This is a genomic window from Gracilibacillus boraciitolerans JCM 21714, from assembly GCF_000521485.1.
In the GTDB taxonomy this organism is placed as follows: domain Bacteria; phylum Bacillota; class Bacilli; order Bacillales; family Amphibacillaceae; genus Gracilibacillus; species Gracilibacillus boraciitolerans.
The window spans coordinates 1-57,384 of record NZ_BAVS01000014.1 but is presented as its reverse complement, the minus strand read 5'-3'; the positions used below and the strand labels follow the sequence as shown (position 1 = coordinate 57,384).

58 protein-coding genes, 9 pseudogenes and 2 other annotated features (1 of these 69 only partly in view) are annotated in these 57,384 nt (G+C 35.8%); of the genes and pseudogenes, 46 read left to right on the top strand and 21 right to left on the bottom strand.

The genetic code is table 11. The features are described from left to right. Positions 1-1,763, top strand: partial view of a glycoside hydrolase family 127 protein gene (locus JCM21714_RS10165; RefSeq protein ID WP_369403545.1) — the 3' portion only. 127 nt of this gene lie to the left of the window's left edge; only the last 1,763 of its 1,890 coding nucleotides appear in the window; the start codon falls outside the window, past its left edge; it ends in the stop codon at positions 1,761-1,763. A gap of 217 nt (positions 1,764-1,980) precedes the next feature. Here the strand turns inward: JCM21714_RS10165 and JCM21714_RS19240 are convergent, their stop codons facing one another. Then, positions 1,981-2,136, bottom strand: a complete 156-nt coding sequence (locus JCM21714_RS19240) for an AbrB/MazE/SpoVT family DNA-binding domain-containing protein (protein ID WP_084040685.1) — start codon at positions 2,134-2,136, stop codon at positions 1,981-1,983. A 69-nt stretch (positions 2,137-2,205) separates the two neighbouring features. Between JCM21714_RS19240 and JCM21714_RS10155 the strand changes: the two genes are divergently transcribed. The 6 genes from JCM21714_RS10155 to JCM21714_RS10130 all read left to right on the top strand — a co-directional run bounded on the left by JCM21714_RS10155 (position 2,206) and on the right by JCM21714_RS10130 (position 6,750). Beyond that, positions 2,206-3,003: a DUF1835 domain-containing protein gene (locus JCM21714_RS10155; RefSeq protein WP_035723979.1), complete on the top strand. Its 798-nt coding sequence runs from the start codon at positions 2,206-2,208 to the stop codon at positions 3,001-3,003. 27 nt (positions 3,004-3,030) lie between these two features. Next, positions 3,031-3,564, top strand: a complete 534-nt coding sequence (locus tag JCM21714_RS10150; RefSeq protein ID WP_035723978.1) for a DinB family protein — start codon at positions 3,031-3,033, stop codon at positions 3,562-3,564. 24 nt (positions 3,565-3,588) lie between these two features. Next, positions 3,589-4,005 (top strand): YhfM domain-containing protein, encoded by a 417-nt coding sequence (locus tag JCM21714_RS10145; RefSeq protein WP_500784399.1) that lies wholly within the window; start codon positions 3,589-3,591, stop codon positions 4,003-4,005. Between the two features lie 32 nt (positions 4,006-4,037). Beyond that, positions 4,038-5,057, top strand: coding sequence for a serine hydrolase domain-containing protein (locus tag JCM21714_RS10140; protein WP_148295009.1), 1,020 nt, complete (start codon positions 4,038-4,040; stop codon positions 5,055-5,057). Between the two features lie 112 nt (positions 5,058-5,169). Beyond that, complete coding sequence (locus JCM21714_RS10135; RefSeq protein ID WP_035723974.1) at positions 5,170-5,760, top strand: hypothetical protein; 591 nt, start codon at positions 5,170-5,172, stop codon at positions 5,758-5,760. Positions 5,761-5,958: 198 nt separating this feature from the next. Continuing rightward, positions 5,959-6,750: an aminoglycoside phosphotransferase family protein gene (locus JCM21714_RS10130; RefSeq protein ID WP_035723973.1), complete on the top strand. Its 792-nt coding sequence runs from the start codon at positions 5,959-5,961 to the stop codon at positions 6,748-6,750. A gap of 104 nt (positions 6,751-6,854) precedes the next feature. Here the strand turns inward: JCM21714_RS10130 and JCM21714_RS10125 are convergent, their stop codons facing one another. The 3 genes from JCM21714_RS10125 to JCM21714_RS22995 all read right to left on the bottom strand — a co-directional run bounded on the left by JCM21714_RS10125 (position 6,855) and on the right by JCM21714_RS22995 (position 8,462). Then, entirely contained in the window at positions 6,855-7,661 is an 807-nt protein-coding gene (locus JCM21714_RS10125) for a methyltransferase domain-containing protein (RefSeq protein WP_035723971.1), read from the bottom strand. A gap of 45 nt (positions 7,662-7,706) precedes the next feature. Then, positions 7,707-7,947, bottom strand: a binding site (T-box leader). Between the two features lie 61 nt (positions 7,948-8,008). After that, the gene (locus JCM21714_RS23000) at positions 8,009-8,257 is read right to left on the bottom strand and encodes a DUF3939 domain-containing protein (RefSeq protein WP_268748338.1); all 249 of its coding nucleotides are present in this window, start codon (positions 8,255-8,257) and stop codon (positions 8,009-8,011) included. 13 nt (positions 8,258-8,270) lie between these two features. Then, positions 8,271-8,462 (bottom strand): DUF3939 domain-containing protein, encoded by a 192-nt coding sequence (locus tag JCM21714_RS22995; protein WP_268748337.1) that lies wholly within the window; start codon positions 8,460-8,462, stop codon positions 8,271-8,273. Positions 8,463-8,804: 342 nt separating this feature from the next. On the opposite strand from JCM21714_RS22995, the gene JCM21714_RS21395 reads away from it, so the two are divergent. Both JCM21714_RS21395 and JCM21714_RS10115 read left to right on the top strand, forming a co-directional pair. After that, positions 8,805-8,951 carry a hypothetical protein gene (locus JCM21714_RS21395; RefSeq protein WP_235182754.1) on the top strand — a complete coding sequence of 49 codons (147 nt, stop codon included), beginning with the start codon at positions 8,805-8,807 and terminating at the stop codon, positions 8,949-8,951. After that, complete coding sequence (locus JCM21714_RS10115; protein ID WP_369403544.1) at positions 8,894-9,337, top strand: competence protein ComK; 444 nt, start codon at positions 8,894-8,896, stop codon at positions 9,335-9,337. Before JCM21714_RS21395 ends, JCM21714_RS10115 begins: the two co-directional genes overlap by 58 nt. 176 nt (positions 9,338-9,513) lie before the next feature. On the opposite strand, the gene JCM21714_RS10110 is transcribed toward JCM21714_RS10115, so the two are convergent. Further along, positions 9,514-9,909, bottom strand: coding sequence for a YhjD family protein (locus JCM21714_RS10110; RefSeq protein ID WP_035723970.1), 396 nt, complete (start codon positions 9,907-9,909; stop codon positions 9,514-9,516). A gap of 192 nt (positions 9,910-10,101) precedes the next feature. Between JCM21714_RS10110 and JCM21714_RS10105 the strand changes: the two genes are divergently transcribed. From JCM21714_RS10105 to JCM21714_RS24040, 6 genes and pseudogenes are all read left to right on the top strand, one after another. Further along, positions 10,102-10,773 (top strand): TVP38/TMEM64 family protein, encoded by a 672-nt coding sequence (locus tag JCM21714_RS10105; RefSeq protein WP_035723969.1) that lies wholly within the window; start codon positions 10,102-10,104, stop codon positions 10,771-10,773. 51 nt (positions 10,774-10,824) lie between these two features. Then, positions 10,825-11,382, top strand: a complete 558-nt coding sequence (lepB, locus tag JCM21714_RS10100) for a signal peptidase I (protein ID WP_162833702.1) — start codon at positions 10,825-10,827, stop codon at positions 11,380-11,382. A gap of 367 nt (positions 11,383-11,749) precedes the next feature. After that, positions 11,750-15,164, top strand: a pseudogene (gene addB / locus JCM21714_RS10095) (helicase-exonuclease AddAB subunit AddB). Then, a complete protein-coding gene (locus JCM21714_RS24050) occupies positions 15,164-16,069 on the top strand; it encodes a UvrD-helicase domain-containing protein (protein ID WP_369403542.1) in 906 nt (301 codons plus the stop codon). Before addB ends, JCM21714_RS24050 begins: the two are co-directional and overlap by 1 nt. After that, positions 16,036-17,541, top strand: coding sequence for a UvrD-helicase domain-containing protein (locus JCM21714_RS24045; RefSeq protein WP_369403541.1), 1,506 nt, complete (start codon positions 16,036-16,038; stop codon positions 17,539-17,541). Before JCM21714_RS24050 ends, JCM21714_RS24045 begins: the two co-directional genes overlap by 34 nt. Then, entirely contained in the window at positions 17,510-18,856 is a 1,347-nt protein-coding gene (locus JCM21714_RS24040; protein ID WP_369403540.1) for a 3'-5' exonuclease, read from the top strand. The genes JCM21714_RS24045 and JCM21714_RS24040 overlap by 32 nt, the downstream gene beginning before the upstream one ends. Positions 18,857-18,876: 20 nt before the next feature. Here JCM21714_RS24040 and JCM21714_RS10085 read toward each other — a convergent pair whose 3' ends face one another. The 6 genes from JCM21714_RS10085 to JCM21714_RS10060 are packed head-to-tail and all read right to left on the bottom strand — an operon-like array spanning position 18,877 to position 20,694. Further along, the gene (locus JCM21714_RS10085) at positions 18,877-19,098 is read right to left on the bottom strand and encodes a spore germination protein (protein ID WP_035723966.1); all 222 of its coding nucleotides are present in this window, start codon (positions 19,096-19,098) and stop codon (positions 18,877-18,879) included. A 30-nt stretch (positions 19,099-19,128) separates the two neighbouring features. Further along, complete coding sequence (locus JCM21714_RS10080) at positions 19,129-19,491, bottom strand: spore germination protein GerPE (protein ID WP_035723965.1); 363 nt, start codon at positions 19,489-19,491, stop codon at positions 19,129-19,131. Continuing rightward, the gene (locus JCM21714_RS19830) at positions 19,472-19,666 is read right to left on the bottom strand and encodes a spore germination protein GerPD (RefSeq protein WP_035723964.1); all 195 of its coding nucleotides are present in this window, start codon (positions 19,664-19,666) and stop codon (positions 19,472-19,474) included. The genes JCM21714_RS10080 and JCM21714_RS19830 overlap by 20 nt, the downstream gene beginning before the upstream one ends. 26 nt (positions 19,667-19,692) lie before the next feature. Continuing rightward, complete coding sequence (gene gerPC, locus JCM21714_RS10070; protein ID WP_035723961.1) at positions 19,693-20,232, bottom strand: spore germination protein GerPC; 540 nt, start codon at positions 20,230-20,232, stop codon at positions 19,693-19,695. Positions 20,233-20,260: 28 nt separating this feature from the next. Beyond that, positions 20,261-20,464: a spore germination protein GerPB gene (locus JCM21714_RS10065; RefSeq protein WP_035723959.1), complete on the bottom strand. Its 204-nt coding sequence runs from the start codon at positions 20,462-20,464 to the stop codon at positions 20,261-20,263. Between the two features lie 11 nt (positions 20,465-20,475). Then, positions 20,476-20,694, bottom strand: coding sequence for a spore germination protein (locus JCM21714_RS10060; protein ID WP_035723958.1), 219 nt, complete (start codon positions 20,692-20,694; stop codon positions 20,476-20,478). 232 nt (positions 20,695-20,926) lie between these two features. On the opposite strand from JCM21714_RS10060, the gene JCM21714_RS19825 reads away from it, so the two are divergent. The 7 genes from JCM21714_RS19825 (at position 20,927) to JCM21714_RS10030 (ending at position 26,994) form a co-directional block, all read left to right on the top strand. Further along, the gene (locus JCM21714_RS19825) at positions 20,927-21,220 is read left to right on the top strand and encodes a hypothetical protein (RefSeq protein ID WP_148295008.1); all 294 of its coding nucleotides are present in this window, start codon (positions 20,927-20,929) and stop codon (positions 21,218-21,220) included. Positions 21,221-21,223: 3 nt separating this feature from the next. After that, complete coding sequence (locus JCM21714_RS10055) at positions 21,224-22,117, top strand: DUF418 domain-containing protein (protein ID WP_148295007.1); 894 nt, start codon at positions 21,224-21,226, stop codon at positions 22,115-22,117. Positions 22,118-22,297: 180 nt separating this feature from the next. Further along, positions 22,298-22,669 carry a YisL family protein gene (locus JCM21714_RS10050; RefSeq protein ID WP_035723956.1) on the top strand — a complete coding sequence of 124 codons (372 nt, stop codon included), beginning with the start codon at positions 22,298-22,300 and terminating at the stop codon, positions 22,667-22,669. 418 nt (positions 22,670-23,087) lie between these two features. Next, entirely contained in the window at positions 23,088-24,926 is a 1,839-nt protein-coding gene (asnB, locus tag JCM21714_RS10045) for an asparagine synthase (glutamine-hydrolyzing) (RefSeq protein WP_035723955.1), read from the top strand. 16 nt (positions 24,927-24,942) lie between these two features. After that, positions 24,943-25,413, top strand: coding sequence for a hypothetical protein (locus JCM21714_RS10040; RefSeq protein WP_158413499.1), 471 nt, complete (start codon positions 24,943-24,945; stop codon positions 25,411-25,413). A gap of 157 nt (positions 25,414-25,570) precedes the next feature. Continuing rightward, positions 25,571-26,533 carry an alpha-amylase family glycosyl hydrolase gene (locus tag JCM21714_RS18350; RefSeq protein WP_158413498.1) on the top strand — a complete coding sequence of 321 codons (963 nt, stop codon included), beginning with the start codon at positions 25,571-25,573 and terminating at the stop codon, positions 26,531-26,533. After that, a complete protein-coding gene (locus JCM21714_RS10030; protein WP_035723953.1) occupies positions 26,518-26,994 on the top strand; it encodes a hypothetical protein in 477 nt (158 codons plus the stop codon). The genes JCM21714_RS18350 and JCM21714_RS10030 overlap by 16 nt, the downstream gene beginning before the upstream one ends. A gap of 62 nt (positions 26,995-27,056) precedes the next feature. On the opposite strand, the gene JCM21714_RS10025 is transcribed toward JCM21714_RS10030, so the two are convergent. Together JCM21714_RS10025 and JCM21714_RS10020 are read right to left on the bottom strand one after the other, a co-directional pair. Then, positions 27,057-28,424, bottom strand: a complete 1,368-nt coding sequence (locus JCM21714_RS10025; RefSeq protein ID WP_035723952.1) for an MATE family efflux transporter — start codon at positions 28,422-28,424, stop codon at positions 27,057-27,059. Positions 28,425-28,519: 95 nt separating this feature from the next. Further along, positions 28,520-29,385 (bottom strand): annotated as a pseudogene (locus JCM21714_RS10020) (DegV family protein). A gap of 232 nt (positions 29,386-29,617) precedes the next feature. Here JCM21714_RS10020 and JCM21714_RS10015 point away from each other — a divergent pair. After that, positions 29,618-30,466 carry a YitT family protein gene (locus tag JCM21714_RS10015; RefSeq protein WP_035723947.1) on the top strand — a complete coding sequence of 283 codons (849 nt, stop codon included), beginning with the start codon at positions 29,618-29,620 and terminating at the stop codon, positions 30,464-30,466. Positions 30,467-30,511: 45 nt separating this feature from the next. Beyond that, positions 30,512-31,069, top strand: coding sequence for a BsuPI-related putative proteinase inhibitor (locus JCM21714_RS10010; RefSeq protein ID WP_035723945.1), 558 nt, complete (start codon positions 30,512-30,514; stop codon positions 31,067-31,069). 48 nt (positions 31,070-31,117) lie between these two features. Here JCM21714_RS10010 and JCM21714_RS10005 read toward each other — a convergent pair whose 3' ends face one another. Beyond that, on the bottom strand, positions 31,118-31,381 hold the full coding sequence (locus tag JCM21714_RS10005; protein ID WP_035723942.1) for a NifU N-terminal domain-containing protein: 264 nt from the start codon (positions 31,379-31,381) through the stop codon (positions 31,118-31,120). Positions 31,382-31,483: 102 nt separating this feature from the next. Between JCM21714_RS10005 and JCM21714_RS10000 the strand changes: the two genes are divergently transcribed. Then, positions 31,484-31,888, top strand: a complete 405-nt coding sequence (locus JCM21714_RS10000) for a hypothetical protein (protein WP_052000511.1) — start codon at positions 31,484-31,486, stop codon at positions 31,886-31,888. A gap of 55 nt (positions 31,889-31,943) precedes the next feature. Here the strand turns inward: JCM21714_RS10000 and JCM21714_RS09995 are convergent, their stop codons facing one another. Then, complete coding sequence (locus tag JCM21714_RS09995; RefSeq protein WP_035723940.1) at positions 31,944-32,141, bottom strand: DUF3813 domain-containing protein; 198 nt, start codon at positions 32,139-32,141, stop codon at positions 31,944-31,946. 139 nt (positions 32,142-32,280) lie between these two features. After that, positions 32,281-33,135, bottom strand: a complete 855-nt coding sequence (locus JCM21714_RS09990; RefSeq protein ID WP_035723937.1) for a Cof-type HAD-IIB family hydrolase — start codon at positions 33,133-33,135, stop codon at positions 32,281-32,283. A gap of 148 nt (positions 33,136-33,283) precedes the next feature. Here JCM21714_RS09990 and JCM21714_RS09985 point away from each other — a divergent pair, with 148 nt between their 5' ends. Continuing rightward, entirely contained in the window at positions 33,284-34,048 is a 765-nt protein-coding gene (locus JCM21714_RS09985; RefSeq protein WP_035723935.1) for a prolyl oligopeptidase family serine peptidase, read from the top strand. Between the two features lie 67 nt (positions 34,049-34,115). After that, positions 34,116-34,430 (top strand): metal-sulfur cluster assembly factor, encoded by a 315-nt coding sequence (locus JCM21714_RS09980; protein ID WP_035723930.1) that lies wholly within the window; start codon positions 34,116-34,118, stop codon positions 34,428-34,430. A gap of 118 nt (positions 34,431-34,548) precedes the next feature. Here JCM21714_RS09980 and JCM21714_RS09975 read toward each other — a convergent pair whose 3' ends face one another. Continuing rightward, positions 34,549-35,370: an undecaprenyl-diphosphate phosphatase gene (locus tag JCM21714_RS09975; protein WP_035723927.1), complete on the bottom strand. Its 822-nt coding sequence runs from the start codon at positions 35,368-35,370 to the stop codon at positions 34,549-34,551. A 99-nt stretch (positions 35,371-35,469) separates the two neighbouring features. Further along, positions 35,470-35,643, bottom strand: coding sequence for a DUF2929 family protein (locus JCM21714_RS19235; RefSeq protein ID WP_084040681.1), 174 nt, complete (start codon positions 35,641-35,643; stop codon positions 35,470-35,472). A 326-nt stretch (positions 35,644-35,969) separates the two neighbouring features. Here JCM21714_RS19235 and JCM21714_RS21390 point away from each other — a divergent pair, with 326 nt between their 5' ends. Together JCM21714_RS21390 and JCM21714_RS21385 are read left to right on the top strand one after the other, a co-directional pair. Beyond that, the gene (locus JCM21714_RS21390; RefSeq protein ID WP_235182753.1) at positions 35,970-36,431 is read left to right on the top strand and encodes a BMP family ABC transporter substrate-binding protein; all 462 of its coding nucleotides are present in this window, start codon (positions 35,970-35,972) and stop codon (positions 36,429-36,431) included. Next, positions 36,424-36,948, top strand: a complete 525-nt coding sequence (locus JCM21714_RS21385; protein ID WP_235182752.1) for a BMP family ABC transporter substrate-binding protein — start codon at positions 36,424-36,426, stop codon at positions 36,946-36,948. Before JCM21714_RS21390 ends, JCM21714_RS21385 begins: the two co-directional genes overlap by 8 nt. Before the next feature lie 28 nt (positions 36,949-36,976). Here the strand turns inward: JCM21714_RS21385 and JCM21714_RS09965 are convergent, their stop codons facing one another. Continuing rightward, entirely contained in the window at positions 36,977-37,186 is a 210-nt protein-coding gene (locus JCM21714_RS09965; protein WP_035723918.1) for a hypothetical protein, read from the bottom strand. Positions 37,187-37,341: 155 nt separating this feature from the next. Between JCM21714_RS09965 and JCM21714_RS09960 the strand changes: the two genes are divergently transcribed. The 4 genes and pseudogenes from JCM21714_RS09960 to JCM21714_RS09945 all read left to right on the top strand — a co-directional run bounded on the left by JCM21714_RS09960 (position 37,342) and on the right by JCM21714_RS09945 (position 40,885). Then, positions 37,342-38,283: a beta-ketoacyl-ACP synthase III gene (locus JCM21714_RS09960; RefSeq protein WP_035723916.1), complete on the top strand. Its 942-nt coding sequence runs from the start codon at positions 37,342-37,344 to the stop codon at positions 38,281-38,283. An 18-nt stretch (positions 38,284-38,301) separates the two neighbouring features. After that, positions 38,302-39,540: pseudogene (fabF, locus tag JCM21714_RS09955) on the top strand (beta-ketoacyl-ACP synthase II). Between the two features lie 295 nt (positions 39,541-39,835). After that, the gene (locus JCM21714_RS09950; RefSeq protein ID WP_035723913.1) at positions 39,836-40,048 is read left to right on the top strand and encodes a YuzI family membrane protein; all 213 of its coding nucleotides are present in this window, start codon (positions 39,836-39,838) and stop codon (positions 40,046-40,048) included. A 77-nt stretch (positions 40,049-40,125) separates the two neighbouring features. Further along, positions 40,126-40,885: pseudogene (locus JCM21714_RS09945) on the top strand (DUF3603 family protein). A 49-nt stretch (positions 40,886-40,934) separates the two neighbouring features. Here the strand turns inward: JCM21714_RS09945 and trpS are convergent. After that, positions 40,935-41,942 (bottom strand): tryptophan--tRNA ligase, encoded by a 1,008-nt coding sequence (gene trpS / locus JCM21714_RS09940; protein ID WP_035723910.1) that lies wholly within the window; start codon positions 41,940-41,942, stop codon positions 40,935-40,937. Between the two features lie 65 nt (positions 41,943-42,007). Continuing rightward, positions 42,008-42,206: a binding site (T-box leader), on the bottom strand. Between the two features lie 96 nt (positions 42,207-42,302). Further along, on the bottom strand, positions 42,303-42,671 hold the full coding sequence (locus JCM21714_RS24035; protein ID WP_052000510.1) for a DUF3899 domain-containing protein: 369 nt from the start codon (positions 42,669-42,671) through the stop codon (positions 42,303-42,305). Between the two features lie 277 nt (positions 42,672-42,948). Here JCM21714_RS24035 and JCM21714_RS21380 point away from each other — a divergent pair. From JCM21714_RS21380 to pepF, 13 genes and pseudogenes are all read left to right on the top strand, one after another. Next, a pseudogene (locus JCM21714_RS21380) lies at positions 42,949-44,625 on the top strand (peptide ABC transporter substrate-binding protein). A 125-nt stretch (positions 44,626-44,750) separates the two neighbouring features. Continuing rightward, a pseudogene (opp3b, locus tag JCM21714_RS09925) lies at positions 44,751-45,684 on the top strand (oligopeptide ABC transporter permease). Then, positions 45,684-46,831, top strand: a pseudogene (gene opp3C, locus JCM21714_RS09920) (oligopeptide ABC transporter permease). The pseudogenes opp3b and opp3C overlap by 1 nt, the downstream one beginning before the upstream one ends. An 18-nt stretch (positions 46,832-46,849) precedes the next feature. Further along, positions 46,850-47,914, top strand: coding sequence for an ABC transporter ATP-binding protein (locus JCM21714_RS09915; RefSeq protein ID WP_035723905.1), 1,065 nt, complete (start codon positions 46,850-46,852; stop codon positions 47,912-47,914). After that, the gene (locus tag JCM21714_RS09910) at positions 47,911-48,843 is read left to right on the top strand and encodes an ABC transporter ATP-binding protein (RefSeq protein WP_035723902.1); all 933 of its coding nucleotides are present in this window, start codon (positions 47,911-47,913) and stop codon (positions 48,841-48,843) included. The genes JCM21714_RS09915 and JCM21714_RS09910 overlap by 4 nt, the downstream gene beginning before the upstream one ends. A gap of 177 nt (positions 48,844-49,020) precedes the next feature. Further along, the gene (locus tag JCM21714_RS09905; RefSeq protein WP_035723898.1) at positions 49,021-50,241 is read left to right on the top strand and encodes a putative glycoside hydrolase; all 1,221 of its coding nucleotides are present in this window, start codon (positions 49,021-49,023) and stop codon (positions 50,239-50,241) included. 176 nt (positions 50,242-50,417) lie between these two features. Beyond that, on the top strand, positions 50,418-51,014 hold the full coding sequence (locus tag JCM21714_RS09900) for a GNAT family N-acetyltransferase (RefSeq protein WP_035723895.1): 597 nt from the start codon (positions 50,418-50,420) through the stop codon (positions 51,012-51,014). Positions 51,015-51,229: 215 nt separating this feature from the next. After that, complete coding sequence (spxA, locus tag JCM21714_RS09895; protein WP_035723893.1) at positions 51,230-51,625, top strand: transcriptional regulator SpxA; 396 nt, start codon at positions 51,230-51,232, stop codon at positions 51,623-51,625. Positions 51,626-51,936: 311 nt separating this feature from the next. Continuing rightward, the gene (gene mecA, locus JCM21714_RS09890; protein WP_035723889.1) at positions 51,937-52,623 is read left to right on the top strand and encodes an adaptor protein MecA; all 687 of its coding nucleotides are present in this window, start codon (positions 51,937-51,939) and stop codon (positions 52,621-52,623) included. Between the two features lie 200 nt (positions 52,624-52,823). Then, entirely contained in the window at positions 52,824-54,224 is a 1,401-nt protein-coding gene (locus tag JCM21714_RS09885) for an MDR family MFS transporter (protein ID WP_148295006.1), read from the top strand. Between the two features lie 37 nt (positions 54,225-54,261). Continuing rightward, positions 54,262-54,875: pseudogene (locus JCM21714_RS24740) on the top strand (competence protein CoiA); the annotation flags it as partial. Positions 54,876-54,887: 12 nt separating this feature from the next. After that, entirely contained in the window at positions 54,888-55,364 is a 477-nt protein-coding gene (locus JCM21714_RS24735) for a hypothetical protein (RefSeq protein WP_439644456.1), read from the top strand. 56 nt (positions 55,365-55,420) lie between these two features. Continuing rightward, positions 55,421-57,240: pseudogene (gene pepF, locus JCM21714_RS09875) on the top strand (oligoendopeptidase F). Positions 57,241-57,384: the final 144 nt, after the last annotated feature.

Here is a 57,384-nt window from a genome sequence, read left to right as displayed (position 1 = left end):
AAGGCAAGCATTATGGCATGGTTTTTCAAGATAGTGATTTATATAAATGGATGGAAACAGTAGCCTTTTCGCTGCAATGGGATCGCGATCACGAATGGGAGAAGATTTTTGATGAAGTGGTCAGTCTTATTGAAGACGCTCAAGAAGAAGATGGCTATTTGAACACCTATTTTTCTGTCAATCATCCAGATAAGAAATGGACAAATCTAAAGGATGATCATGAATTATATTGTGCCGGACATTTAATGGAAGCAGCAGTTGCTTACTATGATGCGACAGGAAAAACACGCATTATTGATTTGGTGAGCCATCTGGTAGATCATATAGCTTCTGTGTTAGGTAAACAGAAAGGTCAAAAAGCCGGTTATCCTGGACATCCCGAAATTGAATTAGCGCTTATGAAACTATATAGGATAACAGAAGATCAAAAATATATTGATCTTTGTCAGTTCTTTATTGAGGAAAGAGGGAAACGGAATCCTTCCCATTATTTCGATATAGAATTGGAAAAACGTGGGGGGGGTGTGAAAAAATCTAGTAATAGAAACTATGATTATTATCAAGCACATTTACCAGTAAGAGAACAAAAAACGGCGGAAGGTCACTCGGTTCGTGCTACTTATTTATACAGTGGTATGGTAGATTTAGCAAATGAGTTAAAGGATAAAGAGTTATTAGACGTTTGCCGTGTACTGTGGGAAAATACTGTGAACAAACGAATGTATGTTACGGGCGGAATTGGTTCTTCCTCACATGAAGAACGGTTTACCGTCGACTATGATTTACCTAATGATCGCGCATATACGGAAACATGTGCAGCGATTGCCTTAATTATGTGGGCGCATCGCATGGTACAAATAGAAGCGGATCATAAATATACGGATGTACTAGAGAGAGCTTTATATAATGGGGGGGCATTAAGTGGTATTTCGTTAGATGGTAAGGGGGGGTATTTTTATGTAAATCCTCTTGAGGTTTGGCCACATACCGCCAACTGTCGTCATGATATGCGCACGGTAAAACCTACCAGACAAAAGTGGTTTGGGTGTGCATGTTGCCCTCCTAATATTGCAAGACTCCTTGCATCTTTAGGTCAATATATTTATTCTGCTAATGATTCAGAAGTTTATGTTCATTTATTTATTGGCGGAGAAGCTTCCTTTAAAATAGATAAGCAATCGATTAGACTTACTCAAAACTCGAATTACCCCCCCTGGGAAGGTCGTACTAAATTAACCATTGACTTAGAAAGACCGGCAACCTTTACGGTGTCTCCAAGGCTTCCTGGATGGTGTCGAAATGTACAAATTTTGATTAATGGTGAGATAAAAGATGTTCCTGTTGATAAAGGCTACGCTAAAATAAAGCGAGAATGGCAGAATAACGATACGATCGAATTACTTTTTGATATGCCAGTTGAAATTGTCCGTTCTCATCCAGAAGTTCGAGTAAATGCTGGTAAAGTTGCATTACAGAGAGGTCCTATTCTATATTGTTTAGAAGAAGTGGATAACGGAGCGAATCTCCAAGATCTTCGATTAAAAACGAATCAATCTTTTGTAGTAGAGTATGAGAATGGTTTATTAAATGGTGTCACAGTTATTAAAGGAAAGGCTGCGGCTACTGATAAAGATGCTATTGAGGATAAACTATATACTACGTTCACTTACCCAGAAGTAGAGAAAGAAATAAAGGCTATTCCTTATTATGCCTGGAGTAACCGTGGAGAAAACGAAATGACCGTTTGGATTCGGGAGAAGTAAATAAAATAATATTTGATTGAAAAAGCACTAGGGAATTAAGTTTCCTAGTGCTTTGCAATGTTAATGTAATGTATAGTCTAAGTAAGAATCTATTATTTTTTAGCGCGTGTCTTAATGTATCCGTATCTATTCACTAACCCTTTAAATGCTTTGTCATGCTCATTAATTAAATCATTTAAAATATCCATTAATTCAGCATCAATGCCTTCCGGAAGTGTTATACGTTTTTTTTCTCAACATAAATTTTCCCATCGTTAACTTCAACTTGAACATCATCTCCTTGTGATAAGCCAACTTGTTTAAGTAATTCAGTAGGAATGGTTATTTCGAAACTATTTCCAATTTTTATAAGTTTTGTTTCAAATTCTTCCAAAAGATCACTTCTTTGTTATAATTGTTATAACGATTATAACAAAGTCCAAATGAAAGGAGGAAAAACCTTATGATTCTTATTATATTTGGAGCTGCTGCAACATGTAGTTTAAAGCATGCTTTAAAAAGTAATAGCCATGAGATCATCAGTTTTCCAGTCGATTTTTCAATAGGACCGATCACTAATATTCATAAAAAAATCGGTATACAACATTATTTTACTTGGTTGCAATCTGCTCTTCACTCAAACCGTGGCAACCTTGAGGATGATCAAAATGTTTTTTGTAATTCGCTACAAAAGATATCTGAAATAAAAGACGGAGAGCAAATCACCATTTGGACGTGCGAAAATGCCTCAGAGCAAATTGGTCTTCGAATCTGTTGTTATCTATTAAAAGATAAGAATGTTGAAGTGAACTCTATCAATACGTTTCACGCCATGAATGAGTATATGAAAGATACAGAGTTAAGAATGGATATTCGCCATACAGGTGATTGTAATATGACGCAACTGCTTCATTTCTATAAGCATTCCATTTGTCCGGTTACAGAGGAAATGAAAAGCGATTATGTTGAAGCGGGAGAGAATCTGCTCAACAACAATAGTATCGCTCGTTCTTGGTTGCAAGAAAAAGTTGTTGATGAAAAGGAAACGAAAGATGATCAATTTATCCAGAATTGTGTTAAGAGATTACAAATAAATGATAATAAAGACTACATAAAAGCAACAATCGTTATTGGTGAAGTAATCGGTCATACAGACCAACCTTTGTCTGATGTCTGGATTGAATATAGAATACGATCGCTCATTGATTCTTATCAATTGGAATATGAAGCAGTCTGCAATCAATGCGAACGTATAAAGTAAGAGCAATGGAATAAGGGGGGGAGAAAAATGGTCTATGATTTAAAGGGAGAAGCTACTATGTCGCCAATAGTTGGAATGCTATACTCGGCTGTTAAGGGAAATTATGAGCGATTACAATTTATAACAAGAGAGATGTCTCAAGAGGAAATTGACTATAATGGACCAAAGAACAACTATAATAGTACCGCACAATTAATAAACCATATCTTTTCTGTGGACATTCATTGGGTTTATCGAATAAAGGGCGAGCCGCTTTCCGATTCTTTAAAATCCAAACATAGACCAATGTTAGATGAAAATAATAGACTTCCTATGGTTAAGGATAAGTCATGGGGATTATTGATGACGGAATGTGAGAGTCTATTAGTCATGTTAAAAGAAATATGTACAGAGCTTACAGATAATGATTTAGATAATGTAGTGCAGTTTGGTTTAGAAAATGAAAAGCAAGCAACTATTCGCTGGGGGGGAATTTGGCATATGGCTGATCATAATCGTTATCATCAAGCACATATTAATCAGCTTAGAAAATGGTATAAGAAACATTCAATTAATTTTTAAAAGGGGGGGATTTATTTGAAAAATGTGAGCCCCATCTTACTTCTAGCTTTTTGCGGAGTCATCTTAATGGCTTGCCAATCGACTAATGAAGAGATGACATTGTTAGATAATATAGAACATGTCACCATCTCTAAATCTATTGGTTATAGAGAATTTAATGAAGATTATTTAGATTCAATTAACGGAGCAACAGCCATAAACGGTTTTGAGGATGTTTTAAAGAGTGCAAAAGGAGTAAAACAGGAGATTGACGTGACAAAGGAAAAACCCGATTACGATATAATGATTTATTATGAGAATGGGGATACTCATTTATTACACCTTGCGCTTGGAAGTAAAGATCAAGAAAGCCAATTCATGTATATGGGTCATGAGAAAAATGTGTTTATTGTTTCTTCGGAATATACGAATAAGCTAAGGAATATATTAGATGTTCGATAAAAATTCACGAAAGAATAATAGTGGGATATATGATGAGTAATTATATTTTTAACCGAATTCAGGAGATTCAGGCACAGAATGGATTCTCAGGTACAGTTCTTGTTAAAGAGGAAAAGGAGACGTTGGCAGAAATAAGTTGTGGTTATGCAAATCGTTCTGAAAAAATAAAAAATAGCTCTTTTACACGATTCGGAATAGCTTCAGGATGCAAACTTTTTACTGCAATAGCAATATGTCAACTAGTTGAAAATGGTAAGTTATCGTTTGATACAAAGTTACAGGATTGTTTAGATTTTTCGTTTCCGAATTTTGATACATCGATATCTATACATCATCTGTTAACACATACTTCTGGTATTCCAGATTATTTTGATGAAGAGTTAATGGACGATTTTGAGGAATTATGGATTAAAAATCCGATGTATAGGATAAGAACACTAGAGGATTTTTTACCACTATTTCAATACAATTCTATGAAACTAAAAGTTAGTGAAAGGTTTCATTATAATAATGCTGGATATATTTTACTTGTTTTAATTGTGGAAAAGGCTAGTAACCTTAACTTTTCAGATTATATTCATGAATACATCTTTAAAAAAGCGGAAATGGATGAATCAGGTTTTTTTGAGTTTGACTGTTTACCACCAAAAACGGCACTAGGATATATTGATTACACAAATGGAAGCTGGAAAAAAAATATTTATTCGCTTCCAGTAAAAGGTGGTTCTGATGGTGGTGCGTACATTACTGTAAAAGATATCGATAAGTTTTGGAACGCCTTAATCATTAATCAACTCTTAGGTGAAATCTATACTGAAAAGCTACTCACACCATATGTGAAAACCAATGAAGACGGAGGGTTTTACGGATATGGCGTATGGATTGAAAAAAATAATAATAGTATTCAAAAGTATCACATAATGGGGTATGATCCTGGTGTTAGTTTTCATTCTGCTTTTTATTCCGAAACCGAGCATAAGCTAGTAGTATGTTCAAACAAGTCAGAAGGCGCCTACGATATTATGGAAGAAATTGAGAAGGAAATTTTGTAAAGTAGTTGATTATGGAATCCTTTAAGCAGAGTGGATTAGGGGGTTGCACGATGCGATTATTAATTAGATCGTCTTTTTTTGCAAAATTATCACTTTACATATGGGGGATTATATGAATAAGAAGAATTGGAAAAAGTATTTAAAAATATTTTTCATCTTAATAATTGGTGCTTTTATTCTTTACAGTATGTATATCCAACTAGAATACAGAGGTTATATTAAACAAGAACGTGAAAGGAATTATCAATCTTTAAAAATTATATCTGATCATGGGAATAATTTGGCTGGCAGGCTAGAAGAGTTTGTCCACTTACCTACTGAGGAAGATGAGGTCGAGAGCGAGTTATATAACAACTGGAGGATTGTTAATGGTGAAAGTAGAAGCATTCACCTCTATTTATCTACTATTTCAACAACCCATGCTGGAGATGAAGCATCTGATTGGGATTTATTACAATTTAGTTTGTTCCGGGTAGACGGATTCATCTCAGGTATGACTAATAAATTTCTCGAAGATCATTCCTATCCTCGATCTGCTCAAGAAAATGAAAAAATGGAAGCTATTATTTCACTGTATAGAACAATTAGTGAGGAAATAGAAAAGGATACTATTGACATAGAAAGCCTTTTACAGGCCATAAAAGAAGATATGCTTATTATAGATGATAATTACTCCGGCATTCTGGAACGCATGGGTAGATAACAAAAGATGTTTTGATTTATTTATGATTAGGTAGAAAGAAATTTATTCCATAATGGGGGGGCCTATGGTATATTGCTGATCATAACCGTTATCATCAAGAACAAAAGCGTTTATTTTCAGGCGAAGAGCAAGTATAGCATATTTTTTAAAGAGATTTGAGAGTAAGTATTTTGTTAATTAGGGGGGGTGCAAATTAAAATGATGGATCGAGAATATGAAGAAATTTTAACAGGTGGAAATGTCTCTACCGTATATCGGGTTGGTGATACTGTGCGACGAGAATTAAAGCCAGAAAGTGATAATATCCATAAGTTATTGAAGCATTTGGAGAAAAAAGGTTTCCGTTATGCACCTAGGTTTTTAGGTATCGATGATAAAGAGAGAGAAATATTATCTTTTTTAGAAGGGGAGTCAGGTGCTGAAACGAAAATGTATATGTGGTCTGATGATGCTTTAAAACAGATTGCAAAAATGCTTCGTTCCTATCATGATGCTGTGAGTGATTTTTCATTTGAAGACAGTTGGCAACCGATAGATAATACCCCCCCTAAGCAACATGAAGTACTTTGTCATAATGATTTTGCGATGTACAATATCATTTTTAATAAAGAGAAGCCAGTAGGTATTATAGATTTTGATGTCGCAGGCCCTGGTCCAAGACTTTGGGACATCGCTTATACAATATATACTTGTGTTCCACTAAGTAGATTGTATTTTTCGGAAACAAATAAGGTAACATATAATAGCACCTTACACCATGCGGAAAAAATGAATCGTAAAATAAACTTGTTTTTTTCCTCCTATGGTCAAGTGATGAAAGAAGATTTTTTAGATATAGTAATACTACGTTTAGAAGGTTTATGTAAGACAATTACAAGAAAAGCTAATGAAGGAGATAGTGCTTTTCAAAAAATGATAGTTGAAGGACATCTTAATCATTATCAAAAAGATATCGAATTTATTCGCGAGCATGGAAATGAATGGATTTAGAACGGAATTTTTAGCTGATCGTAATTGGACAAGCCCAAGTGTTCAGGACTTCAGACTTTTTGGGCTTGTTATTTTGTTTCTAGTATAGTACCAGTTTTTTTTCTTTATTTTTTCTCTAACTTCATCCCTTCCACCGCTAACAAATACATCCGCTGTGCCTCAGCCTTTTCTTCTACCCATTTTTGATAATCAATGGATGCTTGCTCTACAGAATTTCTATCGATTATGCCATCTGCTATCATCTGCGCCCCCCCTTTCGTCGTTGCAACTCCAGACCAAACGAAGGTAGCTGTCTCAAATCCTTCGTCATTACGATTAACTTCTTCATGCTGAGGGGATACGTTAATTTGTGTTAGGCCACTTCTCTCAAACATATCTGCTAAATGATCCGCTATAGCATTATCCATTGCAGCGTCAGATCGCCACTGTAAAAACTTCTCATAAAAATACTTCATAGAATCTGGTACTTCAGGTTGCCAACTAATTTTTTCATGGTTGTAGTCTAATACAATGACTTTTCCGCCTGGTTTGGCGGTTTTTACAAGATTTTCTAATGCTTGTTCTGGTTGAGCTAACCATTGTAATACTCTTGCTGAGGTAACGATGTCAAATTGTTTTTCATAAGGAAGGTCATAGATGTCTGCCGTTTCAAAAGAAAGCGAAGGTATGTCTTGATAACGTTCACGTGCTTTGTTGATTAAATCTATATTGTTGTCTACTCCAAGCACTTTTCCGGTTGGTCCGACTGCTTCTGCTATTCCTGACGTGATTGCTCCTGTTCCACAGCCAACATCTAATACGGTCATCCCGGGTTCTAATAGCTCCGCTAATCTCCTGTGTGACTGTGATAGGGATCGCGCATCAATTACGGATGAATCATTCAACTTTGCTCTGCTTTTTGCCTTTTCCATCAAATTCCTCATTTTTGTAATATAAAAAACCTCGGCTCTATAAAAAATAGAGACGAGGTTTACTCGCGGTACCACTCTAATTGATCAATCATTACCTGACTTAATCCAGCTTTTTCAGTAGCCAACACTACCAATCCTGTTAACGGAGGAGGCCGATCTCCCTTACTTGTTTTCAGGGAGCAGCTCTTGGACGAGTTCAAAGGAAAATAACTGCCAATTCACACCAACCATTGGCTCTCTGTTTAAGTTTATTAGTCTCTTTACTATTTCCAATCATTGCTTACAAATAATTGAATTGTTAGAATATTAACACAGATAAAGAAGGAACTCAATACTTTTTGAGAATGTTATTTCGGTTTCACTGTTGTCACTAACTGCTCCTCATCGGTAATATAAAATTCCATTTCAGGTCGTTCATCGATCAATTTTAATTGTTCTAACTTGTGCATACTGACCTTGCGATAAGGATCATAATCAATAATCGGAAGTTCTTTCTTTTGGGCGATATAGTTATCAACTGCCCGTTGAATAGTATCAAGAGCATATGCGATATGTTTATCCTCTTCCTCGAATAAATCATAGGTTTCTTTTGACATATAGTATGTTTTTTCAGGGATTGCCTTTAAAAGGGGGGGCAAGCAATGTATAATCCAACGATAAATCGTCTTTTATCAAGATTTTAAGCGGAATGTTAGGTGGTAATTCGCGACTGTATTCATGAACAGCATATTTTATTTCTTCAAATGATATGTCTTTTATCGGGAACTTTTTAGCTTCTTTTTCCTTCTTTTTAAACCGCATATTTTATCACCACACTTTTGATCAAATTTTTATAAAAAACCTAACTCAGTGACCTCTTTTAATAAAATTATATCAAACTTTACCCAAAATGATAGGAAAAGCACAAATTTAAAGCGATTTCATCCCATTTTATACCTATTTTTATTAAAAGTTGCTACATTTAAATGGAATACTTTTTCACGGTGCTAAACGTTTGTAATCCCTCACTTCAAGCTTTGTGTAACAGAAGGAAGCTAAGAGGATGTTAACAGATGCTAACACCCTGATAAGTTTCACTAGTGATCAGTGAGAGTGAAAAAGTTCCTCATTGATCAAAGTCTTACTTTATAGGAGGAATGTGAAATGGTAAAAGTGATGGAAAAGGTTCATGAAATTAGCCCGAAGACATTGGCAGTAGTTGGTGAAGAGATTAAAGGAGATTTTTTACGAGAATTATCGAATATGAGGAAGCGGATGATTATGAAACAACCTGGAGTGCCCAAAAGGTGATGGACATCACCTGTAAAGAATTTGGCATCAGTTTAAGAGGGCTAATTGAGGGATCACGAATGCTTAGTGGAATTACGCATAAGCCGCCAATCGCGATTGATCGATTAAGTGGCATGTATTTTTTCCCAGTTGAGTCTCCTTTGCGAAAAGCATGTACATGGATCGCACATTCACATGTATTAGAAGTGGAAAAATTAGATAATCATCTGACTCGATTGGTTTTTAAAAATGGTCGTGATTTGGTTTTAGAGATCTCCTATGCAACGATTATTAACCAGCTGTATCGAACAGCACAATATCGTTACTTGCTTAGTAATAAAATGGAGCATATTCTTGAAGCTTCGCAGTATGTAGCAGAATCGAAGTGGCATAGACAGCATAGATAATGCTTAAAAAGGGACAAATTGATTGTTGATTTGTTCCTTGATAATTTTCTAAATAACAGCTGCTGTTTTAATTCCTCAGGAAATTCCTCTCTATTCATCATCTGTTACCTCCAATATCCTCTAATGGAGATGAAAGGTTTGCTTTATTTAGATATTTTTTTAAAAAAGGATAGGTGTTATAATTTAACTTTTTCCTGAGAAGAAGATGTTGTTTCAAAAGCATGTGCAAGTAATTCTTCAATGATAATTTCAACCTTTTTTCGAATGGCTGGGTTAAAGTAGTTTCGTTTTTCCTCTTTTCCTTTGCAGATGAATAAGTAGGAGGTAAAGGAATCATTTCTTTCTGAGGAGACGACTTTAATCTTTTCCTGGTACATCTTTTTTCTTAAATCCCGTCGTTCATCGGTTGCATTCTTTTCCATTTTCTTTAATAATGCAATATATGGTTCATTAATTTTAAAAGGTGCTAATTGGTTCATTTTTTCTAAATCGTGTTTAATAACAGTGAGAGCCATTGATAAAAATAGAAAACGTGAGGCTAATTTCCATTCCTGCTCGTTTAAATATCTCATTTTCCATTTCCTCCTCTTAAGAGAACATCTGTTCTTATTGTATGCTGAATTTTTAAAAAATGCAACAAAATCGTCAAAAAGTTTTAAAGAAAATCAAGGGGGGGATATGTGAAATATTAGGAAAATTAGGCAAAACATATTAAAATGAGAATATATCATACCTTTGGGTCATTTGAAGGAGTTAAATCATGTATGCTCACATATAATATAAGTAATCTTGATAATATCGATGTAGATGAAATCAAAGAACTGATTGACGCAAACGAATTCGGGCAACTGATGAATTTTTTATTACAAAGCTATGAAAGCTTAGGTCCTTTACCTGGATTTTTATTGCCTTTTATAGAAGCATTTCTGCCTTTTTTACCGGTGATCGTATTTGTGATGACAAATGCTGCAGCATATGGTTTATGGGAAGGATTTCTCTTATCGTGGACCGGTGCAAGCTCTGGGGGGGCTATAGCGGTTTTTATGCTCGTGCGCCGTTTTCGACATCTCCGCTTATTTCGCTGGATTAGCCGGAATAAACAAGTAACAAGGGTAACGACTTGGTTAGAACGTCATGGATTTGGCCCATTGTTTCTATTGCTATGCTTTCCATTCTCGCCTTCTGCAGTAATTAATTTAGTAGCGGCGATTTCCAGTGTAGGCTTTTATCAATTTTTATTAGCGGTTTTATTAGGAAAAGGTGTGATGATCCTAGCGGTTGCCTCGATTGGAGATAGCATCGTCTCCTTTGCACAAAATCCAGTTAAAACGATTATATTAGCTATAGCGATTACTGTCCTCTGGATAGTAGGTAAATACATAGAGAAATACCTGCAAAAAAAGGTAGAGGAAAAAGGTGGAAATAAAAACGGTTAGACCTTTCCAAAATGGGGTAAATTAGTTAATAAAGAGAGACCCGTTGGAGGAATGACTATGCAGAAAAAAAGTATTTGGCCGATTGTGAGAATTGTCGTATTCGCTTTGTTACTTGCCGTGTTTTTTCGTTCTTATTTATTTGCAAGTTATGTGGTAAATGGCAAATCGATGGAACCAACATTGCATGATGGAAATTTATTAATGGTAAATAAAATGATATATGATTTAAAAGCAATTGATCGTTTTGATGTGATTGTTTTTCATGCGAATGAAAAAGAGGATTATGTAAAAAGAGTGATTGGTCAGCCTGGAGATCATATCGCCTATAAAGATGACGTGTTGTACATCAATGGAGAAGAAGTGGAAGAATCTTACTTGGCACAGTATCGTATACCGGGCGAAATATTGACGGAAGATTTTACTCTAGAAGAAGTAACAAATGAAAAAGTAGTGCCAGAAGGGAAGCTGTTTGTATTAGGAGATAACCGTAAAAAAAGTTATGACAGCAGGGAAATTGGCTTTGTCGATCAGGAAACTGTTGTGGGAAAAGTGGATATTCGCTACTGGCCGATGTCAGAAATTAATTTTCAATTTATCAACTTAAATTAAGAAAGCGCTTTAAAAACCCAACCACAAAAATAACCCTCATGTGCTTAGCAGGCCTTAGGGCTTATTTTCCTTATTGTGCCGCCCCTCTTGTTGGGGGGGATCGGTTTGTTGTGACCGTAGATGCTACAACATCTATGGTTTTTAAAATTATATACTTTTCCTAATTATATTATACCACGAATAATAAATTTTTTTATTTAATGTAAATTAAGTCAATGAAGCAAAGTAATATCAGCTGTGCTAACCTACTGATAAGTCTCACTTTATGATAAAATAGAGAGTAAGCTAGAGAAAGTAGGTGTTTTCTTTGTTGCGATTTTTAATCGGAAGTGCAACTGTTAATAAAAGCGAACAGTGCTTACAGGAAATGAGACAAGAATTGAAACAAAATCCCCCCCAAGGGCCTCCTATTATATATTTAGTCCCAGACCAAATGACATTTCAGCAGGAGTATGCTTTATTGAATGATCCTGATGTAAATGGATCCATTAGGGGACAAGTCTATAGTTTTTCCAGACTGGCATGGCGAGTGATGCAACTAACAGGAGGGGCAACAAAGAAATTCATTACTTCCACTGGTATGCAAATGATGCTCCGCAAAATTGTCGAAGAGCGTACCGATGACTGGAAGGTATTTCAGAAAGCCATAGAAAAACAAGGCTTTATTGAACAATTAGAAGATATGATTACCGAATTTAAACGTTATTGTGTAACACCAGAGTTAATTACTTCACAGTTGCAAGAAATGGATAAATTTAAGCACAAAACGATTGGCGAAAAAGCATTAGAAAATAAATTAGACGATTTATTATATATTTATCAGCATCTAACACATGCGCTTGCAGGTCATTATATGGATAGTGAAGACCAATTGCAGCAACTAACAGAAAAATTAGAGACTTCAAATTATCTGGAAGATACAACCGTCTACATAGATGGTTTCCATCAATTCACACCCCAGGAATTATTAGTGATCAAAACGATACTGAAAAAAGCGAAGCAGGTAACTGTAACCTTAACTGTCGATGATCTTCATGACCAAGATGTGCAACCATTGGATCTGTTTTATCAAACGAAAGAAACCTATCAGCAATTAAAACAGTTAGCAGATCAATTGATGATTCATACAGAAATAGAAACTTTAGCAACAGATCAACATTCGAGATTACCATTTATTCATTTAGATCAGCATTTTGATAGCCGTCCGGTGCAAAGCTATCCAGAAAAGGCACCAGTCAGCTTGCTGAAGCGGTTCATCCTCGTGCTGAAGTAGAAGGAGCTGCTCAAGAGATCATAAGGCTTGTTCGAGATCAAGGCTATCGTTATCGAGATCTGGCAATTTTGATCCGGGAACCTGAAGTGTATCATGACTTAATTACGACATTATTTCAGGATTATCAAATACCAATTTTTGTTGATGAAAAAAGAACGATGCTTAATCATCCATTGATTGAAACGGTACGATCATTGCTCGATGTAATTGAAGGAAATTGGCGCTATGATGCGGTATTCCGCTTGTTAAAAGCAGGTTTTATTCCTGAAGGAGATGGCGAAAATAAATTAGATCAGGAAGCGATTGATGAATTGGAGAATTATGTGTTGGAATATGGTGTTCGTGGACGAAGTAGATGGCTAAGTGAAAAGCATGGATCTTTCAACGCTTTAAAGGATTTGATCAATCCGCACAAACCGATCGGGAATTATCCACTCAAAACAGGATCAATGCCTATCGCAAACGAGTAACGGAAGCATTAGCAGATATTGATCAGCAATTACGAGATTTACCAACGATTAAGGAAAAAACGATTGCATTGTTTGGATGGTTAGAGACGATTAATGCGCCTAATCGATTAGAGACAGTACGTGATTTATATGATCAGCAAGGAAGAGTTGAAAAAGGTCGTGAACAGGATCAGGTTTGGGATGCAGTGATCCAATTATTTGAAGAAATTACGGAGGTAGCTGGCGAGGAAAAGATGGCACTAAACACTTTTCGTAATGTGCTAGAGTCTGGATTTGATTCGTTACGCTTTTCTCATGTACCGCCAAGTATCGATCATGTTGTCATAGGTTCGATTAACCGGTCAAGAATGCACGGCATCAAGTGTGCCTTTTTGTTAGGTGTTAATGAAGGAACATGGCCGATGAAGCCTGGTGGAGATGGACTGATTTCTGAAGAGGAACGGTCTTTATTACTAACCCATGGCCTGCAATTAGCGGAAGGAAGCAAACGCCAATTATTAGATGATTGGTTTTATGTATATTTGGCCTTTACATTACCGGCGGATTATTTATGGGTAAGTTACCCAATCAGTAATGAAGAAGGGAAACAAAAGGTAGCTTCGCCATTAATTAAACGAATGGAGGAGTTATTTCCGACTAAAGAACAAAGGTTGTTTTTACAAGATCCAGAGGAAATGACAGAGGCGACTCGCTTTGTTACAACACCAAATAAAACCAGAAGTGCCTTAACCGCACAGTTAGCACGCAAGCTGCGAGGGTATCCGATTGATGATATTTGGGAGTATGTGTTGAATTGGTACATTGAAAAGTCGGAGAATCAGGCGATACATCAAAATGTCCTTAAAAGTTTATTCTATCAAAATAAACCAACTGATTTAGAAAATGATACAGTGAAAGAAATGTACCCACAGGAAATCAATGCCAGTGTCTCCAGGTTAGAAATGTATCATCGCTGTTCCTATCAGCATTTTGCAAGATATAGTCTGGGACTGGAAGAACGGCCAACCTATAAATTGGATGCACCAGATATTGGCCAGCTATTCCATGAAGCATTAAAACAAATAACGGAATGGATTCAGAAGGAAGGTAGACAGTTTGCTGATGTCTATGATCAGGAAGCAAAAAAATACGCAAATCGTGCGGTCGGCGAGCTAGCGCCAATCCTTCAGCATCAAATTTTGCATAGTTCGAATCGTTATCAATATATTCAGCGCAAGCTAGAACAAGTGATAGCAAGGGCGACGTTTGTTCTAAGTGAACAAGCAAGAAAAACCAATTTTGCGCCAGTTGGCCTTGAAGTAGGATTTGGGGATCAAAGCCAATTAGCCCCCATTAAAAGTAGATCTGCCAAATGATCATACGTTACTGTTAAGAGGAAGAATTGACCGCGTTGATCAGGCAATTGACAATGAGCAGTTATTCTTACGGATCATCGATTATAAGTCAAGTTCAAGAGGATTAAATTTAACAGAGGTTTATTATGGACTTGCTTTACAGATGTTAGCCTATTTAGACGTTGTCTTAACCAATGCAGAAAATTGGTTAGGTCGCCCGGCATCACCAGCGGGTGTCCTCTATTTCCATGTACATAATCCAATGGTGTCAGCCAGTGATTTCTTAACCGAGGATAAAATTGAACAGGAAATCTTTAAAAAATTCAAAATGAAAGGATTACTTCTGGATCAAGAAGATGTCGTGCGCATGATGGATACGTCACTTGAGTCAGGCAGAAGTAATATCATTCCAGCTGGTTTTAGTAAGACAGGTTCATTTTATAAGGGTTCTGCGGTTGCGGAACGAGAGATTTTTAGTGAGCTGCAAGGATATATTCACCGATTGATGGAAAATGCCGGTTTAGCAATTACCGAAGGAAGGTCGATCTTAACCCATTCCAGCAGCAACAGCAAACAGCGTGTACATTTTGCTCGTATCGCTCGGTATGTCAATTTGATCCGACGTTAGTGGAGAACAATTATCGAAAATTACGTGATATGAAGGATGAAGAAGCAATCGAAGCAATGAAGCGGGGGGAAGCATAATGCCGCAATGGACAAAAGAACAAGAAGATGCCATTTACCAATCCGGCAAAAATATATTAGTGGCTGCAGCAGCGGGATCAGGTAAAACAGCAGTGCTTGTTGAACGCATCATTCAAAAATTAATCAATAAGGATCTGCCGATAGATATTGATACATTACTAGTCGTAACATTTACTAATGCAGCGGCACAGGAAATGCGTAATCGAGTTGGCGAGGCTTTAGAGGAAGCATTAGCGAATGATCCAACTTCTAATCATTTGAAAAAACAAATATCGTTATTGCAAAATGCCTCGATTTCGACATTGCATGCATTTTGTATGGACTTAGTCCGAAAGTATGCCTATCAAATTGATATTGATCCAAGCTTTCGCATTGCAGATAGTATTGAAGCAGACTTAATTCGTCAGGATGTGTTGGAACAGCTTTTTGAAGAGTGGTATGGCGAAGAGAATGAAGAGGAACAAGCTTTATTTTTCTCTGTTGTGGATCGTTTTTCCAATGATCGTAACGATTTAGAAGTAGAATCATTGATTCTAAAAATGTATGAATTTTCGATTCAGCATCCGAATCCTGATTACTGGTTAGAGCAAATGGCTACCATTTATCAAGTCGATAGAGATATGGAAGAAGACGATATACCGTGGCTTCGTTTATTGAAAAAAGAAGTTGTCGAACAATTAGAGGTAATGGATAAGTTAATAGAACAAGCACTAAATGTTACCCGTGAAAGTGATGGACCTTATCATTATGCGGAAGCATTAGACGTGGATAAGGAAATGATCCAGCAGGCAAAAGGTGCCATCCTTATTTCATGGGAAGAAGCTCGTGCCATTTTGCTGGCGCAAAGTTTAAAGCATTATCCAGCAAAAAGGTGGAATGTGCTGAAGATAAGAAAGAACAAGTGAAGGAACTTCGTGATCAGGTTAAACAGAGATGGAGTACCATAGCGTCAGACTGGTTCACCAGAAGCTTAGCCAATCATCTGGAAGATATGCAGGAACTCCATCCAACGATCGAGCAATTAACGAAAATGATCAAACAGTTTAAAGCAGGATATCAAGAGGCGAAAAAAGACAAAGGATTAGTCGATTTCGCTGACTTAGAGCATTTCGCTCTAGATATTTTGTTGGAAGATAAAGAAACGCAGACAGCCTCATCGATTGCTAAGGATCTACAGGAGAAATTTACCGAAGTAATGATTGATGAGTATCAGGATACCAATATTGTACAGGAGACGATTCTGACATTGGTATCGAATCAGCAAGACGGTGGTAATATGTTTATGGTAGGGGGGGATGTCAAACAAAGTATATACCGATTCCGCCATGCAGAACCCACCCTGTTTATTGAAAAATACAAACGCTTTGCAAGAGAGGATGATCCTGGTTACCGAATTGATTTAGCACGCAATTTCCGTAGTCGGGAAGAGGTGTTAACTGCAGCTAATTATATTTTCAGGCAATTATTTGATCAAAAGGTTGGCGATATTGACTATGATCAAGATGCGGAATTAATTTATGGTAATAAAGATTATGAGCAAGTGCCTTTTCCAGATATCGATACCGAATTATTAATCATTGACCAAGAGACACAAGAGCAGGACACATTTGAGGAAGAACTGGAGAATGAACAAGACTTAGAAAAAGCGCAGCTAGAAGCCCGTGGATATGCAACGAAAATAAAAAGCTGGATTGGCACAACGGAAATCATGGACAAACATACAGGCCAACCCAGAAAAGTCGAGTACCGGGATATTGTAATTTTATTACGTTCAATGACATGGACACCAACGATTATGGAAGAATTCAAAAAGCAGGGAATTCCGGTTTATGCCGAGCTTTCGACAGGTTATTTAGCAGCTATTGAAATCCAGGTGATGATTAGCTTATTGAAGGTAATTGATAATCCACGACAAGATATTCCGCTTGCATCTGTACTCAAATCACCTATCGTTGGTTTAAGTGAAGATCAACTAGCCAAGATACGCTTAGCAAAAAAAGGCGCTAGCTATTATCAAGCATTAAAAGCATATTTGAAAACAACAAATGATGATTCGTTACAGCAATTTGTTGATCAATTACAACGTTTTAGAAGAGAAGCGAGACAGGGAGCATTGTCGACATTAATATGGGAAATTTATCAGGAAACTGGTTATTATGATTTTGTTGGCGGTATTCCTGGTGGACGGCAACGCCAGGCAAACCTAAGAGCTTTATTTGATCGTGCTAAAAGTTATGAATCGACTTCGTTTAGAGGATTATTCCGTTTCTTGCGTTTTATCGAAAGGATGGAAGAAAAGGGCGATGATTTAGGGGCAGCTAAGGCTTTAGGGGGAACAAGAAGATGTGGTACGGATTATGACGATCCACAAAAGTAAAGGACTCGAATTCCCATTAGTAATTGTCGGTGCGATGGATAAACAATTTAATCAACAGGACATACGAGCGAAATATTTGTTGCATAAGGAACTAGGGTTTGCTACTAAATACATTGATCCAATCAAACGAATTATCTATCCAACTCTGATTTATCATGGCATCAAAAAAGAAATGCAACGAGAAATGTTAGCTGAGGAAATGCGGGTCTTATATGTGGCGTTAACACGTGCCAAAGAAAAAGTGGTATTAGTCGGTACTGTAAAGTCTTTCGAGAAAAAGAAGAAAAAATGGAGAGATATAGTCGCCCATCAGGATTGGGTATTACCTTCCTATTATCGTTTAGAGTCGCTATCCTACTTAGACTGGGTCGGAGCGAGTCTGGTTCGTCATCATCAAGGTGAGGTATTACGTGATGCAGACAGCAGACTTGATGTACCAAAGGAAATTGCAGAAGATATCTCGATATGGAAAATCGATCGGATTCATCAAGGTGACTATCAAACAATTGATGAGAGTAATCGCGAGAAAATCGAAGAATTGGAACAGGCGATCTATAAATGGGAAGGTTTAGTGTTAGCAGAACAGGAATTAAAGGAAAAAGTCGAACACCATTTAGAATATCAGTATCCATATCAAGATTCGATTTATTATCGTGCCAAACAAACCGTTACCGAAATGAAACGCCAGCATGAGGTCAAGGACAGTTACAGTGATCAGCAAATTATTGAGCCATTCCGAGCACCGATAAGAAAACGGCCACGATTTATGCAAACAGAGCAAAGGCTAACCCGCGCAGAAATTGGAACAGCGATGCATACGGTGATGCAACACTTGCCATTAGATCAAGAATGGACTGAAATGAAATTAGTTGAATTTATTTCGAAACTGGAAGCGCAGGATATGATTACAGCAGATGAAGCAACTGTAATTGATGCAGAGGCTATACTTGGCTTTTTCGCAACGGAAATTGGGAAGCAAGTAGTTCAGGCGGAACATGTGGAAAGAGAAATACCGTTCAGTTTAACATTGCCTGCCCAAGATGTATATCCGAATTGGCAAGAGCAACATCAGGAACGGATCTTTTTACAAGGGGTAATTGACTGTGTGATCCAGACAGAAAACGGATGGGTATTATTAGATTATAAGACAGATCAGATCCAAGAAGACATTAATTCACAAACAGAAGAAAAATTAAAAAATCGCTATCAAATTCAGATGGATCTATATGCTAAGGCATTAGAACAAATTTGGAAGCAACCTGTAATTGAAAAATATTTATACTTTTTTGATAAAGGGTTATTGGTGAAGGTATAGCATAAGGAGGAAGTTCTTCCTTATGCATTTCCACCTACTATTTGATCAACTGCATCGGGATCGATTGCATTGGTAATATTGAAACCAGTGTTTGTGTTCAAAAAGTCACCAGTGTTATTTGCACCAGCACCATAAGCAGATTTGGAAGCGCTTTTTGGTGACAGATAAAAACTATCGCCAAAGTTAATTACCCCCCCACCGCCAACACTGTTAATTTTTATCGGTCCAACAATCGAAGGCATGCACAGTCACACCCTTTCTACCATTTATTATTATTTTACCATTCTAATATGTTTTACTCGTGATAAAGATTGAATCTTATCCGTACTTCCAAGTTGAACAACGGCTGAAGATGAAATAGCTGTAACAACAATTGTTGGTACTGTAATCTGCTTATCATGATGGTAATGTTTCCTATAGACGATTTCAGGATCAGGTAAATGTTGAATCACAGTATCAAAAATCGGATACTTTTCAAATTCAAATCCTTTATCAGAAGATGTTCCACCTTCTTTTTGGACAGCAATCGCATCTAATTTAGATTCTATTACTTTTGCATCACCAATTTGAAGAATGGAACTAAATGCGACACTATCGACTTTTATTTGTTTGACCTTAGTCGTTCGGTAATTCATCGTAAGACTCCCTGTTTTGTTCAGGCGTGGTAATGTCAAGACCAACAATATAAGATTCTGGAGGGGGGGTATCAAATAAAGAAGCAAGATGTATTTCATGACTATCACCGACAATAAAAAGAGAGGAACTTGCTACAGCACCAACGAAATATTTCCAACCCCCCCGAGATTCCAATTATGCACTTGATATTGCATTATTTTCTACTCCTTTTTATGGTTCTCGAACCATTTTCTTAAGCCTAATTGCAGTTCTTTTTTTACATTTGTAAAGATATGCTGATGTAATTGATTCGGAGGCAAATTTGTCTGTTGATAATAAGCGATACGACTAGCTAGCTGTTTCTTCAAGTCTTCCATTAATACTTGCCGATATTGATTATCTAAGGGATAGTTATACTGCTGCTCTAACTCTGACGTATAAGCAGGCATCTCCTGCTCAATATATTGCTCTAATGAATGATGTGCAGGTAGAGGCATCTGCTCTGATTGTTGTTGTTTAGGTAAAGTGAAATCATCGATCTTTTGCAAGTCATCAGGTGATACACCGATATGAAGCGTGCCATCTAACCGTTCAATTTTCAACTGATCAAAATGATATTCTAACTTTTCGATAGTAGTTTTTGGTGAAGCATTTTGCTCTAATTGCTGAATCCTGTTCTCCAAGGAGTTCATTTGATCATACAATTGATGGATGTGCTGTTGCATTTGCGTAATGTAATATGCCATCATTTGATAATCCAATTTTTATCACTCCTTAGAGAAAGTAAAGTTAAAAGGGTGCTAAAGGAACAAGTGGTTCTGATGTTCCTTGTGGTGAAGCTTCTTCTGCTGGTGCTTCGTAACCTCCTGTGTTGTATAGTTGAGACAGCGCCTGCATTTTTCCAGTACTGCCAATTTGCAATACAGAGGAGTTAGTTATACTGCCAACTTTTAAAAAATGAATATATATCGATTGATTAATGGTTATTTGCATAACATCACCTACTATATAGCGGATATATTTTGATCAAACTGGTCATCGTCAATCATGTTGGTTTGGGCATTTTCTAAATAAACACGAATGCCATCACCAGTATTAAATGAACCGCCACCTGCGAACGTTTTTGCTTGTGTATATGGTTGGATTTTATAGACATCTCCGATATGAAAAATACTTGAAGAACCAATAGTTATTACTTTTACTGCACCGACAATAGCTGGCATAGGCATCATCCTCACATTAATCACGGTAATGGTCCGTATTATATTTCATTCCATTCCATATTTATTTTATGATGAAGCTGACAGTTTGTGAAGAATAGCAATTATAATTATTTTCAATTATTAGTAGTTTTCTCCAACTTTCTAAGATAAAATATAGGCAGATAAAGCAAAAATTTCGTTTCCGTCTCTGATTAACAAAGAAATGAAGTACTTTGAGGAGAGTGACTAATTAATGATTCAAGCAGCACCGTTAACAGATGCAAATAGATTACCATGGATCGACACAGCTAGAGGCTTTGCCATTCTTGGTATCTTTCTGGTCAATTTGCCGTCATTTCATGGACCATATTTTTTATATGGCAACATGAATAATTATTGGGGGAACCGGAGAACCAGGTATCTGGCAAGCAATCCTCGATATTTTCTTTCAAGCAAGTTTTTATACGTTATTTTCGTTTTTGTTTGGCTTTGGCATACAGATTATTTTAGAAAACTTAAACGCAAGAGGAGTACCATCTCCACGTAAAGTGTGATTCGTCGTTCGATAATTTTGATTGGCTTTGGTCTCATCCATGGATTACTGATTTGGTATGGCGATATACTATTTACATATGGACTTATTGGTTTATTATTACTTTTATTTGTAAAAAGTAAAAATGTAACCTTGTTCGTTTGGAGCTTATGTTTATTAATCATTCCTAATTTGCTATTTACAGGCCTTTTATACGCAGTCAGTTTATTTGAAGATATCAGTAATTTAGCAAATGTGGCAGCAATTGAGGTATCGTATCAAAATTATGGAAATGGTACATGGGGGGGAGATATTTTAGGACAAAATATTACGGATTGGTTATATAGTAATAATGTCTTAAATTTTATTTTTGTTATCTTTAATATTTTACCAATGTTTTTAATTGGTATGATTTTTGCTAGAAATAAATGGTTACACCAAGTGCAGGAGCATCAAAGGGTTTTAACCAAAATATGGATCATTACCTTTATCTTATTTATTGTATTTAAAGTAGGCCCATATCTGATTGGTAACCCTAACTGGTTGTCAATGCTACAGGACGCGGTAGGCGGAAGTGCTTCAGCAATCTTTTATCTGCTGACGATTACTTTTCTGTATCCGAAGTTAACAGGGCTGTTTCAATTAATAGGATCAGTTGGAAAGATGGCATTATCCAATTATATTTTGCAATCGATTGTTGGTGTGCTGATTTTTTACTCGATTGGCTTCGGCTACTATGGAGAGTTATCACCTTTTTCAACATTATTAATCGGTATTGTCGTATTTGCTGTCCAGGTTGTATTAAGTTATCTATGGTTACAGAAATTCAAAAGAGGACCACTTGAATGGTTTTGGCGAAGTTTGATTTACAAAAAGAAACTTTCTAATAAAAAAGAACAAGGGGGGGAATAGGTATATGAACAGACTGGAAAAAATGAACAATAAGAAAACTCAAAATAAGATTGTGACAATTGAGTGAAAACACGGGTCATAAATGAAATTATCGACGATACATGATATGATACAGATATCATTGTACTAATCGTAAAAAAAATATGAGAGTGCATTAAAAATATTGGGGGTGAATAAAGAATGACTCATTTACACATTACAGCATGGGTGCTTGCGTTGATTTTATTATTTGTATCGTATGCATTTTATAAAAACGGAAATAAAGCAGGTAAAATCCTGCATATGATTCTGCGTCTTGATTATCTATTTATACTTTATACCGGTGGAGATCTTTTTGCTAGTTTATTTGATTTGGATTCTCCCATTTTCGGAGAATTGATTATTAAAGGACTTGCAGGATTATGGGTTATCGTTGCGATGGAAATGATCTTAGTGAAAACAGCTAAGTCAAAACCGGCCAAGAGTTTTTGGATTCAATTAGTAATCGCACTGGTGATCGCAATAGTTCTAGGTTTCGGAAGACTGCCATTAGGATTTACGTGGTTCTCATAGAAAATCATAAAGCCTATCCTTTTTTTTTTGAAGGATAGGCTTTTTTATTGTCTAGGAAATTATAGAATGGAGCCCTGTGGATAAAGTAAACACGAGTAGCCACGTCCAGCTCCGAGCGCCAAAAACTAGGCGACTTCACGAATCATCCTACGATAAGTCATCATCGGTTCGCAAGCTCTCCGTGATTCCTTTATCTCAGTTGATTCGCTCCAGTCGCTACGTTTTTAACCAGCGCTCTGCGCTTTTGTTCTACGCAAAATAGTTAGTCTGAAATAGTTATAAAAATATTATAGCATTCATACTCCATTTTTTGTTCTTCACTGTTATGAGTCTCTTCGCCGCTTTTTGTTCATTTTTCGCTGTTTCTTGCATATATTAATAAGAGTGACTAGACAAGAGAAAGGTGTGTCGATACCGTATGTGTGGGATTACAGGATGGATTGATTTTACACGAGATGTTCAACAAGAAGATAAGCAAATTCAGAAGATGACAGAAGCGTTACAACATCGTGGGCCTGACGAAACAGGTTACTATTTTGAAAGACACGTAGGTTTTGGTCATCAACGACTTATTGTTGTCGATCCTGCTGGCGGCAAACAACCAATGGAACACCAAAAATATATCTTAGTATATAATGGAGAACTTTATAATACAGAGGAAATTCGCGCAGAGTTGTTAAGAGAAGGATGGCAATTTAATTCTCATTCAGATACGGAGGTATTACTGAAAAGCTATATTGCTTGGGGGGGAGAAAATCATGTTGACAAACTAAATGGGATTTTCGCATATGCAATTTGGGATTCGACAAAACAACAATTATTTATGGCACGTGATCGTTTAGGAGTAAAACCATTATTTTTTAAACAGCATCAAAATGGTTTATTATTTGGATCTGAAATAAAGGCAATTTTGAAGCATGATGAAGTAAATGCCGTTTTAAAAGAAGATGGCCTCTCAGAAATCTTTGCATTAGGTCCTTCCAGAACACCTGGTCACGGTGTGTTTGATCAAATTGAAGAATTGCGAGCAGCCCATATCGGAATTTTTGACAGGAATGGATGGAAAACTAGAAGATACTGGAATGTGAAAAGCCAAGTTCACAATGATTCAGTAGAAGAAACTGCTGAAAAAGTTCGTTCGTTATTAATTGATGCAGTAGAGAGACAGTTAGTATCAGATGTGCCGTTGGGAACTTTTTTATCAGGTGGTGTAGATTCCAGTGCAATTACAGCAATTGCGACTCACTACCTAGTGAAAAATCATAAGGATACCTTACAAACCTTTTCAATAGACTACGAAGATAATGAAAAATATTTTACGAAATCCAATTTTCAACCTAATCAGGATACGGAATTTATTAAGCAAATGGTCAGCACCCTTCAGACAAAACAGCATTCGTTTGTTATGGATAATCATACATTAGGGAAATTACTGCCAGATGCGGTCCGACATCGGGATTTACCTGGTATGGCTGATGTTGATTCTTCCTTATTGTGGTTTTGTCAACAAACAAAAAAAGAAGTGACAGTAGCTTTATCAGGTGAGTGTGCGGATGAAATATTTGGCGGATATCCTTGGTTTTATCGGGAAGATGATTTGAATCGAGAAGGCTTTCCATGGATTCGTTCCTCAGAAGTGCGTCAAGGTTTATTACGCAGCGAAATGAATGCTAAGTTAAATTTAGCGGAATATGCAAAAAATCGTTATCAGGAAACGATTCAAGAGACGCCATTACTTGAAGGAGAAGCTCCACAAGACAAAGCAAGACGCGAGATGTTCTATTTAAATATGCACTGGTTTATGCCAACATTGCTTGATCGCAAGGATCGCATGAGTATGGGTGCAAGCTTTGAAGCACGTGTGCCGTTCAGTGATCATTTATTAGTAGAATATGTGTGGAATATTCCCTGGGAAATAAAAACATATGGGAATCGAGAGAAAGGAATTTTACGAAAAGCGATGGAAGGCATTTTACCAGATGAAATTTTGTATCGAAAGAAAAGTCCCTATCCAAAAACACATCATCCCGTATATACAGAACTAGTGATCAATTGGATGAATCATATTTTAAATGATAAAGATTCAAGATTATTTGATATATTAGATCGGTCTTTAGTTAAAGAGTTAGTAGATAAAAAGGTGGCAAATATTCGCACACCATGGTTTGGCCAGTTAATGACAGGGCCACAACTACTTGCACATTTAGCACAAATTGATTTCTGGTTAAAAGAATACAATGTAGCCATTGATATATGATGAATCTTTGCTGAAAATGGATGAAAGTAGTGACCATTATAAAAAAATATTTGTTACCATGTTACTTCTTTTCCTCTTAAGTTCTCCAATTGCAATTTATGCTGCAGAATGGGCGTATTCTTTCGTCATTTATAATGGAAATGTCTATCAAGTAACAGATGAAAAAATAGAACAATTTCTTATCAAAGAATTGATTGGCGAAGTGAGTAGATATGCAAATGAGCCCTCAGATGAATATCATGGTAATGCATCGAATATTTATCCCATTGTTACAGGATATTATAAAATAGATGCAATATCTGTTAAGAAAGCAATTGCTGTAAAAGTTGATGGAGAATTTATCAAGGCGGAATATGAAAGAAGTCTTCTACTTCATTGGGGAAATGTAGTACAATACACCATTCCAATTATTTTTTTGAGTCTATTAATTGTTTTATATAGATTTCGTGAAAATATAAAAAAAGCATATAAAGAATCTCTATCTTAAACTGGATAGGGATTTTTTATGACAATTCTTCTTTATAACAACGTAATTTCAAATAATTGTCACAAAAGTTTCAAACTATTTAAAGGGATAGGTATTTGACAATAACAGATTGTCTAGGATAATAGAAGACGAATAGGATGAAGAAATGGGGACCGATATGAATTATATAAAAAAGGGAATTCCTTTTATGCTTTTGATTTTCCTTTTGCTTCCAAGTGTAAGCGTACTGGCAAAGGAACAGATGGATGAGAGAGTCTATTATATTTTAGTCGATCGATTTGTAAACGGGGATAACAATAATGATATAGAGATAGATATTGATAATCCTGAAGCATATTATGGAGGCGATTTTCAAGGTATTATTGACAAATTGTCGAATTTACAGAAGTTAGGTATTACAACGATCAACTTAAGTCCAATTATGGTAGCGAGTTCGTATAACGGATTTGATCCAGTTGATTATCAGAGTGTTGATCCACAATTCGGAGATATGGCAGATCTTCAACAACTTGTAGCTGAAGCACATGAAAATGATATGGAAGTAGTGTTAGATTTTCCTATAACACATGTGGCAGAAAATCATAGTTGGACAAGTGAAAATACGGATTGGATAAAGGATGCCAGCACTAATCAGCTAGAAGAACAGTTACCAGCCATAAATTTAGATAGTCAGGAAGTGCAAGAATATTTTTTGGAAACTGCTGTATATTGGATGAAATCAGCTAATGTTGACGGTTTTCATATCTATGTCAATGATCAAATACCAGAATTGTTTATCGAACAATTGCGTGAGCGAATCTTTAATGAGGATGAACAGGCTACTCTAATTATCGATGGAATGGAAACAGAAGTTGGAAGTTCCATGCTTCCTTCCTTTCGAACAGAAGCAGTAACTATTTTAAAACAGCCTGGTCAATCTGTAGAACCATTATTACGTAATGAACTGACAGGAGTACACTATTTAGAATCAGTTTTAACACCACGATTTGCTCATGAAGCGGTTCAAGCTGGATTCAATCCTGTAACAAGATGGCAGCTCGCTTCGACGTTGTTATACACATTACCGGGGGGGCGTCTTTTCTCTATCAGGGTGTGGAAGTGCCAATGGATAATGGTTTAGCAGAAGCTGATCATCGAATGGCTGAATTAAATAAAGAAGACGAACAGCTTATACAACATATAGAAAAGTTAGCTGAAATTCACCAAAAATCTTCTGCATTGCAGCAAGGTGATTTAGATGTAGTAATGGAAGCAGGAGCAATGGCGGTTTATAAAAGAAGTGATCAAAATCAAACGATGTATATTGCAATCAATAATGATACAGAAACACAGGTTGCTTCATTAGAAGGAATCAATGAAAATGAACAACTTCGGGGGGGCTTACTCGATGATAACATCGTAAGAGTACAAGAGGATGGGACACATAAAGTTATTCTAGAACGGGAAACTAGCAATATCTTTATTTTGGAAGAAAATACAGGATTGAACTGGTTCTTTATTTCTATGTTAGTAGTTATCATGGGAGGTTTTGTAGCCTTTATTGTAGCAGTTAATGTTAAAAGTAAAAAAGTAAAAAAGTAAAAAACCAAACTAATTAAAAAAGCATCGAGCATGGGTTTGCTCGATGTTTTTTAAAATATACTTTATTCTGCTACTTCTTTTTTGACAAATGCTTTTTGCATCCATATTTTTGAGCGCCATCTTCTTAACATTAAAATTCCTCGCAGCCATTCATCTGCTATGAAGGCGATCCAAACACCGATTAAACCTAATCCTAAAAAGATCCCGAAGAACCAGGCAAATATTACACTGATGCCCCCCCACATGGAAGCAATACCAATCACAACAGGGAACTTCACGTCACCTGCAGCGCGTAAAGAATTAATTACGACCAGATTAAACGCTCGTCCGGGTTCTAAAATTATCGTAACAAGTAATAAAAGCATTCCTTTTTCGATGATGGTTGTATCGTTAGTAAAAATGCCAAGTAAGGTAGGACTGAAGCTGTAAAATAGGATAGCCATTATGGTACTGATCAGAATGGCGATTTTTAAACTTTTCACACAACGATGATAAGCTTTGTCCATATCCCCAGCCCCCCCGATCATATGGCCAATCAGAATTTGAGTACCTTGTCCAATAGCGATGGAAAATAATAGAATAAACATCATTAAGTTCTGTACATATACTTTTGTAGTTAAAGCAATCGTGCCCATCTGTGCAATGAAATAAGTAATGGCCATTTGACTGGTATTGTAGGAAAGCTGTTCGCCAGCTGATGGTATTCCGATTTGCATGAGAGACTTCACATGTTTTTTCTCATATCGGAAAAAGGCGGAAAAAGGAAGCTGTCGATTACTGCGCCATACTAATATAAAAAGTAAAATAATAAATCCAATAAATCGACTGAACATGGTCACATATGCAACACCTTCTACTCCTAAAACCGGAAAGCCATATGGGCCAAAAATAACAAAATAGTTACCAATCACATTTAGAATATTCATTCCGATCGTTACATACATCGTATCTTTGGTATAACCATAACTTCTTAAAATAGCGGCTACCGTCATAATTAACGCTTGAATAAACATAAATCCACCAACGATATTCATGTAGGTAGAGGCTTCATCCATTAGTTCTTCAGGTAAGTCCATTAATCGTAAAATGAAATCACTGAATACAAATAAAATAATACTTAAGGCTAAGGAGAACCAAAGATTTAAACTAATCGAGGTTACGGCAATTTTTCCAGCGGTCTTTGGCTGTTCAGCACCTAAGTTTTGCGCTACTAAAATAGATGCCCCCCCTGCAGCAACAAATCCGAACATTACAATCACAACGGATAATACTTGATTAGATACTCCGACCGCTGCTACAGAATGATCGGAGTATTGACTAAGCATTAATGTATCCGCATTCCCCCCCATTAACATGTGTAATAATATCTCTATAAATATAGGCCAAGTTAAAGCAAATAAACTTAACTTCTTCGTATCTGTCTGTTTCATGATGATCCTTCTTCCGACTAAATAGTATGCTAAAAATATTACTTTACACTATTTTTAGAAAAAAGGAAACGGTTAAAATTATCTTAAATGAAATCTCATTTTGGGGATTCATTTAGAAAGAAGATAGATATCGTTCCAGGACCCGCATGTGCTCCTATCGTAGAACCAATCATATTAATTTTTATATCCTTTACGTTCCATTTTGCGCGTACCATATCAGCAATTTGCTCAGCAGTTTCGAGTGCGTCCCCCCGTGGCTTATCCCTACCACCTGGTTTTCAAAATCTGTACCTCTTTTGCTCATAACCTCAATCATGCGCTTATACACCTTTTTAGAACCTCGGATTTTTTCTAGAGGAATGAGTTTACCATCCTCCATGTGTAGGAGTGGCTTGATTTTTAGTAAAGTTCCTACGAATGCTGCTGTTTTACTTACTCGACCACCTCTATATAAGTATTCTAGATCGTCTACTGTGAATATATGTTCCATGTGCTCATAGAAATGCTTACTCACTTCTAGTATTTCATCCATACCTGCACCAGTTTGTGCCAGTTCTGCAGCTCTGATTACTACTAGACCATAACCCAATGATGCACATTTGGTATCTAACACATGAAGTTTAAAATCAGGGTACGCTTCTTTTACTTCTTGTTCCATGAGTTTTGCACCTTGATACGTACCAGACAGTTCTGAAGAAAAGGCTAAATATAAGACCTGGTTTCCTGCCTTGGCATGTTTTTCGAATGCTTCTTTAAACAGATGTGGACTGACTTGGGCGGTTTTTGGGGGGGATTTGCCTTCACGCATTGCATCATAGACTTGCTTAGATGAAATGGATACGCCATCCTGATAATCCTTCCCATCTAATTGGACAGTTAATGGTAACATTTCAATTCCATACTTTTTTAAATCTTCAGCAGACAGATCACAAGCTGAATCAGCTAGAATTTTCACTGACATATGAACCCTCCTTTTTTCCTCAAAGGATCATGTATGTATGATCATTATTTGGCTTATTATAAGTGTAAGCCTAAGCATGAGATACGTCAAAACAAATAGTGCTTTTTTGATCAAAATATTTGGTTTTTATTTTTTCATTTAGTATGATGAATTATTGTTGTGATAAAGATTAATAGATCAACAATAGGGGAAAAAATTTACTAACGAGGTTATTTCGACAGGAGGAATGAATGTGTTTTTAATCCAAGCTAAACGAGTAGTAATTGTGATCATTGGTGCAATATTAAACGCAATAGCACTTAACTTTTTCTTGATTGGTGCACATGTATACGCAAGTGGTTTTACTGGTATTTCACAGATACTTTCTACGGTATTTATTGAATATTTAGGTATGGAAAATATTAGTACAGGTATTTTACTATTCATATTAAATATTCCGGTTGCCATTGTCGGGTGGTTGATGGTAGGAAAGGGATTTACAATATATAGCTTTTTATCCGTTATTGTTACTTCCTTGTTCTTGGAAATGTTGCCAATTCTCAGCCTTTCTAATGATATTATGCTAAATGCAGTGTTCGGTGGGGTAATCGCAGGTGTTGGTGTAGGTATTTCGTTGAAATGGGGGGCCTCTACAGGTGGTTCCGATATCATTGCCATGATTCTTTCAAGAATGAAAGATAAACCAATTGGCGGTTATTTAATGGCGATTAATGGGTTGATTATTTTAGTGGCCGGGTTGCTAAACGAACCAGAAAACGCCTTATATACATTAATAGGACTATATGTAACGACGAGGGTAATTGATGGTATCCATACCCGTCATGAAAAGGTTACAGCGATGATTGTGACTAAAAAAGCAGACGAGTTACAACAAGCCATTCATGATACGATGATTCGCGGTATCACTATTTTGCCAGTGAAAGGTGCGTATACCAAAGAAGACAAAAATATGTTGTATTTGGTGATAACTCGTTACGAATTGTTTGACCTTGAACGAATCATTCATGAAGTAGACGAAAACGCCTTTACGAATGTGATTCAAACTGCCGGTGTTTATGGCTTTTTCAGAAGAAATGACTGAAACTTTTACTATCCTAAAACGTCTAAATAAAAAAGGAGGTAAGGAATGATGTTTAAAATATTAGCAAGCCTGAGCATATTTACATTTATTCTACTGGCAGGTTGTGGTACAGCAGCATCAGAGGATAAGGAGAATTCTTCAGCAGCTGATTCAGAGAACAAAAAGGTTCCCATTGACTTGGAGAAATCAGAAAAATCTCCTACAGAAGATTTAGACGAGATTATCCAAAATTTAGGGTTAAGTGTTGATGTAGAACAGCGGGATAATAGTATCGATTTCACGTTTTCACTAAATAATAAGAACAAGCAGGCAATAGATATGCTGTTTTCTTCGGGACAGCAGTATGAAATTGAATTATATCAAAATGAATCATTAATTTATAAATTCTCTGAAGGAAAAATGTTTACAGAGGCATTAGTGGAAGAATCATTAGCAGTTGGTGAAACGAAAAAATGGTCAGAGACATGGGAGGTTACTGAAACGATTGATCCTGGGAAGTATCAAGCTACAATGACTTTATTGCCGGTAGAGATTAACGGCCAGAAACTAGATGGCACACCATTTCAGCAAACTATTGAGTTGGCATTAGAAAAAAAGGACTGAGCGTTGGCTCGGTCCTTTATTAGATATTTATCAGCGTTTCAGCTCTTATTAATATCCGTGTTTCGTAATAATTTCTTCCACTTGGTTTGTTAAGCTATCCCATTCTACGTCCATTTTTTTATTGACCGTTATAAAATGTTGAAATCCGAAGACATTATCCACACCGTCTAATTCCATTAATTCATTCAAAACCTTATGTTCACTCGTCTGGCCGGGCATAACTGAAATACTGTTATTTCCATCAAAGATCATTTTATCACTTGTAAATTTTAATGCATTTGGATTCGGTGTTGCTTCTACAAGTATGCTCATGACTTGTCCTCCTAATAAACCGTACTTTAAGGTTATCATACCAAAATCAGTGTTATAATGAAAGAAATTCACATGAGTCATGTGATAAAGACGAGGGATAAAATGAATAATAAAATCATCAAATCAATTATTATTGGCACTATTTCAGGATCTGTTTTAGGAGGATTGCTTTGGTTGATCGAGGAATCTACCGGTGAAAAAGTATATACATTACTATTAAACGTTGACTTTATATTTAAAGATAAACTATTGCCTATATGGTTGGAATGGTTTTTCCATTTGTTTATATCATGGGTTATTGTTTATATTTTCTTAGTAATACAATCCATATGGAAGGCTTTAAGTATACAGCTTTTGTTTATATTGTGTCTAAGTTTGATTGCTGCAAGTAGCTACTTTCCATTAACAATACTTGCAATAAAGGAAACACCATCCATTACTAATATAGAGGCGATTTTTATTGGTTTGTCGTCCATCTTCTATATGGTATTTCAGTGTATTGGTTAGTAAATAGAAAAGTTAATAAGGATAAATAAGGCTTGGCAGTTGCCAAGCCTTATTGCTACTTTAACTCATTTTCTTGCTTTAGTTGTTCCTCTAATGCTTGTAACTCTTGCTGTTCTTCTGCAGTAGCATTAGTGTAGGCTGACTGTATCGCGTTTTGAGCAGCTTGTTTGTCTTTCTCATTAAAACCACCATTTTCGCGATTCATCATTCGACTGACGGCATTTTTTGCTTGCTGAAACATTTGATTTTGCATCGAAAATCCTCCTGTTTACGAATCACTAGGCTTATGGAATCGATTACCATCATGATCCTTTAATCAGTAACTGCTTTATAGTTGAAAAGCATGAACATCAATTTGATGTACATGCTTATTATGGTTTAAATATCGATATCTATTCAAATAGATCTTTGGCAATCGTAGGAGCTACTTCCAATTTTAAATAATCAGATAGAAAGGATCCTATTCCGTCTTGTTCATTGCTTTTGGTATGATATTTTGCAATTTGTTTTAATTCACCAATGGCATTTTCCATTGCTACACCAACACCTGCATAATCGATCATTTCTAAATCATTGTCTTCATCCCCAAAAGCGATCACATGATCCACAGGGATATGAAAATAATAAGCGATTTTCTTTAACCCAACTGCTTTGCTAATTCCTTTTCTTACTACTTCTATGACGTTCCATGGAACTCCCCATTTACGATGTTCAATAACGGAGGCATGCTTATCATCTAAATATTTTCTTAATTCTTCAATATGCTCATCTTTAGGGTGTATTAATAAAGATGTAGGATCACCTTTTAAATGATTTCTAAGACTGCCTACTGTGATCAGTTCTTGTTGGTTAGGTTCAGTGAAAATATCCAAAATTTGCTGGTCATATCGATCCAAAAACATATTATCCTGTATTTCAGCAAAAATATTTTCTACTCCCAAGTCGTAACAGGTTTGAATGATTTTCTTTGCTGTAAGATTTGGAAGTGGTGTGTGCAGGACATCCCATTTATGATCGGTTGGATGATGAATAAGGGCACCATTGAAATTTACCATGGGAGTCGTTAAGCCTAGTTCATGATAATACATGATACTTGATCGATGCGGCCTGCCTGTTGCAATTATAACAATATGACCTTCATTAATGGCCTGTTGCACCACAGCTTTCGTATAAGGACTTATTTTTTTTTGATCTGTTAATAGCGTCCCATCTAAATCTAATGCAATTAAATGTCTATCTGTCTTCATGCCATCACCTCGCTATATATAAGTATAGTCTATATTTCTTTATGAAGCATGTAAAGTTCTTGTATATTTTCATTTCTATATTTTGCATGTTTAATGAAGAAGGGATAAGATAAAAGAGTGAAAATTGTATGGAGAAAGGAAATTTTGTATGATTCTGATTAGTAAAGAATATTGGAACGATATCCCGTTATTACATATCGTAGATCAAGAAAAAATAGAGCAGCCATTACCTACGTTAACTTATATACATGGATTTACAAGTGCAAAGGAACATAACTTACCTTTGGCTTATCTGATGGCTGAAAAAGGCTATCGTGTTTTATTACCTGATATGATGTTACATGGCGAGCGTGAACAAGATATAATAGCTCAGGAAAGAGAAATGCGTTTTTTTGAAATTGTAATACAGAACCTTGATGATATCGAATCAATTTACCAAGAACTAGTAACTAAAAAGTTGTTAGAAGGAAATCGTTTTGGATTAGCAGGAACCAGTATGGGTGGGATTACGACTGCTGCAGCATTAACACAATTTTCCTGGATTAAGTCGGCAGGAATTTTAATGGGCTCTCCGAAAATAACGGAATATGCTGAACAGATGATCGGGTTTATAAAATCACAACAAAAAGAATTGCCGATGACAGAAGATCAAATTGTCATCCTGATGGAACAATTAAAAGAAATTGATTTATCCTTGCAAATGGAAAAACTATTTGGCAGACCGCTATTTTTCTGGCATGGAACAAAAGATAAAGTGGTGCCATTTGAGCATGCATACAGTTTTTATGAAAAGGCGATTGAGCATTATAAAAATCCCGAAAATATTCGTTTTTTAAAAGAACTTGGCCATGGACATAAAGTCAGTCGGTTTGCGATTGTAGAATTTGCAAATTGGCTGGAATACCAGTTGTGATATAAATCATTTAAAAAATATGCAATGTGTTTTATAATAGGTAGAAGAGTTTGAAGGAGGGATAGATATGGATCAGGCATTAGAAGAGAATTTAATGGGAGCTTTGGAAAATGTGATCGACCCCCCCGAGCTTGGAATAGATATTGTGAATTTAGGTCTTGTCTATGGAGTAGAACTTGATGATGAAGGGATCGCAACCGTAACGATGACATTAACTGCTATGGGTTGCCCACTAGCTGGTCACATTGAACAAGATGTAAAACGCGTGATGGAAGATTTACCTGAGGTAAAAGATACCGTAGTAAACATTGTTTGGAATCCACCATGGACGAAAGAACGTATGTCAAGATATGCAAAAATCGCACTCGGCATTCCAGATTGATAAAAAAGCGCCTATAATGGGCGCTTTTTTATATTCAAGAAAGGAAATCTATTTATCGGCGTGGATCTTTTTCGAATTAGTTACCTTGAAGTTACAATTGTGCTACCTTCGTTATCGCTTATAAAAGAATAAAGGCAAGTATACCCACGATAAAGCAATAAAAGGCAAAATATTTCAAGTTTCCTTTTGCCATAATATTCATAAACCAGCGTAAAGAATAATAGGTGGCAATTAGCGCTGCAATAAATGCAATTAAATATGGAATCCACAACGTATTAAAATTCTCATCCTGAATAACATCACCTATCGATAATACCATGGTTCCCGCACTAACAGGAATAAACATTAAAAAGGAAAAGCGTAATGCTGTTTCCTGCTTCATTCCTAATAACATGGCAGCGACAATAGTTGCCCCCCCAGAGCGACTGATACCAGGAATTAAAGCTACCGCTTGAGCAAGGCCTACAATAATCGCATCTTTCATTGTTAAGGCACCATCATTTTTATCTCCACGAATATTTCGGATAATCCATAATGCAATACCTGTAATGAACAAACTGATTCCGATCATTTTCGCTTTGCCAAGAAACGTACCAGCTATCATATCTTCAAATAAAAGTCCGATAACAGCTGCTGGGACCGTTGCGACCACTAAGTAAATAATGAACATAAAGTCATCAATGTATTGTTTATTTCTGGTAACGATATAATTAATACCGTTTTTCGCTATATTGATAATATCCTTCCAGTACACAATTAATACAGCAATAAGTGAACCAAAGTTTACTAACACTTCAAAAGATAAATTGTCACCTGCTTCTATAGAAAATAGTTCTTTTGCCATCAATAAATGGCCGCTTGATGAAATAGGAATAGGCTCAGTAAACCCTTGTAATAATCCCAAAAATAAGTATTTTAACAATGTTAAGATTTCTTCCATGAATGTTTCCCCCCCCTAAATTAAGACTTCATAAAGATAACCCTTGTCACTATATTTGTTGACAAGGGTTATCTTTATAGTCGAAATGATAATATAACATTATTCGTCTTCTTTTAAAATCCCATCTCCTAAAACAATAGCAGCAATGGCAAAAACAGCTGCAACTGAGATAGCTGAAGCTAGGTTAAAAGCTTGGCCACCCATACTTGTTAGTACGTAGGATACAACTGTTAAAACAATAACCGCCCAAAAAATCGTTGCAAAGTACTTCATCATTTCACCTCTCGATCTATTCTGATTAAAATAATTTTCTTATTACGGCACTAAATGTTTGAAAAACTCCGTTTGAGGAGGTTTTTATTAAATTATGTATTTCATTAAGATTTTATCTACTTTAGTTTATCAAATTTTTTTCATAAAATAAATAAAAATATAGCATTGTATTTAAAATATTTGTAAAATTAATATTCTTATTGGGTGTTTTTTCACAATTGTAATCTATTTGTAATGATTTCTTGGTTTACGGAAAGAAAAGTAAGCGATAAAATAGTCCTAAGAGTAAAATATTCGTTAAGCCATCAGTGCGAGGAGTGCGGATTTTGAAAAAACAAATGTCAATGCTCATTATGATCTTTCTTATCTTTTCTAATGCATTATTCTTATTAACGGGATGTCAAACAAATGCAAGTGTGGAAAAGATTGAAAGTGTTGGTATGTTAATCGAGCATACGATACATGATCAAACATGGGGAAATAAGGGGTATCGCGGTTTATTAGATATTCAGGAAGAATTTAATGTGGACGTTTACTTCCGTGAAGGAGTTCAGACTCAGCAGCAAGTTAATATTGCTGTTGAGGAATTTGCTAATAAAGGTGTCCAGGTAATTATAGGTCATAGCAGTACGTATGGGGAATATTTTAATCAGATACAGGACTCATATCCAGATATTTTTTTTATTTATGTAAACGGTGGATATTCAGCACAAAATTTAATCAGTTTAAATTTTAACTCGTTAGCGATGGGTTTTTTTGCGGGAATGGTCGCAGGGGGAAATGACTGAAACGAACCGTGTCGGTATTATTGCTGCTTACGAGTGGCAGCCTGAAGTGGAAGGGTTTTATGAAGGAGTGCTCTATCAAAATAGTGATGCCCATATTGATATTCAGTTTGTAAATGATTGGGATGAGAAAGATTTAGCTATGCAGTACTATAGAGCTATGCTTAGTAATAATACAGATGTTATTTATCCTGCCGGGGGGGATGCCTTTAGTGTCTCAATTGTGGAGAATGCTATGAGTGATGGGATTTACTCAATTGGATTTGTTAATGATCAACAAGCTCTTGGTGGCCAGTCTGTTCTGACTAGCACGATTCAGCATATTGATAAATTATATGTATATGCGATCAAAGAATTGCAACAAGGTGATGTTAAAGGTGGTATTTACAATTTTGGATTTAAAGAAGACGTTATTACGATGGGACCATATAGTGAGCACTTAAAAGAATACTTTAAAGATCAGCTCGATCATGTGATCGAAGATTATATTGAAAATGGCTTATTGCCACATGAAGAATAAGCTAGCTGTTAACTATTCAGCAACTAGCTTACTTTTTAAATGGATTTTTGATTAAATTCTTTAAAGGCGATAATTTTTGATAGGTGACATTTAATAATTGAATGGTTTGATATAAATCAAACGATTCATCTGTTTCGTCTGTTTTATCTGATTCTTCAGAAGTACTATTATTCTCTGCCTGGCGTCTGCCAAACATCATTTCGTCAAAGTGGTTAAGTTCAGACTTCTTATTTTGCATTTTAAATTCCTCCAATACTACACGGTATGCATCCTGTCTTAAGGTGATTGGGCAAATGTAGTAATAAATAAAACTTGAAAAAAAATATCGTATACTATAAAATTAGTACCAAGTCTTAATAATTGATAACAATTCCTTTGAGAGGAAGGATAATAATGAAAGCAGGTATTTTAGGTACAGGTCATTTTGTACCGGCAAAAATAGTAACGAATAAAGATATGGAACAAATAGTAGATACAAATGATGAATGGATTCGAACCAGAACCGGTATAGAAGAAAGAAGAATAGCAGTAGATAATGAAGATACATCAGATTTGGCATTTAAAGCAGCAGAACAAGCATTACAAGAGGCTAATATTACCGGAGAAGATCTTGATCTTATTTTAGTGGCAACTGTCACTCCTGATCAGCCCTTTCCGACGGTTTCCTGTAAATTACAGGAACGGCTAGGAGCAAAAAATGCAGCCGCTATGGATATAAGTGCTGCGTGTGCCGGATTTATGTATGGAGTAATAACAGCAAAACAATTTATCGAAACAGGAGATTATAAATACATCCTAATAATTGGCGCTGAAAAATTATCCAAAATTACCGATTGGAGCGATCGTAATACATGTGTCTTGTTTGGTGATGGTGCAGGAGCTGCTATAATGGGACCTGTAAGCGAAGAGAGAGGCGTATTGTCCTTTGAGTTAGGAGCAGATGGTAGTGGTGGTCAGTATCTAGCCCAAAAAGAAGATCATATTTTTATGAATGGCAGAGAAGTATTTAAATTTGCTGTAAGGCAGATGCCTGAATCGTCTGTACATGTTGTTGAGAAGGCAGGATATCATAAAGAAGATGTTGATTATTTAATACCGCATCAGGCAAACATTCGGATTATGGAAGCAGCCAGACAGCGGTTAGGAATTGCGGAAGACCGCATGGCAGTTAATGTAAATAAATATGGTAACACTTCAGCTGCGTCCATACCTATTGCATTGTCTGAGGGAGTAAAAAACGGTAAAATTAAAGAAAATGATTTAGTAGTTCTAGTAGGGTTCGGTGGAGGACTAACATGGGGGGGCGCTGTCGCGCTAAAATGGGGGGGAAAGTAGAAAAAGGAGGAAAACATTATGGATAAAAATAGAGTGGTTATCACTGGAATGGGTGCTATCACACCGTTAGGCAATAATGTTACTCAATTTTGGGATCATTTAAAATCAGGTACTTCTGGGATTGATTATGTTACGAAAGTAAACAAAGATGATTTTCCTGCGAAAGTTGCTGGAGAAATAAAAGATTGGGATCCAACGAAATATATGGAAAAAAAAGAAACAAAAAGAATGGACTTATTTACCCAATATGCAGTGGCTGCTGCCAAGATGGCGGTAGAGGACGCCAAGCTTGACATAACCGACGAGATTGCTCCTCGTGTAGGTGTTTGGATTGGATCTGGTATAGGTGGTATGACAACTTATGACGAGCAGTTTAGAAAATTCATGGAAAAAGGTTATCGTCGAGTTAGCCCATTTTTTGTACCAATGTTAATTCCGGATATGGCAGCTGGACAGGTTTCCATTCAATTAGGAGCGAAGGGGGATTAATAACTGTTCGGTTACAGCTTGTGCTTCAGGAGCTAATTCAATCGGAGATGCATATAAAGTAATTGAACGTGGTGATGCGGATTATATGATAACAGGTGGTGCGGAGGCACCCTTAACTTCTATGTCTTTTGCAGGATTCTCTACCGCAAAAGCATTGTCATTTAATGACGATCCAAAAACAGCCAGTCGCCCGTTTGATAAAAATCGTGATGGTTTTGTAATGGGTGAAGGAGCTGGTATTCTTGTAATTGAATCACTGGAATCTGCACTAAAACGCGATGCCACTATTTATGCTGAGATTGTGGGATATGCGCGTCAGGTGATGCTTACCATATTACGTCTCCTGCTCCAGAAGGGGAAGGCGCTGCACGTGCGATGCAACAGGCAATCGAGGATGCAGGCGTTTCATCGGAAGATGTTGACTACATTAATGCCCATGGTACAAGCACAGAATACAATGATTCGTTTGAAACGCAAGCAATTAAGACAGTATTTAAAGATTATGCCTATCAATTAAATGTCTCTTCAACGAAATCTATGACAGGACATTTACTAGGTGCAGCTGGTGCTGTGGAAGCAATAGCCTGTGTAAAAGCGATTCAGCACAGTATATTACCTCCAACGATTAATTATGAGACACCTGATGAAGCATGTGATCTTCATTACGTACCAAATAAAGCTATTGAAAAGGAAGTAAATATTGCGATCAGTAACTCATTAGGCTTCGGTGGCCATAATGTCACATTAGCATTTAAAAAATATCAATAAAAACATTTGGAAAAAGTAGCAGTGAAGCATATTGCTTTACTGCTACTTTTTTATGAGATAACAACGCCAAAAGACTGAGTAAGTGCAAAATAAAGCCACTTAAAATCACATGAAATATAACTTATTTAATGAATATAAGGAAGATTGTGTGCAGTACAGTCAAGTCATAATTACCTCATCAGTTAGTGCGCATCATCTTCCTTATGTGAAGTAATTTCAATTGAATTTAAGATGTTTTGTAATAGATCGATAGCTTGTACATATACTCTTATAAACGGATAAGGGGCGGTTTCAGGTGATTTATATTCTGTTTTTTCTAGTCGGTTTTGGATTATCTATTTCCGGTGGCATATCGATTATTCTATATTTAAACTTTATTCCTGCAGGTCTAACATTTATTGATTACCTCGCTGTTATTCAAAGTAAAGTAGAGTGTTATTTTTTTTTGGCAGGTATTGTTATTATGGGAATTGCAGTACAAAAAATATCACTTTTTTCTGTTAAATAATAACAAGAAAAGAATAAATTATCCTTATATGGTCATACTGTTGGATAAACAGATTAGTAAAAGTGAGGGTTCGTCATATGTTATATATACATGATGTATGGGTTAACTGGTTCGAAGGAGAAGAAAATGGCTATAATATTTGTTCTTTTCACGAATGGAGAAAATCTGATGGAATCGAAATACTTGATCAAGCTCCAATACTTTTCATCGATGACCACACCTTTCAGTATATCGAAAATGACTTGCAAGATATTCCCCCAAGCCATGTTAGATCAAATTTATCAGCGAGGATACATTAGAAAAAATCAAGAACGAAAAGCTTTAGACTATGCTTGTATTGTAACGAATGGAAAGTCAATATTAGCATTTGATACGATGGGCTACCATATACCAATTCGAAAAAGCAGATTAATACCTCGGCAGGAAGGATTAGTCTTAGACTTAATTCAAGGACGGACTGCAAAATGCTATGAAGTTTCTAATCATACAGATAAGGAATTTCATATATTATCTCTTCCACAGGAGTACATGATAGGATTAACAAGAAAAGAACGACAATTAAAGCAATTATTGATGATTGCACTTGATCAATTAGAAGTTAGTAATCGGATTGAAGAAGTCAGGTATTGGTTAACAGAGTGGTGTCCTGAGAACTATGCAAAGATTAAGGATATGTCTTTTGAGCAGGCCTGGAAAAAGCTTTATCAAGAGGTAGTTAATGGCTGGAGTGTTAAACATGAAATATTTTGTAAGCAAATTATCAAAGGCCAAACCTTTTACGAAGATATATGGGAAAGAGAACATCCACCCTATTCCACAACATCTTTACGATCATGAATATAGATAAAAGGCACATTATGTGAGATTACATAATGTGCCTTACTTCTTATTTCTTTTTCTTTTTTATAACTCGCCCAAGTCCCATTGCTTTCTTTGCTTTAACTAACATTTTATTTGCATCAAAGTTTGCTTTATCCGCGCCCTGGTCTAACAATTCGTCGAGTTCTTCCGATTCAATCAATTGAGAATAGCGTTCTTGAATTGGTTGTAATGTGTTGTTAACGACATTTGCGGTCTCCTGTTTAAATTCCCCCCCATAGCCTTTGCCCTCAAATTTACGTTCAAGTTCTGCAATTGTCTCACCGGTGCAACCAGCATGAATGGTAAGTAAATTACTAACACCAGGCTTATTTTCTTTATCATATTTCACAATACCATCTGAATCTGTTACAGCACTTTTAATTTTCTTTTCAATTTGTTTTTCGGTATCAAGCATGAAAATCGATGCTTTTTGATTAATATCTGATTTACTCATTTTTTTGGTAGGCTCTTGCAAAGACATAATGCGAGCGCCGACTTTCGGAATACTGATTTCAGGAACAGTAAAAATATCATTATATCGATGGTTAAATCGCTGTGCTAAATCACGTGTTAATTCTAAATGTTGTTTTTGATCCTCTCCAACAGGAACAATATCTGTATTATAAAGTAATATATCTGCTGCCATTAAAGGTGGGTACGTTAATAAACCTGCAGAAACCGCGTCTTTACCTCTTGATTTATCTTTGAATTGTGTCATTCGTTCTAACTCACCAATATAGCTCACTGTCTGTAACATCCAGCCTAGTTGTGTATGTGCAGGGACTTCAGATTGAATAAAAAGCACAGATTTTGCTGGATCTATTCCCGATGCAATATATAAAGCTGCTAAGGACCTTATATTTTCGCGAAGTGCCATTCGATCTTGCGGAACTGTAATCGCGTGTTCATCCACTACACAAAAATAACATTGATTGTCCTCTTGCAAGTCCACAAAGTGTTTCATTGCCCCCCCTAAATAATTTCCTAATGTGAGTGTTCCACTAGGTTGAATACCAGAAAAAATTTTCATCATCTTTCACCTCTGTTTTACTAAATGTTTATTTTTTTACATAAAAAAGCTCATTCTATTCCCTATTATTAAGGGACGAATGAACCGCGGTGCCACCCTTGTTATCACAATTTCTGTGATCACTTGTTTCGCTAGTTAATGCCTAGTCAACATAGAAAAATATGTAACAAAAGTCTCCAATTCCTTCTTCACATAGTACCTACTCGCAGCAATATAGGCTCTCTTGAACTATTGGTAAAGAAGTACTCCGACTTTCATCTCTCTATTCGTAAAGTCTTTTATTATACTTTATTAATAAAAGGTAAATTCAATTTTAATCATACTTTAGTAAAGTATATAAAATTATTCATAATTTTTCAAGTTCTAATAATAATAGAAAACCAAGAGGAGGATCATACTAAAAATAAGTAAACTTCCCTGTATAAGAAAGAAGGAAATCCAGGCTTTATTAACTTTTTCAGATGGCAGTTTTCGGCTTTCTGCTAACTCATCCAAGTCTTTTGTTTTCGATCGGCCTGAAAACACTCTTCTAAAGCCTTTTGCGGTGATGTCAAAGAATTGTCGAGACATCACATATAAGTATAATCCAATAAGTAAGTAGAAAATGGTTAGATAAAATAAAAAATTAATTAAAACAAGTAATGTAAGACTTTCATGAAATAAAAATATAAGAAAAAGACATACTATTAAATGGATGATGAAAAGTAATAGATGTTTTTTAAGTTTCTGCATAGATATCAGATCTCCTTTTTATCATATTATCTCTTTTTTTTAGGTAACTTCAATTTCTAGAAGTATTAGAAAATTAGGAAAAATCAGATGATTAAAAAATTTTTGAGATTATAAGTCTAAATATTCATTTTTATTACTTAATTAACTGAAAATAAAGTAATTTGTCGAAAAAAGACTAAAATTATAGTGAATTGTTTGAAAATTCCCTGTATAATACCAATTGTGAGTTTTGTCTTTATTTAAATAAAATAAATATCAAGGGGGGGGTTACAGAAAAATGAGACAAAGTAAATGGATTTTAATCGTATTGGCTTTATTATTAGGGTTAGTACTTTCGGCGTGTTCGACTGGAAACGATAACACGGAGGAAGATGCAGGTGATGATACACAAGAATCTAAGGAAGAAAAAGTGTTGAATATTTCATCACCTTCAGACATTCCAACAATGGATCCAATCTTGACTGAAGATAACGTATCGACGCAATGGATTGATACAGTATATGAAGGATTATATCGTCAAGCACCTGGAGGAGAGATTGTTTCAGGTATTGCAAATAAGGATGAAACAGAAGTAAGTGAAGATGGCACTACATATACATTCCATTTACGCGAAGATGCACAATGGGAAAATGGAGACCCTGTTACAGCAAATGATTTTGTCTATGGATGGCAACGTGCAACAGATCCAGATAATGGATCTTTTTATGGAAATTATTTAATGAGTGGCAAGATAGAAAACTCAGAAGCTATCTTTGCTGGTGATATGGAACCTGAAGAATTAGGTGTTAGTGCACCGGATGATTATACATTTGTAGTAGAGTTGGAAGGTCCTTTACCATATTTTGAATCCTATGTAATCAATTCAAACTTTTTACCTTTAAATCAAGATTTTGTAGAAGAACAAGGAGATGACTTTTCTTTATCACCCGAAAATATTCTTTCTAATGGACCTTTCAAAATGACTTCTTGGAGTGCAGAAGAGGGTTGGAAGGTTGAAAAGAATGAGAGTTATTGGGATGCAGACAATGTAAATTTAAATGCAATTAATGTTAAGGTTGTAAAAGATGCCGATACTAGGTTATCTAACTATGAAGTAGGAGAATTAGATCGTGTAACGCTTTCTGGTGCACAAGTAAAAGATAATCAAACAAGTCCAGATTATCAGTCTTTAACATAATCTACCATTTTCTGGATAAAAATGAATCAAGCATCCTTAGAAAATAGTGATAAAATGCAAAATTTGAACTTCAGAAAAGCTATTGCCAAGGCATTTGATAAACAAGCATACATTGATGTAGCATATGGTAATGACTCTGTTCCAGTTGATTACTTTGTTCCCACCGGTCTAACAGAACATCCTGAAACTGGGGAAGACTTCCAACAAGGAAATGATGTATTAAGCTATGATAAGGAAGCAGCCCAGGAATTATGGAATAAAGCAAAAGAAGAATTAAATTTTGAAGAAGTAACTTTAAGTTTCTTAGGTGGAGACGATGATGTGGCCAAAACGATTACTGAGTTCATGAAGACAGAGCTAGAAAGTAACTTAGAAGGGCTATCTATCAAAACGGTTAATGTTCCCTGGGCACAACAATTAGACTTAATGAGAGATAAAGATTTTGATCTAGCTGCCTCAGGTTGGGGCCCAGATTATAAAGATGCCATTTCTTTTATTGATTTATGGGTGACTGATGGTGAGAACAATGATGTTGCCTACTCGAATGAAGAGTATGATGAGATTGTAAAATCAGTAAAAGGTGAATTAGCAACTGAACCGGTTGCTCGTTTTGAAGAAATGCAAAAAGCTGAAAAAATCGCTTTAGAAGAGGCTGTTATTGCCCCCCCCGTTATGCAACGAAAAACAACTGTTTTAACAAAAGATAATGTAAAGGGTTATGACCACTTTAATCCATTTGGTAATAATTACAGTTACAAGTACATTGATATTGAATAATTATTAATGGTAATAATAACTTTATCGGCAAGGGAGTATAGCTATCTAAAATGATAAAGCCTATACTCCTTTTGCCTTTTCTTTAAGTTTTAAGAAAATTATGAAAATTGGGGGGGTGTAAATGTATGATTAAATATATTGCACAACGAATTGTATATATGATTATTACATTGTTTATTATTGCATCAGCAACTTTTTTCTTAATGCAAATTCTACCCGGTTCTCCATTTAATGATCTCGGTGGCAAAATGACGGAAGCACAAGAAGAAATATTGATGGATAAATATGGATTGAATGAACCTGTAGTTGTTCAATATGCCAAATATATAGCAAATATGGTACAAGGCGATTTAGGCGTGTCATTTCAATATAATAATCGAGCAGTAACAGACATAATATTAGATCGTTTAGGGCCATCTGCACAATTAGGTGCACAAGCTTTAATCATTGGTGCAATTCTGGGGGATTATGCTAGGTATGATAGCTGCAATAAGACATAATACCTGGATGGATTATATATCAAACGTTATCGCAGTTATTGGTATATCTATTCCTTCTTTTGTGTTTGCAGGTCTATTACAATATTACTTAGCTGTTAAATGGAGAATTTTTCCACCATCCTTTTGGGAAAGCCCAATTTATACGGTGCTGCCAACGATTGCTTTGATGATTTTCCCCATGGCTATTTGTGCAAGGTTTATGCGTACAGAAATGCTTGAAGTATTAGGGTCTGATTATATTGAATTGGCACGAGCAAAAGGTGTTTCCAGTAATGCCATTATGTTTAAACATGCTCTTAGAAATGCATTAATTCCAGTAATTACGATATTAGGACCAATGACAGTAAGTTTAATGACGGGAACTTTAGTAATCGAACAAATTTTTGCTGTACCAGGTATCGGGGAACAATTCGTACGTTCGATTAGTGTCAATGATTATCCTGTCATAATGGGCACAACCTTGCTGTTCTCTGTTTTATTTGTTGTTGTTATTTTAATTGTTGATCTACTTTATGGATTGATCGATCCAAGAATTCGGATAAATGGAGGGAAGGACTAATGGATAATAAGAAGAAATATCATCCAGAAAAGTTTCGGCGTATTGAAATAGAAGAAGACGCTGGCGAAGAACTCACACGTCCTCAGCTCTCGTATTGGAAGGATGCTTGGTTAAGACTTAGTAAAAATAAAGGTGCAATTTCTGGCTTAATCGTATTAGTTTTTATCGTTTTACTTGCACTGATAGGACCATTAATGAATACGTATGATTTTGATGAGGCGAATTATGATTTAGCCTATCTTCCACCTAAAGTACAAGGGTTGGAATGGTTAGGATTAGATGGAAAGCAAACCTATGAAGTACAAGGAACCAGTAAAGAAGAAGCAATAAGCAAAGGGTTAGAAGCTTATAAAATAGAGGAACTATATATCCAAGACACAGAAGTAGTGGTCACGAAAGAAGAAAGCGAAAGTGATTATTTAACCGTCGCAATGGAAGTAGATATTTATGCAGCTAGAGGACTTGAAGATCAATACTATTGGTTTGGAACAGACAGTATGGGACGGGATCTCTGGACAAGAATATGGAAAGGTACACAAATTTCCTTATACATTGGCTTTCTTGCTGCCTTGATCGATATGGTAGTTGGCGTCTTTTATGGTGGGATTTCTGGATATTATGGCGGACGTACCGATAATATTATGCAGCGAATTATCGAGGTATTATCAGGAATACCAAATTTAGTGGTAGTTATTTTATTTATCATGTTATTAGATCCAGGTTTGATAGCCATTACGATTGCATTAACCATAACTGGTTGGATTGGTATGCACGGATCGTAAGGGGGGGACAAGTATTAAAATTAAAGAATCAGGAATTTATCCTGGCAGCTCGAACGTTAGGAGCCAGTGATAAACGCATTTTAACCAAACACTTAATACCAAATGTGACGAGTATCATTATTATTAATACCATGTTTACGATTCCTAGTGCCATTTTCTTTGAAGCATTTTTGAGCTTTATTGGCTTAGGTTTACAACCACCATATGCTTCGCTTGGAACGTTGATTGATACAGCTTTTGATGATTATCGGGTATTTCCTTATATGTTATTATTTCCAGCTGTAATTATTTCCTTATTGATGATTGGGTTTAATATTCTTGCTGACGGTATGCGAGATGCGTTAGATCCGAAAATGAGACGATAGAAAGCGAGGTGCAATGAAATGGAAAATACAATATTAGATGTGCGCAACCTTCAAGTAACATTTGATACCTATGGTGGAAGTGTAAAAGCAGTTCGAGGGCTTGATTTTTCGCTAAGAAAAGGAGAAACTCTTGCTATCGTTGGTGAGTCAGGTTCAGGGAAATCTGTAACCACGAAAGCGCTGATGGGACTTATTCCAAAACCAGCAGGAAAGATTCCTAAAGGTGAGATCTTATTTGAAGGTCGTGACTTAGCAAAGTTGTCCGATAAGCAAATGCAAAAGATTCGCGGAAAAGAGATATCGATGATTTTTCAAGATCCAATGACTTCATTAAATCCAACAATGAAGATAGGTAAACAAATAATGGAAGGTTTAATCCTGCATCAGAAACTATCTCAGTCACATGCCAAAACAAGAGCAATTGAATTATTAGAACTGGTAGGGATTCCTGAACCAAAATCTAGAATTAATCAATACCCACACCAATTCTCAGGTGGTATGCGTCAACGAGTGGTTATTGCGATTGCACTTGCTTGTAATCCAAAGATATTAATAGCAGATGAACCGACAACAGCACTAGATGTTACCATTCAAGCACAGATATTAGAATTGATGAAAGATATTCAAAAGAAAATGGATACATCAATCATTTTTATTACACATGATCTTGGGGTAGTTGCTAATGTAGCAGATCGCGTTGCTGTTATGTATGCGGGTAAAATAGTAGAAATAGGAACTGTAGATGATGTCTTTTATAATCCTAAACATCCGTATACATGGGGGCTGCTCGGTTCGATGCCTACAGTAGATAATAAGGAAGAAAAATTAATCGCTATTCCAGGGACACCTCCAGATTTAATCCATCCACCTCAAGGGGATGCGTTTGCTGTTCGTAATGAATATGTTATGCAAATTGATTTAGAGGAAGAGCCGCCACTGTTCAAAGTGTCTGATTCACACTATGCAGCAACATGGTTATTACACGAGGATGCACCAGAGGTTGAACCTCCAGCAGCAGTTAAAGAACGTATGAAAGGTATTACGTCTAATCATACCTCTGTAAGGGAGGATTATCATTCATGAGTAAAGATAAAATTTTAGAAGTAAAAGAATTAAAACAATATTTTCATACAAAAAAAGAAGTTATCAAAGCGGTCGACGGTATTAGCTTTGATATTTACCGCGGTGAAACATTTGGATTGGTTGGGGGGGAATCAGGTTGTGGGAAGTCGACAACAGGCAGAACGATTATTCGACTGTATGATGCAACCAGCGGAGAAGTGAAATTTAATGGTATAGATGTACATGACAAAAAATCTAAAAAGAATCTAAAGCAATTTAATCGTCAGATGCAAATGATTTTTCAAGATCCATATGCATCGCTTAATCCACGGATGACGGTTAGAGAGATCATTGCAGAAGGTATTGATATTCATGGGTTAATTAAGAATGAAAAAGAAAAGACAGAACGTGTGCAGCAATTATTGGAAACAGTTGGCCTAAATAAGGAGCATGCATCCCGATATCCACATGAGTTCAGTGGTGGTCAACGCCAACGTATTGGTATCGCAAGAGCATTAGCAGTTGACCCTGAATTCATTATAGCTGATGAGCCAATTTCCGCATTAGATGTATCGATTCAGGCACAAGTCGTTAATCTAATGAAGGAATTACAAGAAAAGCATGGATTGACCTACTTATTTATTGCACATGACCTTTCAATGGTAAAATATATTAGTGATCGGATCGCAGTGATGTATTTTGGGAAAATCGTGGAGTTAGCAGATAGTGACGAGTTGTACAATAATCCATTACATCCTTATACGAAATCATTGTTATCAGCTATCCCATTACCTGATCCTGATTTTGAGCGGGATCGTACCCGTACGATTTATGATCCAAGCAAACATGATTCAGTCAATGCGGAATTTCGCGAAGTAACACCAGGCCATTGGGTGTTTTGTACAGAAGGAGAATTCAAAAACTTTAAACTAGCGAAAGCAAAGGCGTAGTTTTCCGCGATAACAGTCAAAAACCTGCTTCGTTAGTATGAAGCAGGTTTTTGAATATAAAGTATTTTAGTATGAACAGAGAATTTTTTTATGATTTTTTTTATGAAAATTAACAAAACACCATTAAAATTCTATATACTGTAAAAGTAGACAAAAAACATAGGAGTTTGATAGAATATGTCGAATTACATAAGATGGTCCGTCAGCTTGATACTCACAGTAGTAATAGCTATCGGATTGACAACAATAGTAAGCGCAGAGGAGCAAGAAGAAACATTGCAAGCGGAAGCACATCATAAAAGTCTTGTGGAAGTGACAAAACATGAGTTACCAGAAGTATTTGCACGTTTTTCATTTGTATCAGATTTAACATTTGAATATCCAGACGCAGTTAGGGGGGGTATTTATGTGACTGGAAATTCAGCAGGCGGCAGTCGATTTGAAAAGTTAATCAATCTTATCAATACAACTGATTTGAATGCGATGGTTATTGATATTAAAGAAGATAATGGTTATGTTACCTATCAGCCTAAAGAAGCATTACCATATGAAGGCGTAGCAAAGAATTATATAAAGGATCCTAAACAAGTGTTGAAAACACTTGAGAAGGAAGGAATCTATCCTATTGCAAGGATTGTCGTTTTTAAGGATACACAATTAGCAAATGCAAGGCCAGATCTCTCCTTTACTCAAAATGGAGAAGTGTGGAAAAACGATAAGGGAGAGGCATTTGTAAGTCCCTTCAAAAAGGAAGTATGGGATTACAATATTGATATCGCTAAGAGAGCAGCAGAGCTTGGTTTTAAAGAAATTCAGTTTGATTATGTTCGTTTCGCAGAAGGATTTGAAAAGCGTGATAAAGAATTAGAATATGACTTAGGCGACTACAAAGATGAAGATATGAATGATGTTAAGAAGCGAGTGGAAGCTGTAACAGACTTTGTGGCATATGCAAAAAAAGAGTTAGAATATTACAATGTAGATGTATCAGTGGATATTTTTGGATACTCAGCTACGATAGAAGAAGCACCAGGCATAGGTCAGAACTTTTCGAGAATTTCTGAAAATGTAGATGTTATTTCATCGATGATTTATCCAAGTCACTGGACATCATACTTTGGGATAGATAATCCAGATCGTGAACCATATCGATTAACAAATGAATATGCAAAAGTTGAGAATAAAGTATTAGGCGCTTTAGAAGGTCCTCCTGTATCGAGACCATGGATTCAAGACTTTGAGGCACCATGGTTATATAGTGGTGCTACTTTTCAATATGGTGTAGAAGAAGTAGAAGCTCAAATTAAAGCATTAAACGAAAATGGTATTAAGGAATTCCTACTCTGGAATTCAGGAAATAGCTATACTGAAGGTGTCGATTACACGCCATTAGATTAGCCTCACATAGAGTGGGGTCTTTTCCATTTTAGCTATCGCGAATGCTATACATACCTTTGAATAAAAAATTCGCGAAAAGCATTGAGGTTTAGCGATTAATATATTTAGAATAGGGAAGAATGAATAAAAGACTTATCTTCAGAATGTAATATCAATAAAGGGGGGGGAGATGTTTGATGAACTGGTATGAAAAATTAAAGCAATATTTCCCTGTGGAAGAAATGAAATCTAAACAACATATGGAATTGCTCTTAAAAGAAAAAGGAGATGTTTATTATAAAGATGAGGGACCTGATCATGTTTTAATGTACGCGGATTTTCCCACATTCATTTTTATAGATTATGTCTATGTTTCTAAGGAATCTCGTGGTAAAGGAATGGGTCATCAATTATTGGCCAAACTGAAAGAAAAGGAAAAACCGATCATTCTAGAAGTAGAGCCTTTTGATTATCAGGACAGTGATTCGACAAAACGTTTACACTTCTATCAAAGAGAAGGTTTTAAACATGCAGTATCGATTGGTTATACACGCAGGTCACTTGCAACAAATGAAGCAAATACATTAGAAATTTTGTATTGGGCACCTAAAGATGAAAGTGAAGAAGAGATATATCAGCAAATGAAACGAATGTATGAGGATATCCACACATATAAAGATGAAGAAATTTATGGCAGGTCTTATCAACCAGTGGAAGAAGTATTGAAATATAATAATGATCGTGATGCAGATAATATTTTTGAAGCATTAGATAAAAAAAGAAAAAATAATTAAATAGTGTGTTTATCATTAAGAGGAAAGGGTATACTCTATGTGAAGAGATAATGTGTAAAAAGTGAAGAAAAACACATAATGACCTATCATTACACCACAAGATATAGTATACTTAGTACATAGCCAGTAGATTAAAGTTATTTTAATGTAATAACAGTTGAAAGTAATAGGCATCTATTTTATAAATTCAATCAAATATTGAGGAGTGAAGTTATATGGTAACACTTTATACCTCGCCAAGTTGTACATCATGCCGAAAAGCAAAAGCATGGTTAGAGGAACACGATATTCCATTTAGTGAGCGTAACATTTTCTCAGAACCGTTATCGTTAAATGAGATTAAAGAAATCCTGCGTATGACAGAAGACGGAACAGATGAAATTATATCTACACGGTCTAAAGTATTTCAAAAATTAAATGTGAATTTAGATCAGCTTCCGTTAAAAGATTTATTTCAATTAATTCAGGATAATCCGGGATTATTAAGAAGACCAATTATCTTAGATGAGAAAAGATTACAAGTAGGATATAATGAAGATGAAATTCGCCGCTTCTTGCCACGTACAGTTCGTACTTTTCAATTAAGAGAAGCACAACGAATGGTTAACTAAAAAAAGCAGATCTTAAATAAAAGATCTGCTTTTTTTACAATATAGCAATTAAAAAATATTGATAAAATTGAAGCATATAACTAGTGACAAAAGGAATATAATAAGCTACAATCTATAATTAATACGAACTCATTAATTAAGTTTTTATTTTTGAGTTTTTATGTTTTCAAATAAGCAGTGTGTATCATACAATAGAGGTAACATCCTTAAAGAATAGTGGAAGGATGTCCAAGGGTATATGTATTAAGGTATAGATAGACGTACAGTAATCCCTTCCAATCCATCATTTATCAAGAAGGGAGAGATACAGAATGGAAATAGAAAGAATTAATGAAAATACAATAAAATTTTATATCTCTTACATGGATATCGAAGATCGTGGTTTCGATCGTGAAGAAATTTGGTACAATAGAGAAAAAAGCGAACAATTATTTTGGCAAGTGATGGATGAAGTTAATTATAATGAAGACGAGTTTCAAATTGATGGACCTCTATGGATTCAAGTGCAAGCTTTGGAAAAAGGTTTGGAAATAGTGGTGACAAAGGCACGTATTTCTAAGGATGGTCAAAACTTACAACTGCCAACGGAGTCTGGTAAGACTGTTGATATGCCTGTTGATGATAAAATTGAATCATTACTTGAAGAGAAATTTGGTCCAACAGAAAATGATTCGTCTGAAATTGAGCACCAGTATGGACAGGATTTTGTTGTGGTTGTAAGCTTCAAAGAGTTAGAAGATGTAATTCAACTAAGTCATGTTTTCCAGCCTGCGTCAGGAATGAGAGATCATTTGTATTATTATGACAATCAATATATGTTGATCACACGATTTGATGAAGATTATCTAACTGATGACGAACAAGAAGATTTAATTAGCCAAATCTTAGAGTTTGGACATGAGTCGACTGTAACTATGTTTATTGTTGAGGAATACGGTAAAGTAATCTTCGAAGAAGATGCTCTTGAACAAGTAAAAAAACATTTCTCCGTTAACTAAGTATCTATCCAGATGCTTAGTTTTTTATTTTGAATGATTTTAACTGCAAAACAGCCGCTCCGTTTGTTACGCAGTTATGTCATTTCATAATTACAACATTTATAAAATAAATGAATTCCGGGCAAATTATTTCGGATTCCGAAATAGTTTGTGTTATTATAATAAAAGTATCTAGAATGAGGAAAGAAAGAAGGAAGAACATGACTGATAATCAACCGGAAATTAATCGCGTTCCTTTAATGATTGTGCTCATATCAGGAGCATTTATTGCGATTTTAAATCAAACATTACTTGGTACCGCCTTACCACATATTATGAAAGACATAAATATCGATGCAGCTACGGCACAATGGTTACAATCGATTTTTATGTTAGTAAATGGAATTATGATCCCAATTACCGCATTTTTAATAGAACGTTTTACGACAAGAGCACTCTTTTTAACTGCTATGGGAAGCTTTGCATTAGGAACATTAGTCGCTGCCATTGCTCCCGGATTCACTATCCTAATGGTGGGAAGAGTATTACAAGCGGCTGGAGCAGGAATCATGATGCCACTGATGCAAACCATCATGTTTTTAGTGTTCCCAATAGAAAAACGAGGCGCTGCAATGGGAATGTTTGGCTTAGTGATTTCCTTTGCACCTGCGATCGGTCCTACTCTGTCAGGCTGGTTAGTTGAACATTTTCCTTGGCGTAGTTTATTCTATGTCGTATTACCAATCGCAATTATTGATATTATTGTAGCCTATAAAATATTAGTGAATGTAACCAAGCAGACATTCCCTAAAGTTGATATTACATCCATCATATTATCAACACTTGGATTCGGTGGATTATTATATGGATTTAGTATGGCTGGAGATGTCAATCATGGTTGGTTCAGTCCGCTTGTTTATCTGCCATTAATTGTTGGAGCGATAACGCTGTTTTTCTTTATTAAAAGACAACTAAGATTAACCAAACCTATCCTAGAATTTCGAATCTTTAAGTATAAAATTTTCACCTTAACAACTGGGATTGGAATGATTTCGTTTCTGGCAATGATTGGTGGAGCCATTATCCTGCCGATTATGATGCAGGATTATTTAGGATTTACAGCATTAGAGTCAGGCTTAGCCTTATTACCAGGTGCTGTTTTAATGGGTTTAATGAATCCAATTACAGGACGTGTGTTTGATAAGTATGGTGGTAAGTGGTTAGCTATAATTGGTTTGGGATTATTAACGGTCACCACATTTTTATTTTCTATTTTAACAACAGAGACTAGTCTTCTTTATATTACAGTAGTTAATGCAGTCCGGATGTTTGGGATTGCTATGGTTATGATGCCAGTAACGACAGCAGGTCTGAATCAGTTGCCGGCTGATTTGATTCCTCATGGTACAGCGATGAATAATACGATGCGACAAATGTCAGGCGCAATAGGTACTGCGCTACTTGTATCGATTATGATTAGCCAAGCAATACCGAATGAAGGTCTATCAGGTATGGTCTATGGTGCGAATATGTCCTTTTTTGCTGCAGGTCTTATATCTGCTGTTGGTTTTGTTTTAGCCTTTTTCATTAAAAATTCTATCCCTGGAAAATCTGTACAATAATGCAGGAATTTTCACCTTTATGTAGAATATAATCTATATGGAGGTGAATTTATTGTTGCAAGCATTTAATCAACATGGCGAACTTGTTCCAATATGGAAAATGACACGGCAAGAAATAGAGCAGCGGTACAAAGAATCTTTTTACTGTCCTAGTTGTCGAGAACAAGTGATCATAAAAGCAGGTATCAAAAACACACCGCATTTCGCACATCAGCAGAAAAGTGAATGTGTGCAAACTGGTGAAGGAAGCTATCATGAGAATGGAAAAAAAGATATGTTTAACTGGTTACAAAGCCAAGGCTATCATGTGAAGTTAGAATATTATCATCCTCAAATCAATCAACGTTCAGATATTTTTCTCCAGTTAGGTAAGAAACAAATTGCTATTGAATATCAGTGTGCTAAAATTTCCAAACAAGAAGCTCTTATGAGACGAAAGGTTATCAATCAATTGGTATCATCCCAATTTGGATTTTAGGTGCCAATAAACTATATCGTTTACATCAGCATTCCCTCAAAATATCTACAAATGACCATCCTTTTTTACATCAATTTCATAAAGACTATCCTTTATCCATTTTTTATTATTGTCCGGATACGAAAAGAATGATTGTCTATCAAGACATCCTCTTTTTTACCAAAACAAAAACATTTGGAAACTTAATGAGTTGGAAACTTGGAACGTTAAAGTGGCGTGAACTGTTTCTACCAAGGTATCATGATAAATCCGCCTTACAAATGTATTGGACGAAACACAAAAAAAAATGGTTATATCAACCCATTTCATACTATCAGAAGCAGGAAAAGGCATGGCGTCATTGGTTATACATCCATCAAACTAATATTCAGAATTTACCTAACTACGTTTATCTTCCTATTTCCTCACAATTCCTTTTCAACTGTACCCCCCCATGGATTTGGCAATCGAGAATATATATGGATCTTATTTTGGCGTTTGATTATTTTACGTTAAGTCAAGTGAGCCACCTATTGCAAGAGCACTATATTTCCTCTGATCTATTTCCATTAATTACAACAACCTATCATCCTGTTCAAGAGTATTTACACTTGCTAGTACAACTAGGTATTTTAAAAATGGTAGAAAAAAATGGGTATATAGTAAAACGTACTACTGTATGAACCATGGCAAAATAAGTTATAATAAGGAAACAGTATTAATTGAAGGAGGAATTTAGATGGCAAAAGCGCAAAAATCGCTACCAGCTCGTGAAGATATTCCTAAGGAGTTAACCTGGAAATTAGAAGATATTTTTGCTTCAGATCAAGAATGGGAGCAGGAATGGACTAAAGTAAAAGAGTTATTATCAAAATTTGACGTCTTTCAAGGTACACTGCACAAAGGATCAGAAAATCTTTATCAATTATTGCAACTTCAGGATCAAGTATCGGATCGTTTGAGTAGATTATATACATATGCTCATATGCGTTATGATCAGGATACAACGAATTCTTTCTATCAGGCGATGAATGGTAAAGCAGAAAATTTAATTACGCAGGCATCGAGTACAATGAGTTTTATTACACCAGAAATTTTAAAATTAGATGTATCAGCTCTTGGACAATATTTAGACGAACACGAAGGGTTACGATTGTACAAACATACGTTAGATGAAATCAATCGTCAGCGTCCACATGTTTTATCGGAAAAAGAAGAAGCATTGTTAGCGGAAGCTTCAGAAGTAACCGATAATCCATCACAAACATTTAGTATGCTCAATAACGCAGATCTAACCTTTCCAACTGTAGAGGATGAAAATGGCAATCAAGTCGATCTTACACATGGACGTTATATTAACTTCCTTGAGTCTAAGGATCAACAGGTAAGACAAAATGCGTTTAAAGCCATGTATGATACGTATGGAAGTCTTAAGAATACTTTTGCCTCCACATTACAAGGGGGGGTTGTCAAAAAAGATAATTTTTATGCGAAAATACGTAATTATGATTCAGCAAGACAAGCAGCATTAAATAAAAATAATATTCCAGAAAAAGTTTATGATAATTTAATAGAAGCAATTCATGAAGGTTTACCGTTGTTACAGCGATATATCGCTTTACGAAAGAAAGTACTCGATATACAAGAGTTGCATATGTATGACTTATATACGCCCTTAGTAAAAGATATCGATATGTCATTCAGCTATGAACAGGCTCAAACAACGATAACGGAAGCACTGCAACCATTAGGTGATGATTACTTAAATGTAATGAAAAGAGCCTTCTCGGAGCGTTGGATAGATGTCGAAGAGAACAAGGGAAAACGAAGTGGTGCTTATTCATCTGGTGCGTATAGTACCAATCCATATATTTTAATGAATTGGCAGGATAATCTAAACAATCTATTTACCCTGACACATGAGCTGGGACACTCGATGCACAGTTACTATACTCATAAACATCAGCATACCGCTATGGGAACTATTCAATCTTTGTAGCTGAAGTTGCGTCAACCTGTAATGAAGCATTGTTAAATAATTACTTAGTGGAAAAAACAGATGATGTAAAAGAAAAGCTATTTCTATTAAATCATTTTTTAGAGGGATTCCGCGGCACTGTATTCAGACAGACGATGTTTGCTGAATTTGAACATAATATTCATACTTTGGCACAAGAGGGAGAAGCTTTAACTGCTGATCGTTTAACAGAAGTTTATTATGAATTAAATAAAAAGTACTTTGGGGAAGACTTAGTTATAGATGAAGAAATTGGATTAGAATGGGCAAGAATACCACATTTCTATTATGATTATTATGTCTACCAATATGCAACCGGCTATGCAGCGGCTCAATCTCTGGCAGCACAAATTTTAGAAGAAAAAGAACCTGCCGTGGTACGTTATTTAGGTTATCTTCAGTCGGGAAGCAGTGACTATCCAATTGAAGTGTTAAAAAAGGCTGGTGTGGATATGACAGAGAAAGCACCAGTCCTTAATGCTCTTGCTGTATTTGAAGAAAAACTAGAGGAAATGGAAAAATTATTAGATCAAATAAACTAAGAAAAACCGGGAAAGCCCGCCCGGTCCTTTTAATAATAATTTTGAAATGGATAATAAATTTAACACTCGCTGCGGCTTGCCCACTTCGCTTTCCAAGGGGGCGTGTCTTCAGCTAACTTTTGTAAAGAAGTTCCCTTTACAAAA

Bases quoted from the DNA above. Each gene is read 5' to 3' on its own strand.
- JCM21714_RS10030 (WP_035723953.1), top strand. From the start codon at position 26,518: ATGGATAATGGTTTAGCAGAAGCTGATCATCGAATGGCTGAATTAAAT.
- JCM21714_RS09885 (WP_148295006.1), top strand. From the start codon at position 52,824: ATGACTGATAATCAACCGGAAATTAATCGCGTTCCTTTAATGATTGTG.
- JCM21714_RS10135 (WP_035723974.1), top strand. From the start codon at position 5,170: ATGAATAAGAAGAATTGGAAAAAGTATTTAAAAATATTTTTCATCTTA.
- JCM21714_RS23000 (WP_268748338.1), bottom strand. From the start codon at position 8,257: ATGTCAAAAGAAACCTATGATTTATTCGAGGAAGAGGATAAACATATC.
- JCM21714_RS09980 (WP_035723930.1), top strand. From the start codon at position 34,116: ATGGATCAGGCATTAGAAGAGAATTTAATGGGAGCTTTGGAAAATGTG.
- JCM21714_RS10155 (WP_035723979.1), top strand. From the start codon at position 2,206: ATGATTCTTATTATATTTGGAGCTGCTGCAACATGTAGTTTAAAGCAT.
- JCM21714_RS09900 (WP_035723895.1), top strand. From the start codon at position 50,418: ATGAACTGGTATGAAAAATTAAAGCAATATTTCCCTGTGGAAGAAATG.
- JCM21714_RS24050 (WP_369403542.1), top strand. From the start codon at position 15,164: ATGCCGCAATGGACAAAAGAACAAGAAGATGCCATTTACCAATCCGGC.
- JCM21714_RS10110 (WP_035723970.1), bottom strand. From the start codon at position 9,909: ATGAGATATTTAAACGAGCAGGAATGGAAATTAGCCTCACGTTTTCTA.
- JCM21714_RS10000 (WP_052000511.1), top strand. From the start codon at position 31,484: ATGAATAATAAAATCATCAAATCAATTATTATTGGCACTATTTCAGGA.
- JCM21714_RS09960 (WP_035723916.1), top strand. From the start codon at position 37,342: ATGAAAGCAGGTATTTTAGGTACAGGTCATTTTGTACCGGCAAAAATA.
- JCM21714_RS09990 (WP_035723937.1), bottom strand. From the start codon at position 33,135: ATGAAGACAGATAGACATTTAATTGCATTAGATTTAGATGGGACGCTA.
- JCM21714_RS10010 (WP_035723945.1), top strand. From the start codon at position 30,512: ATGATGTTTAAAATATTAGCAAGCCTGAGCATATTTACATTTATTCTA.
- JCM21714_RS09910 (WP_035723902.1), top strand. From the start codon at position 47,911: ATGAGTAAAGATAAAATTTTAGAAGTAAAAGAATTAAAACAATATTTT.
- JCM21714_RS22995 (WP_268748337.1), bottom strand. From the start codon at position 8,462: ATGCGGTTTAAAAAGAAGGAAAAAGAAGCTAAAAAGTTCCCGATAAAA.
- JCM21714_RS09915 (WP_035723905.1), top strand. From the start codon at position 46,850: ATGGAAAATACAATATTAGATGTGCGCAACCTTCAAGTAACATTTGAT.
- JCM21714_RS10080 (WP_035723965.1), bottom strand. From the start codon at position 19,491: ATGAATTACCGAACGACTAAGGTCAAACAAATAAAAGTCGATAGTGTC.
- JCM21714_RS10130 (WP_035723973.1), top strand. From the start codon at position 5,959: ATGATGGATCGAGAATATGAAGAAATTTTAACAGGTGGAAATGTCTCT.
- lepB (WP_162833702.1), top strand. From the start codon at position 10,825: ATGACTATGCAGAAAAAAAGTATTTGGCCGATTGTGAGAATTGTCGTA.
- JCM21714_RS10060 (WP_035723958.1), bottom strand. From the start codon at position 20,694: ATGCCAGCTATTGTCGGTGCAGTAAAAGTAATAACTATTGGTTCTTCA.
- JCM21714_RS10085 (WP_035723966.1), bottom strand. From the start codon at position 19,098: ATGCCTTCGATTGTTGGACCGATAAAAATTAACAGTGTTGGCGGTGGG.
- JCM21714_RS10140 (WP_148295009.1), top strand. From the start codon at position 4,038: ATGAGTAATTATATTTTTAACCGAATTCAGGAGATTCAGGCACAGAAT.
- JCM21714_RS09905 (WP_035723898.1), top strand. From the start codon at position 49,021: ATGTCGAATTACATAAGATGGTCCGTCAGCTTGATACTCACAGTAGTA.
- JCM21714_RS10150 (WP_035723978.1), top strand. From the start codon at position 3,031: ATGGTCTATGATTTAAAGGGAGAAGCTACTATGTCGCCAATAGTTGGA.
- mecA (WP_035723889.1), top strand. From the start codon at position 51,937: ATGGAAATAGAAAGAATTAATGAAAATACAATAAAATTTTATATCTCT.
- JCM21714_RS10005 (WP_035723942.1), bottom strand. From the start codon at position 31,381: ATGAGCATACTTGTAGAAGCAACACCGAATCCAAATGCATTAAAATTT.
- spxA (WP_035723893.1), top strand. From the start codon at position 51,230: ATGGTAACACTTTATACCTCGCCAAGTTGTACATCATGCCGAAAAGCA.
- JCM21714_RS19235 (WP_084040681.1), bottom strand. From the start codon at position 35,643: ATGAAGTACTTTGCAACGATTTTTTGGGCGGTTATTGTTTTAACAGTT.
- asnB (WP_035723955.1), top strand. From the start codon at position 23,088: ATGTGTGGGATTACAGGATGGATTGATTTTACACGAGATGTTCAACAA.
- JCM21714_RS18350 (WP_158413498.1), top strand. From the start codon at position 25,571: ATGAATTATATAAAAAAGGGAATTCCTTTTATGCTTTTGATTTTCCTT.
- JCM21714_RS09965 (WP_035723918.1), bottom strand. From the start codon at position 37,186: ATGCAAAATAAGAAGTCTGAACTTAACCACTTTGACGAAATGATGTTT.
- JCM21714_RS21395 (WP_235182754.1), top strand. From the start codon at position 8,805: ATGGTAAAAGTGATGGAAAAGGTTCATGAAATTAGCCCGAAGACATTG.
- JCM21714_RS10040 (WP_158413499.1), top strand. From the start codon at position 24,943: ATGGATGAAAGTAGTGACCATTATAAAAAAATATTTGTTACCATGTTA.
- JCM21714_RS10050 (WP_035723956.1), top strand. From the start codon at position 22,298: ATGACTCATTTACACATTACAGCATGGGTGCTTGCGTTGATTTTATTA.
- JCM21714_RS19825 (WP_148295008.1), top strand. From the start codon at position 20,927: ATGATTCAAGCAGCACCGTTAACAGATGCAAATAGATTACCATGGATC.
- JCM21714_RS10025 (WP_035723952.1), bottom strand. From the start codon at position 28,424: ATGAAACAGACAGATACGAAGAAGTTAAGTTTATTTGCTTTAACTTGG.
- JCM21714_RS24735 (WP_439644456.1), top strand. From the start codon at position 54,888: ATGAGTTGGAAACTTGGAACGTTAAAGTGGCGTGAACTGTTTCTACCA.
- JCM21714_RS09975 (WP_035723927.1), bottom strand. From the start codon at position 35,370: ATGGAAGAAATCTTAACATTGTTAAAATACTTATTTTTGGGATTATTA.
- JCM21714_RS10105 (WP_035723969.1), top strand. From the start codon at position 10,102: ATGCTCACATATAATATAAGTAATCTTGATAATATCGATGTAGATGAA.
- JCM21714_RS09985 (WP_035723935.1), top strand. From the start codon at position 33,284: ATGATTCTGATTAGTAAAGAATATTGGAACGATATCCCGTTATTACAT.
- JCM21714_RS21385 (WP_235182752.1), top strand. From the start codon at position 36,424: ATGACTGAAACGAACCGTGTCGGTATTATTGCTGCTTACGAGTGGCAG.
- JCM21714_RS09995 (WP_035723940.1), bottom strand. From the start codon at position 32,141: ATGCAAAATCAAATGTTTCAGCAAGCAAAAAATGCCGTCAGTCGAATG.
- trpS (WP_035723910.1), bottom strand. From the start codon at position 41,942: ATGATGAAAATTTTTTCTGGTATTCAACCTAGTGGAACACTCACATTA.
- JCM21714_RS24035 (WP_052000510.1), bottom strand. From the start codon at position 42,671: ATGCAGAAACTTAAAAAACATCTATTACTTTTCATCATCCATTTAATA.
- JCM21714_RS10125 (WP_035723971.1), bottom strand. From the start codon at position 7,661: ATGGAAAAGGCAAAAAGCAGAGCAAAGTTGAATGATTCATCCGTAATT.
- JCM21714_RS10065 (WP_035723959.1), bottom strand. From the start codon at position 20,464: ATGCAAATAACCATTAATCAATCGATATATATTCATTTTTTAAAAGTT.